The 57671-nt window shown below is 38.8% G+C and carries 49 protein-coding genes (2 of these 49 only partly in view); 28 read left to right on the top strand and 21 right to left on the bottom strand.

All coding sequences use genetic code 11. The features are described 5' to 3' along the window. The 11 genes from G7092_RS18785 to G7092_RS18735 form a co-directional block, all read left to right on the top strand. Positions 1-646 carry the 3' portion of a TerB family tellurite resistance protein gene (locus tag G7092_RS18785; RefSeq protein ID WP_166091407.1) on the top strand. 29 nt of this gene lie to the left of the window's left edge, so the window shows 646 of its 675 coding nt (coding positions 30-675); its start codon lies beyond the left edge, outside the window; its stop codon occupies positions 644-646. Further along, complete coding sequence (traJ, locus tag G7092_RS18780) at positions 643-1842, top strand: conjugative transposon protein TraJ (RefSeq protein ID WP_166091406.1); 1200 nt, start codon at positions 643-645, stop codon at positions 1840-1842. Before G7092_RS18785 ends, traJ begins: the two co-directional genes overlap by 4 nt. Before the next feature lie 44 nt (positions 1843-1886). Further along, positions 1887-2510 carry a conjugative transposon protein TraK gene (traK, locus tag G7092_RS18775; RefSeq protein WP_166091405.1) on the top strand — a complete coding sequence of 208 codons (624 nt, stop codon included), beginning with the start codon at positions 1887-1889 and terminating at the stop codon, positions 2508-2510. After that, entirely contained in the window at positions 2507-2731 is a 225-nt protein-coding gene (locus G7092_RS18770; protein WP_166091404.1) for a hypothetical protein, read from the top strand. Before traK ends, G7092_RS18770 begins: the two co-directional genes overlap by 4 nt. Before the next feature lie 7 nt (positions 2732-2738). Then, the gene (traM, locus tag G7092_RS18765; RefSeq protein ID WP_166091402.1) at positions 2739-3812 is read left to right on the top strand and encodes a conjugative transposon protein TraM; all 1074 of its coding nucleotides are present in this window, start codon (positions 2739-2741) and stop codon (positions 3810-3812) included. Between the two features lie 6 nt (positions 3813-3818). Continuing rightward, positions 3819-4883, top strand: coding sequence for a hypothetical protein (locus G7092_RS18760; RefSeq protein WP_166091401.1), 1065 nt, complete (start codon positions 3819-3821; stop codon positions 4881-4883). Between the two features lie 29 nt (positions 4884-4912). Then, complete coding sequence (locus G7092_RS18755) at positions 4913-6175, top strand: hypothetical protein (RefSeq protein WP_166091400.1); 1263 nt, start codon at positions 4913-4915, stop codon at positions 6173-6175. 57 nt (positions 6176-6232) lie between these two features. Continuing rightward, a complete protein-coding gene (locus G7092_RS18750) occupies positions 6233-6409 on the top strand; it encodes a BF3379 family histone-like protein (RefSeq protein ID WP_166091399.1) in 177 nt (58 codons plus the stop codon). 99 nt (positions 6410-6508) lie between these two features. Beyond that, on the top strand, positions 6509-6925 hold the full coding sequence (locus tag G7092_RS18745; protein ID WP_166091398.1) for a hypothetical protein: 417 nt from the start codon (positions 6509-6511) through the stop codon (positions 6923-6925). A 5-nt stretch (positions 6926-6930) separates the two neighbouring features. Then, positions 6931-8109: a PDDEXK-like family protein gene (locus G7092_RS18740; RefSeq protein ID WP_166091397.1), complete on the top strand. Its 1179-nt coding sequence runs from the start codon at positions 6931-6933 to the stop codon at positions 8107-8109. Positions 8110-8143: 34 nt separating this feature from the next. Beyond that, the gene (locus tag G7092_RS18735) at positions 8144-8596 is read left to right on the top strand and encodes a hypothetical protein (protein ID WP_166091396.1); all 453 of its coding nucleotides are present in this window, start codon (positions 8144-8146) and stop codon (positions 8594-8596) included. 6 nt (positions 8597-8602) lie between these two features. Here G7092_RS18735 and G7092_RS18730 read toward each other — a convergent pair whose 3' ends face one another. Further along, positions 8603-9352, bottom strand: a complete 750-nt coding sequence (locus tag G7092_RS18730; RefSeq protein ID WP_166091395.1) for a hypothetical protein — start codon at positions 9350-9352, stop codon at positions 8603-8605. A 581-nt stretch (positions 9353-9933) separates the two neighbouring features. Here G7092_RS18730 and G7092_RS18725 point away from each other — a divergent pair. From G7092_RS18725 to G7092_RS18700, 6 genes are all read left to right on the top strand, one after another. After that, a complete protein-coding gene (locus G7092_RS18725; protein ID WP_202985358.1) occupies positions 9934-10530 on the top strand; it encodes a hypothetical protein in 597 nt (198 codons plus the stop codon). Positions 10531-10735: 205 nt separating this feature from the next. Continuing rightward, positions 10736-10906 (top strand): hypothetical protein, encoded by a 171-nt coding sequence (locus G7092_RS18720; RefSeq protein WP_166091394.1) that lies wholly within the window; start codon positions 10736-10738, stop codon positions 10904-10906. 24 nt (positions 10907-10930) lie between these two features. Next, positions 10931-11938, top strand: coding sequence for a DUF932 domain-containing protein (locus tag G7092_RS18715; RefSeq protein ID WP_166091393.1), 1008 nt, complete (start codon positions 10931-10933; stop codon positions 11936-11938). A gap of 43 nt (positions 11939-11981) precedes the next feature. Next, positions 11982-12287 carry a hypothetical protein gene (locus G7092_RS18710; protein WP_166091391.1) on the top strand — a complete coding sequence of 102 codons (306 nt, stop codon included), beginning with the start codon at positions 11982-11984 and terminating at the stop codon, positions 12285-12287. 4 nt (positions 12288-12291) lie between these two features. Then, positions 12292-12672: a hypothetical protein gene (locus G7092_RS18705; protein ID WP_166091390.1), complete on the top strand. Its 381-nt coding sequence runs from the start codon at positions 12292-12294 to the stop codon at positions 12670-12672. Between the two features lie 10 nt (positions 12673-12682). Then, the gene (locus G7092_RS18700) at positions 12683-12850 is read left to right on the top strand and encodes a hypothetical protein (RefSeq protein ID WP_166091389.1); all 168 of its coding nucleotides are present in this window, start codon (positions 12683-12685) and stop codon (positions 12848-12850) included. A gap of 310 nt (positions 12851-13160) precedes the next feature. Here the strand turns inward: G7092_RS18700 and G7092_RS18695 are convergent, their stop codons facing one another. The 6 genes from G7092_RS18695 to G7092_RS18670 are packed head-to-tail and all read right to left on the bottom strand — an operon-like array spanning position 13161 to position 18418. After that, on the bottom strand, positions 13161-13541 hold the full coding sequence (locus G7092_RS18695) for a hypothetical protein (protein ID WP_166091388.1): 381 nt from the start codon (positions 13539-13541) through the stop codon (positions 13161-13163). Between the two features lies 1 nt (position 13542). Next, positions 13543-14286, bottom strand: coding sequence for a hypothetical protein (locus G7092_RS18690; protein ID WP_166091387.1), 744 nt, complete (start codon positions 14284-14286; stop codon positions 13543-13545). Positions 14287-14296: 10 nt separating this feature from the next. Then, positions 14297-16150, bottom strand: coding sequence for a HEPN domain-containing protein (locus tag G7092_RS18685; protein WP_166091386.1), 1854 nt, complete (start codon positions 16148-16150; stop codon positions 14297-14299). A 19-nt stretch (positions 16151-16169) separates the two neighbouring features. Next, positions 16170-16841, bottom strand: coding sequence for a hypothetical protein (locus G7092_RS18680; RefSeq protein WP_166091385.1), 672 nt, complete (start codon positions 16839-16841; stop codon positions 16170-16172). Beyond that, complete coding sequence (locus G7092_RS18675) at positions 16831-18174, bottom strand: hypothetical protein (protein WP_166091384.1); 1344 nt, start codon at positions 18172-18174, stop codon at positions 16831-16833. The genes G7092_RS18680 and G7092_RS18675 overlap by 11 nt, the downstream gene beginning before the upstream one ends. Before the next feature lie 4 nt (positions 18175-18178). Further along, positions 18179-18418 carry a hypothetical protein gene (locus G7092_RS18670; protein WP_166091383.1) on the bottom strand — a complete coding sequence of 80 codons (240 nt, stop codon included), beginning with the start codon at positions 18416-18418 and terminating at the stop codon, positions 18179-18181. A 146-nt stretch (positions 18419-18564) separates the two neighbouring features. Here G7092_RS18670 and G7092_RS18665 point away from each other — a divergent pair, with 146 nt between their 5' ends. The 3 genes from G7092_RS18665 (at position 18565) to G7092_RS18655 (ending at position 22236) form a co-directional block, all read left to right on the top strand. Next, positions 18565-18972, top strand: a complete 408-nt coding sequence (locus G7092_RS18665) for a helix-turn-helix domain-containing protein (protein WP_166091381.1) — start codon at positions 18565-18567, stop codon at positions 18970-18972. A 1625-nt stretch (positions 18973-20597) separates the two neighbouring features. After that, on the top strand, positions 20598-21515 hold the full coding sequence (locus G7092_RS18660) for a sensor histidine kinase (RefSeq protein WP_166091380.1): 918 nt from the start codon (positions 20598-20600) through the stop codon (positions 21513-21515). Continuing rightward, on the top strand, positions 21508-22236 hold the full coding sequence (locus tag G7092_RS18655; RefSeq protein ID WP_166091379.1) for a LytR/AlgR family response regulator transcription factor: 729 nt from the start codon (positions 21508-21510) through the stop codon (positions 22234-22236). Before G7092_RS18660 ends, G7092_RS18655 begins: the two co-directional genes overlap by 8 nt. Before the next feature lie 6 nt (positions 22237-22242). Here G7092_RS18655 and G7092_RS18650 read toward each other — a convergent pair whose 3' ends face one another. The 9 genes from G7092_RS18650 to G7092_RS18610 all read right to left on the bottom strand — a co-directional run bounded on the left by G7092_RS18650 (position 22243) and on the right by G7092_RS18610 (position 34255). After that, complete coding sequence (locus tag G7092_RS18650) at positions 22243-25287, bottom strand: lantibiotic dehydratase (RefSeq protein WP_166091378.1); 3045 nt, start codon at positions 25285-25287, stop codon at positions 22243-22245. A 330-nt stretch (positions 25288-25617) separates the two neighbouring features. Continuing rightward, entirely contained in the window at positions 25618-27879 is a 2262-nt protein-coding gene (locus G7092_RS18645) for a peptidase domain-containing ABC transporter (protein ID WP_166091377.1), read from the bottom strand. A gap of 11 nt (positions 27880-27890) precedes the next feature. Next, positions 27891-28439 carry a hypothetical protein gene (locus tag G7092_RS18640; protein ID WP_166091376.1) on the bottom strand — a complete coding sequence of 183 codons (549 nt, stop codon included), beginning with the start codon at positions 28437-28439 and terminating at the stop codon, positions 27891-27893. An 11-nt stretch (positions 28440-28450) separates the two neighbouring features. Then, positions 28451-29278 carry a hypothetical protein gene (locus tag G7092_RS18635; protein ID WP_166091375.1) on the bottom strand — a complete coding sequence of 276 codons (828 nt, stop codon included), beginning with the start codon at positions 29276-29278 and terminating at the stop codon, positions 28451-28453. A gap of 11 nt (positions 29279-29289) precedes the next feature. Beyond that, the gene (locus G7092_RS18630; protein ID WP_166091374.1) at positions 29290-30570 is read right to left on the bottom strand and encodes a radical SAM protein; all 1281 of its coding nucleotides are present in this window, start codon (positions 30568-30570) and stop codon (positions 29290-29292) included. 140 nt (positions 30571-30710) lie between these two features. Further along, the gene (locus G7092_RS18625) at positions 30711-30890 is read right to left on the bottom strand and encodes a hypothetical protein (protein WP_166091373.1); all 180 of its coding nucleotides are present in this window, start codon (positions 30888-30890) and stop codon (positions 30711-30713) included. 448 nt (positions 30891-31338) lie between these two features. Further along, positions 31339-32070: a LytR/AlgR family response regulator transcription factor gene (locus tag G7092_RS18620; RefSeq protein WP_166091372.1), complete on the bottom strand. Its 732-nt coding sequence runs from the start codon at positions 32068-32070 to the stop codon at positions 31339-31341. Between the two features lie 47 nt (positions 32071-32117). Further along, complete coding sequence (locus G7092_RS18615) at positions 32118-32822, bottom strand: response regulator transcription factor (protein WP_166091370.1); 705 nt, start codon at positions 32820-32822, stop codon at positions 32118-32120. Beyond that, on the bottom strand, positions 32819-34255 hold the full coding sequence (locus G7092_RS18610) for a sensor histidine kinase (RefSeq protein WP_166091369.1): 1437 nt from the start codon (positions 34253-34255) through the stop codon (positions 32819-32821). The genes G7092_RS18615 and G7092_RS18610 overlap by 4 nt, the downstream gene beginning before the upstream one ends. A gap of 100 nt (positions 34256-34355) precedes the next feature. On the opposite strand from G7092_RS18610, the gene G7092_RS18605 reads away from it, so the two are divergent. Continuing rightward, a complete protein-coding gene (locus tag G7092_RS18605) occupies positions 34356-36779 on the top strand; it encodes an outer membrane beta-barrel family protein (RefSeq protein ID WP_166091368.1) in 2424 nt (807 codons plus the stop codon). A 549-nt stretch (positions 36780-37328) separates the two neighbouring features. Here the strand turns inward: G7092_RS18605 and G7092_RS18600 are convergent. The 3 genes from G7092_RS18600 to katG all read right to left on the bottom strand — a co-directional run bounded on the left by G7092_RS18600 (position 37329) and on the right by katG (position 43574). Then, the gene (locus G7092_RS18600; RefSeq protein WP_166091367.1) at positions 37329-38630 is read right to left on the bottom strand and encodes an HlyD family secretion protein; all 1302 of its coding nucleotides are present in this window, start codon (positions 38628-38630) and stop codon (positions 37329-37331) included. 69 nt (positions 38631-38699) lie between these two features. Continuing rightward, complete coding sequence (locus G7092_RS18595; protein WP_166091366.1) at positions 38700-40877, bottom strand: peptidase domain-containing ABC transporter; 2178 nt, start codon at positions 40875-40877, stop codon at positions 38700-38702. A gap of 438 nt (positions 40878-41315) precedes the next feature. Then, positions 41316-43574 carry a catalase/peroxidase HPI gene (katG, locus tag G7092_RS18590; RefSeq protein ID WP_166091365.1) on the bottom strand — a complete coding sequence of 753 codons (2259 nt, stop codon included), beginning with the start codon at positions 43572-43574 and terminating at the stop codon, positions 41316-41318. A 416-nt stretch (positions 43575-43990) separates the two neighbouring features. Between katG and G7092_RS18585 the strand changes: the two genes are divergently transcribed. The 7 genes from G7092_RS18585 to G7092_RS18555 all read left to right on the top strand — a co-directional run bounded on the left by G7092_RS18585 (position 43991) and on the right by G7092_RS18555 (position 55471). After that, entirely contained in the window at positions 43991-44527 is a 537-nt protein-coding gene (locus G7092_RS18585) for an RNA polymerase sigma-70 factor (protein WP_166091363.1), read from the top strand. Positions 44528-44877: 350 nt separating this feature from the next. After that, positions 44878-45834: a FecR family protein gene (locus G7092_RS18580; protein ID WP_166091361.1), complete on the top strand. Its 957-nt coding sequence runs from the start codon at positions 44878-44880 to the stop codon at positions 45832-45834. A gap of 128 nt (positions 45835-45962) precedes the next feature. After that, on the top strand, positions 45963-48554 hold the full coding sequence (locus G7092_RS18575; RefSeq protein ID WP_202985357.1) for a TonB-dependent receptor: 2592 nt from the start codon (positions 45963-45965) through the stop codon (positions 48552-48554). A 161-nt stretch (positions 48555-48715) separates the two neighbouring features. After that, positions 48716-50245, top strand: coding sequence for a pyridoxal phosphate-dependent decarboxylase family protein (locus tag G7092_RS18570; RefSeq protein WP_166091360.1), 1530 nt, complete (start codon positions 48716-48718; stop codon positions 50243-50245). Further along, positions 50217-52655 carry a GNAT family N-acetyltransferase gene (locus G7092_RS18565; RefSeq protein WP_166091359.1) on the top strand — a complete coding sequence of 813 codons (2439 nt, stop codon included), beginning with the start codon at positions 50217-50219 and terminating at the stop codon, positions 52653-52655. The genes G7092_RS18570 and G7092_RS18565 overlap by 29 nt, the downstream gene beginning before the upstream one ends. 94 nt (positions 52656-52749) lie before the next feature. After that, positions 52750-54039, top strand: a complete 1290-nt coding sequence (locus tag G7092_RS18560) for a lysine N(6)-hydroxylase/L-ornithine N(5)-oxygenase family protein (protein ID WP_166091357.1) — start codon at positions 52750-52752, stop codon at positions 54037-54039. Positions 54040-54124: 85 nt separating this feature from the next. Continuing rightward, positions 54125-55471, top strand: a complete 1347-nt coding sequence (locus G7092_RS18555) for an MATE family efflux transporter (RefSeq protein WP_166091355.1) — start codon at positions 54125-54127, stop codon at positions 55469-55471. Positions 55472-55510: 39 nt separating this feature from the next. Here G7092_RS18555 and G7092_RS18550 read toward each other — a convergent pair whose 3' ends face one another. Both G7092_RS18550 and G7092_RS18545 read right to left on the bottom strand, forming a co-directional pair. Further along, on the bottom strand, positions 55511-56254 hold the full coding sequence (locus G7092_RS18550) for a superoxide dismutase (RefSeq protein WP_166091354.1): 744 nt from the start codon (positions 56252-56254) through the stop codon (positions 55511-55513). A gap of 264 nt (positions 56255-56518) precedes the next feature. Continuing rightward, positions 56519-57671, bottom strand: partial view of a M60 family metallopeptidase gene (locus G7092_RS18545; protein ID WP_166091353.1) — the 3' portion only. It continues 356 nt past the right edge of the window; the window shows 1153 of its 1509 coding nt (coding positions 357-1509); its start codon lies off the right edge, out of view; the stop codon is at positions 56519-56521.

Raw genomic sequence — 57671 nt, 5'->3', positions numbered from 1 at the left:
CACCATTTTAAAAAAGGTTTGGCTTGGACTGATCTGCGGTTTGATGTGCACTTTAAGCTTTCAGTGCGCCAACGCACAAATATCTACTGGTCAGGATATGCAGCAACTGTTACTGGATATTGAAAAGCTGACCCAGTTTAAAGCTATTCTTTCAGATATGCAACAGGGCTATTCTATTTTGACGCAAGGTTATGGACAGGTAAAAGATCTGTCACAAGGGAATTTCAACCTGCATTCGATCTTTTTGAACGCTTTATTGCAGGTCAACCCCGAAATAGCCAAATATGCAAGGGTGGCGGACATCATAGCCGACGAAGCGAACATCTTAACGGAATACAAAAAAGCTTACAGGCAGTTTCAGGGCGGGGGGCATTTCAATGCCGATGAGCTTAACTATCTGGCAAAAGTTTACGCCCAACTCACGGGTGCGGCGCTTAACGATGTGAACGACCTGGCCAACGTTATTACCGCTTCTAAAATGCGGATGAGCGACGACGAACGGCTATTGGCAATTGACCGCATTTACGCTTCGAGCAATGATAAACTGTCATTTCTAAGAGATTTTAACAGCCGTGTAAGCGTCATGGCGCTGCAACGCCAGCAGGAACAGAACGAAGTCAATAACTTAAAAACGCTGTACCCATGAAAAGGAAAATATTATTTACAGGCGCAGCAATGCTCATTTTGAGCAGTGCCGCCACAACAGCGAGTGCACAGGATATCGCCAGCAGCCTCAAAGGGATGCAGCCGATATTGAATAACGTCTACAATACGATGATACCCATGTGCAGCAACCTGATCGACGCTGCAAGAGGGATTGCGGGTTTTGCTGCCTTATGGTATATCGCTTCAAGAGTGTGGCGGCAAATCGCTCATGCGGAACCGCTGGACTTTTACCCGCTCTTACGGCCTTTCGCATTAGGCATGGCGATTATGATGTTCCCGCTCGTTATTAGCTTAATGAATGGCATCATGCAACCCATTGTTTCAGCTACCGGTGCAATGGTAACCAATTCCGATAATAGCATTGCCCTTTTACTCAAACAAAAGCAGGACGCCATAAAGAACAGCAGTGCCTACCAAATGTACATTGGCGACGATGGCCAGGGTGACAGGCAAAAGTGGTATAAGTATACCCATCCTGACGATCAGAACGGCCAGAACGAGGGCACTTTAGCATCTATCGGGAATGACGTAAAATTTTGGATGGACAAGCAAGCCTACAATTTTAAGAACAGCATTAAACAATGGATGTCCGAAATTTTGCAGGTATTATATGCGGCAGCGATACTTTGTATCAACACGATACGCACCTTTTACCTGATCGTACTGGCCATACTTGGCCCGCTCGTATTTGGCTTCGCTGTCTTTGATGGTTTACAGCACTCCTTACAGCAATGGATAGCACGCTATATCAATATCTTTTTGTGGCTGCCTATCGCGAATATCTTCGGCAGTATCATCGGCCAGGTGCAACAGCAAATGATCAAGCTGGATATTTCGCAGATACAAAGCGCAGGTGATACCTTCTTTTCGTCCACAGACACGGCATATTTGATATTTCTCTGCATTGGAATAGTCGGGTATTTCTCGGTACCGAGCGTAGCCAATTATGTGATACATGCACACGGCGGTAATGGTTTATTAACGAAAGTTACCAGTGTAGCGGCGAGCACTGTCACCACGACCGTCGGCGCAGCATCCGCAGCCGGGGGAGCTATTGGCGACCGGATGGAACAAGGCGGTGCCAATCTCATTAATGCACCTAAAAATTTTATGGAGGGCTATCGGGGTGCAGGCAACAGCTATCAAAAAGACCGGCTATCCGGCAAAGAAAGCTAATTATTTAATGACCATTAAAGCCCGGCAACGGGGTTAGGAGGCTTATGTTTCAACAATTTAAAAATATCGACACTGCTTTTAAGCATATCAAGCTGTTTAGTTACCTACTGATTTTCGCTTGCATCGCCATAACCTGCTTTGCGGTTTATAAAAGCTATCAAAGTTCGGACAATTTTAAAAACCACATTTACGTACTGGCTAACGGCAAGGCTTTAGAGGCCATTGCATCAGGTCGCAAGGATAACGTTCCCGTGGAATGCCGCGATCACATCAAGACGTTTCACGAGGACTTTTTTAACCTCGACCCTGATGACAAACAGATACAAGCTACCATCAATAAAGCTTTGTATTTAGCGGATGGCAGCGCAAAGACCGCCTATGACAATTTACGCGAAGCGGGTTATTATAACAACCTGATCTCCGGTAATATCAGTCAGCAGATCGCGGTTGACAGCATTAAGCTGGATGTGAACCAATATCCTTACGCTTTTACGTGCTACGCTACGGAAAAACTGATCAGAAGCACATCGACTACCACCCGCAGCCTGATCACACAAGGTTTTTTACGAAATGTAGGCCGCAGCGACAATAACCCGCATGGCTTTTTGATCGAACGTTGGGAAACGGTTGAGAACAAGGACGAACAGTTTAAAAGCACACAGCCATGAGAATATTTAAAAAAAGAAAAGCAGGCAGTGCCATAGATGAACAGGCGTGGATGAGAGCAAGCCTGCTTATCGCAGATAAGCAACGTAAAGCTGCCGATTATTTGAGCAGGAAAACGCAATACTGGAGCCGAAATTCCAAGATCATTGCATTGGTTATGTTCTGTCTGCTATTCGGCGGGGCCTGTTTTCTGCTGCTCATTAAAGCTATTATTCACTTTTAGAAAAATAATGATGACAACACAAGAAGAAAGAAAACGGAAATTGTTATTGTTCCTGCCACTTTTGTTATTTCCATTCTTAGCATTAGGGTTCTACGCATTAGGCGGCGGCAGAAACGATAACCAGTTGCAGACGGCTACCGCCAACAAGGGTATCAATACGGATCTTCCCGGCGCAAAATTAAAAACTAATAAGTCCCAGGATAAATTGAGCCTGATGGATAACGCAAAAAGAGACAGTGCTTCCGAACGTTCTAAAACAGCCGCAGGCGCTTTTGCCGCATTAGGTTGGGACACTGCAAAATTTAGCCAAAAGCATGACCCGGCAAAAACAGCCGAAGCTAACGAGATGCAGATCAAAAATCGCCTGGCCCAAATCAATCAGCAGATCAATCAGCCGGTACCTATTAGTAAATCCCCTGCTAATGACTATACGGCCTCGTCAAAGTCTGCTGATCTCGAAAGACTGGAAAAATTGCTGCAACAAAAACAGGAAAGCAGTGAACCAGACCCGCAAATGCAACAACTGAATACCATGCTCGATAAGATCATGCAAATTCAAAACCCACCTTTGGTGAAGGACAAACCCAAATCAAAAGAGGCCGCTGTACCAGACAGCGCATTTAAAGCAATACCGGCAATCATCGACGGCAATCAAAAGATACCGCCAGGCGGTGTTGTCAGATTGAAGCTGAAAGATACGGTTACTATTAACGGCATTACTTTTCCGAAAGGCCAGGCATTATCCGGTATGTGTGCCTTAACTAATCAAAGGCTCTTACTGGATATTAAGAACATCCGTTTAGGCACAACGATCATCCCGGTTAATCTCACCGTGTTTTCGCTCGACGGCCTGGCGGGCATCAATGCGCCGGAAGCGGAATTAGCGGGGGCTGCCGGGGATGGTGCAAATGGCGCTTTGGAAAATATGCAGTTCCTTTCTATGGATCAATCGCTTTCGACACAGGCGGCGACAGCCGGTATTTCGGCGGCAAAAGGGCTGTTGGGTAAAAAGGTCAAAAAGATAAGGGTGAAGCTAAAAGGTAACGAAACGGTCTTACTGCGTAATAATCAGCAAAAATAGCGAGCTATGAAAAAGGATATAAACAGGGCTGAACAGCTTTGGCAGAATTGGGAAGAACGTCAGCTGCGTATGGAAAAGCTATTGGGCAGCAGTGCCGAAAGTATCAGGGCTATACAGCGGGAGAAATACGATTTTATGCGCAAGGGCCTATACAGGCTATCTGTTCAGCCCAACGAAAAGGAAATGGTTTACCTTAATGCCATTGCCTTGGTCACACGCAACCTGCAAAAAAAATTATATCCGAATCGCTTCATCAGGCTGATGCACCAGATCAAAGCAAGCTTGTACGATAAACCGGTGCACTTGCGCCGGTTCCAACATCAAAAGGAAGCTGGCCTTGATCTGCTTAAACACCAGTTTAAAGCGTTAGGGTTGTCATCGTATAGCGGCAAGCTTGAAAATTATCTGGATTATGAAAGTAATCGCATAGGTATTCCAATGACTACCCAATTAGCAGACAAGAGTACACTCGACATCGTAGTACGTTTGGAAAAAGATAAAACGGGTGAATATCATTTTATTGACTACAAAGCTACGGTACTTAGGGATGGGCAGCCCGAAAGATCGCACACGTTTAATGCCGATACGTCTGTGAGGGCGCAGGAAGCCGTTAACCTTTTGAGCGGGAGGCCAGTATTAAAATCGTATGAAACTGCGGATGGGCTGACCGCTCAAAAATGGATACAACTTGATCTTACGACAAACCTTGCCAGCGATCAATACAAAACAAAAGAATATCACCACGCAGGCGGGTTGGAAAGATCGTTAAACGAGGTCTTTCCCAAAATTGGCATCACGGGTGCGAATAAAAAGGAATTGTTAAACGAATTGCAGCAAGGTAACCAAATTGCTTATCAGGCGCGTCCGCCCATTGGTGAAATGCTATACCTGGAAGCCAATCCGGCAGAACAATCCATATTGATACGTGACCAAAATAACCAACCTGTCAGCATAGAAACATTAATGGAAAGAAAGGAGGACGCACAAAAGCTACGTTCCGAAAACACCCTTACACTGGTCAAACAAAAAGAATCTGATAAAGAGCAGTCACAATCGCTGGGCATTGGATAGCTATATTTTTATCATAGCAAACTCATATCATGAATTTAGAAACCAAACATGCTGAACTGGTAATTAGGTTACTGGAAAATGCCCAGAAAGCGGGGCATCAATATGTGGTATTTGAAATGCAACCAAGCGATTTGCAATTGCAACCATATCAGCTTCAGTTTTTCAAATCACGCAACGCTGCTCTCGATTACCTTGAAATGAAATCCGGCTTTGGCTCTTTGCCAGGTGATAACCATGATCCGGTATACTATCGCACTATAGATCAGATGATCAATGAAGTAAAAGAATTTAATCAGTTAACAAAACAAGAAGTTATGAATTACAACAATCTGGAAAATCTGAAAGAAGAATTAACGAAGCTTCGTTTCAGTGAAAAAACCATAGCTGCCATGCAGCAGCAAATGGAAAAGGGCGTGCCTGAATTTTCGTTAAATGACAAAATGAAAGGCACCAGGGGACAAGTGGACATGACACTGCATTTCAAACAGTCCGGCCAATCCGAAAACTATTACTTCAACAAATTTGAGGTAACGTTGAATACGGCTAAACCGTTGGAAGAGGGTCAAAAGTATATGGTCATATCACCCAATCCAAATGAGCAGGGTAAAAATCTGGTAAAACCATTTGCCCACATGCACGAGGCCATAGCATTTTTTAAGGAACAAAAAGGCGACAGTGTATTGGCCGCTGGCAAGGATGCTGCACACAAAACAGAACTTGCCAAAATGGAAAAAGGAAAGGTCAACTATGTTGCCAAAGAGTTTCAAGTGCCGTTCCGCAGTCCGGCGAAAACGCAGACGTTCTTTGTCGAGCGTGGCAAAGGGTTCACCGCCGAGCAGGGAGCCAATCTTATACAGGGCCGCGCGGTTTATCGTGATGATTTGGTTAACGCTGCCGGTGCGTATAAAGCGTGGATCAAGTTGGATATGGACAGTCCTAAAGACCGTTATCAGAACTATACGACCAACCAGTACCATGTTCCGACTTATGGTTTTGATTTAGAAAAGGTGCTGGAAAAGTTTCAGATCAAGGAACTAAATGACCCTGCTAAAAAAGAGGCTTTGGTAGAATCCCTGCATAATGGTAACCGTCCATCCATCACGACCGTTAAAGATGGGCAGGAAATCAAATTGAATATTGAGGCAGTACCACGCTACGGCCAGATCAATATGTTCCAGGATAACGGCAAACCTGAAAAAAGGGAACAGTTTCTTAAAGAACCTGCGCTTAACAATAACCTTAACGTCGGCAAAGCAAAAGAGAAAGAGCAGGAACAAGGAATGGGAGTTTAACTCCCATTCCTTTAGGATTTAACAATTAACAAAATTATTTATATTAAAATCATCATCATGAGTAAGATCGCAAAATTGAAAGACTTGGTTTCTTCAGCAGAAGCTGATGCTACAAAGTTCTATGAAAAAGGAAACAGTACAGCCGGTACCAGGCTCCGCAAAGCCTTACAGGAAATCAAGGTTACGGCACAGGAAATCCGTCAGGATGTAACCACTAAGAAAAAAGCCAACTAAGGAAAAAAGCTTATTAACAGCCCCCTGCATTAAACAGGGGGTTGTTTACTTTTATGCGATATTGTATCCTATATTTGATAGAAATCTAAAGCCCTATATATGTCCGAAACAAACCATGAATTGAGCCCCGAATATTTTAATCAATTACTTACGACCAAGTTTACAAATGATCAATATGAAATAAACTTCGAAAAAAACACGCCCAATGTACTTACCATAACGTTTAAACATCGTACATCAGGGGAAGAAAAAAGTAGTGACGTTGGTCTGCAAAAAAATGATAAAGGCGAATTAATAGTTACTATGCTTAATTACAAGTTATATTTCCAATTAATTGCCCCAAATGTGTACTCGTCATTCGTTGAAAAGATTGTAGCTGGCACTGAAGAATTTATAACCATTTTAAATGACCAGCTTGTTTCAGTAACCGATGATACTGGCATTGTCGCCGAAAACAATAAAAGATATCTGAATATTAAAGATGTCAGCGATTATGATGACATTCAAGCCCAATAGGTTATATGGGCTTAGAATCATTAAATAATCTTTTACAGCAGATACAATCCATTAACACTCGTTATTTAACAATTAACGAACTTACCGGTGAAAACTTCAATGTCTTCCGCATACTAAAACTGGAATCCGCTGAAGTCAGAATGCATTCCGCCTTTATTGCCGAACTCTTAAATCCCAAAGGTTCGCATGGGCAAAAAGACACTTTTCTTAAATTATTCATAAAATCATTCTGCTTTAAACAGAATGATATTGATACTGAAAGTTGCACAGTCCATGTTGAAAAGCATACTGGTTTAATCACCAACAATGGCACCGAAGGTGGAAGAATAGATATTTTAGTCACTGACAAATTCCAAAATCATATTATTATTGAAAACAAGATATATGCCGGTGATCAGGCTAACCAAATCTTAAGATATTATAAATATTCCCCAAAGGCAGATCTCATCTATCTCTCATTAAACGGCAAAGAACCTGAATATTATAGCAAGGAAGAACTTGAAAGCGGCATACATTATAAATGTTTCTCCTATGGTCACCATATTTACCAATGGCTGGAAGCGTGTCGCAAAGAAGTTGCCGTTTTACCGATTATCAGGGAGTCCTTAACGCAATATTTAAATCTCGTTAAATACTTAACCAATCAAACTTTAAATGAAACTATGAAAAACGAAGTTGCCGTATTAATGTCAAAAAGTCTTGAAGCCTCATTTATCATACATGAAAATTTAGATAATGCCTGTTTGCTCCTACTTGAACAATTTTATGATGAATTAGCCAATATTGCTAACGAACTGAAATTACACTATGAATATAATATTGACTTTAATACTAATTATAGAGGATTTTGGTTTTGGAATGAGGAATGGAAACATGTAGGCATCACTTTTCAATTTTGGAGTTACGACAAAGATTTGGTTTATGGATTTACAGCTAAGAGCGATCCGGATAAAGTTGATACACCGTTGGAGTTGCCTATTGAGATAAAGTCGGCATTGGGAAGTCTGATAAATAACAAGAATAAAGAAAATGCCTGGTGGCCGCTGTACCAGCGAATCGAAGACCCTTATCGCAACTGGAGTAAATATGAAGCTTGGAAAGCAATAGAAAACGGTGAAATGGCGGCAATGGTAAAAGAAAAAATTGAATATCTTTTAAAACTTGCAGCCGGAATCTCACTATAAATAAACTTTAAAATCGCATTGACATTTTGCCATCATGAAAGATTTATTGACAAAATATACCGAAAACGGCTCTTTTAACTTTTTTCCTGACAACGAGCCATTTAAGCAATGCAATGCCCCAAGCGATAAGAGCGGTATCTATTTAATTTATGCCCTAACCAACGGCGAAGAAAAACTTGTTTACATTGGAAGCTCAGGTAAATTATTACCCAATGGCAAAGTAAGTATAAGAAAAGGCTTAGGTGGTATTAGGGATAGGCTAATTAATGGAAGATATACTTATAAAGACAATGGGGCAAAAGTTAAATTAAAAAGATCTAAATTCTGGCTACAACTAATGGCAACTGAAAAGATTGATAGTTTGAAGATATGCTGGTTTGTAACTCATAATGAACATTATAATGATTGCCCCTTAAAAAAAGATGCTGAATTGCGAAAATTACACATAGAACTACACGGCCGGCTTCCAGATTGGAATCGGATATGATCATTCCTAAAAATTATTAACAAAAGTTTTGACCACTTGAATATTTAAATACTCATTCATTAATTCGGTATAAAACTCTTTTAACTTACTTTCCTGACTTTCCTCAATATCAGACCCTCTTAAAATATCCGTTACTGCAATTTCCGACCGCCATAGTTTATCATATTGGCTCATCTCGTTGAAATAGGCATCCGTTTCCTCATGGCACATCCTAAAATCACTGATGGAAATAAAACCACCCATATCTACCCCTAATTCACTAATCAAAAAATCACCCAGGGCCTCTGTATATTTATCTTCCATATCCATTTCCAACGATATGATTATCACACTGAACACGCATAAGAAAGTCAAGGCGTTTTTGTTCCACCTGACCCGTTTAAATTGCGGGTCTTTAAGCACACTCATTTGTTCAGCAGTTATTCCGGCCCGTGCCTGAATACGGTCAATAGCATTACGGATTTCGGCTTGCGTATGGGGAATTTCGGCTTCCTCTTTAAAAAGTAAAGCAGGTAGCGCATATTGAGTACCGATAATCGCCAAATTAAAGCAGGCACCATAAATAAGAAATGGAATATCTGTTCCCGCCAATACGTCAATAAAAAAATCTTCATCGCTGGCTATGCTCTTGTCAGTCTCGTTCATCCATGAACTTATATTTTCAAAACTGTCTTTAACCATAAAAACATCAAAGGCAGAATTATAATCAATGTTATCGGCAAGTAAGAAATACAAATGATCTTTTAGTTCAGACATACCCAATAGTTTATTTTAAAATATTAAAAGCTATCGCACAAATTTATTGCACAAAAAGTTCGAAAAGTGGGACATGCTAATTTATTTAACATCAGCAGTTGCAGCCGCTTCGTTCCTCTGCCGCTTCTCTGCAATGGAAATACGGGTTGCGTTCCGCCCCATATTTTATTTACCGCCCTTTTTTAAGTGATTTTCAACTCCTTATAAGCTTATTCATTTTACTCCACTGGCTTTTTACAAAGCAAATTTCTGAACGGCAGGTCTGAATGTCAAGACCGGGGCCTGCGGTTTTTGGAAAAAAATCTTCCCTGCTCGCTGCGCTCACGAGGTTTTTTTTTCCAAAAAGTCTTGCCCTTCAGACTGCCGTGTTCAGGTGAGTTGCTCAATAAAAAGCCACCGGAGGCTGCTGCCGAGGGTGACTGACTTAAAGAGGAAAAACCATGAACGCAGAAAAAACATCAAAAGGGAGAAGCCCACCGCACAGCCCGAAGCGTTGCGACAGGTCGCAACGACTGACACCCGGCACACGCCCTTTCGGGCAATTAATCCATACAGTTAAAACAATTTTAAAATTAGAAATCATGAAAACCACAGTAATAGAAAGCGGAAAAAACAACAAAGTTGAGAACAAAGCACAGAACGGCACAGCAGATAGAGTTAATAACCTGCCCGTTAGCACTTCTTTTAATGCACCGGCTAAAAAGGAAGAGCCGAAAAAAGACGAGCCGGTTAAAACCGAACCTGTCAAAGAAACCGCTAAACCAGCACTTAACGGGTACGACACCGCAAAAGCTGAACAGCCGAAAGCAGAAGAAAAGCCACAGGAGCAGCCAAAGGCCGAACCGACCAAAGCAGAGGTAAAGGCAACCATTAAACCCGTGCTTAATTTGGAGGGTACGCTAAAGTGGATTGAAGAAATGCACCGCAAGAGCAACCAACGCAATAAGCTACAGGACACGATTAAAAACTTAGAAAGTTTTGAAGTGGAATTGCGGGACGAGGCAGACACTACCGACACCAATTACTATACCGGGTGTGTGCTGACCATCGAGGACGACAAACGCAACAAGTTTGAAACCAAGAACCCGACTATCATTTGGGCTGTAGCACAAATGGTAAACAGCATGTGCGTTGATAAACTGGCAGAGATTGAAGCCTCAATCGTATTGCCCCAATAATTAAATAAATGCCCCCTGCAACATTGCAAGGGGGCATAATTAATCCATAAACACATAATCAGGATATACCCATGTACGAGTTATTTATCGAATTGACCAACCAAATTTTTTGGGAGGGTTACGCTGAAAACTTAGCCCTTGAAAATCCGGCAGTTTTTCAAATGGAATACACCGAGTTTTTAAACGGCTTTAATTAATAATTGCCATGAAAGACACAGTTTATTTATTGATCAAAGTAGTGATTGACACCAATTACAAAAATATACAGGATGCTATAGGCGAAGTACAGCGCAATACGATTTACACCGTCATGGATAGCAAAAATGTAAAAGTGCTTAATAGTCAAATCATGGACTTGCGGACTAAACGCAGGTAATCTCAACTACAAAAATTTAACAAAATGACAGCAATAAACAACAGCCTTGTTAAGCCCAAAGTGTGGCAGATGATAGGCAAAACTATATCCGATAACGCAACGAGCGCAGAAGCCATACAGGAAGCGGGTTTGGATTTTGAAGTCGTAAAGCGTTCAAATATTCATCCCCTGCCAAGTGGCATAAATATCATATCCGATAACAGCTACTTTACATTCCGTACCGATACCGAGGCGATTTTAGGCGATAAAATCGGCAGTGATTATACGGTCATACAGAATACACAGGCATTTGATTTTTTCGACAGCATCGCAGGGGGTAAAAATCTAATAAAATATGAGACAGCCGGAGCGTTGGGCTACGGGGAGACAATATTCATTACCGCCAAGCTACCCGCACATATCAGGGTTGGCAGGGACGATTTAATTGACAATTACCTGTTTTTGACTTCAACCCACAACGGTACAGGCTGTATAACCATTGCATTTACCCCCGTGCGCATTTGGTGTTCAAATACGCTTAATGCTGCTTTAAGGAACTGCACCAATGCCGTACATATCAGGCATACGGCAAGCGCAGAAGAAAAGCTAAAAAGCGCACATCAAATGTTAAGCTTATCCGACCAACTGACTGTTGAACTGGAGGCGATATTTAACCGATGGGCGAGGGTTAGGATAACCGACCCGCAGGTAAAACGGTTGATACAGTTAGCCATGATACCGAATAAGGAAACTTACCAAAAGCTAAAAACAGGTAAGGAAGCCGAACTATCAAGCCATTATAACAATATGGTAAGCAGTGTTTTTGATTATGCCATGACCGCTAATAGCCAACAGGAACACACCACCAAAGGCACGTTGTTCGGGGCATATAACAGTATCACGGGGTATTTTCAAAACGTCCGCAATTTCAGGGACGAAGAAAGCAAATTTAAAAGCATCATGTATGGAACGGGTTCACAAAGGGGACAAACCGCCTTTGATCTCTGTACGGATTTCTCCAAACACGGCACGGATGTCCTCATACTAAATTAACCATATAGGGCGGGCCAGTCCCGCCTTATTAAACTTTAATCTAATGGAAGATTTAACGATCTGTTACGAATACGATTTTGCCCTTACCGTCCGAAAGAAGAACGGGAAGTTATACAAGAATCATCATATCGCCGGAATAGGTATCAGTTTTAGCACCGCATTATTCGACGCTTATACCATCCTGAAAAAGCGAAAATGTGAAATATTGACCATCAACCACGTAAAGCCTAAAAATGTCGCTTTCGCATTTGATAAAGACGGTGTATCGGTAAAAGTCAGTTTAAACGACCACCCGCCCGTGATACCCGATGACTATGAAAAGGAACTAAATCGCTTACCTAAAAAATAATAAAATGAAAAATTTAAGAAGTCTCACCAATACCGATAAAGCTAAACTATTACACGAGCTTTTTCCCGATGAAATACCCCACCTATTAGACCGCATCACAGAAGTATGCGCAGAACTGCAAAGCAATCAGGAGGAACACCACAAAACATGGGATTTTGGTTTAATGTCCTTTGATATGTGGCTAAACTTATCACAACAGGTACGGGAGCGCATAGCTAAGTACCGTTCAACTATGGTTAAAAGCAGCAAGGTTTTTTCAGACCAGTTATTCGGGTCATTTGACTATACGGTAATTTTTGTAAATGACCGGGTAGTAAAATATGCGCAGCATAATAGCAAGGACGAAAAATTTAAACTGGCGGTAGCCTTATTGTTTCACGCTTAATTTAAAAACCATGGCAAACGAAAAATGTTTATATGATAGATGGATGGATGAGGAGAAGTTGAACCTTAATAAATTTACAATTACTTTATTTCAACTATGCCAGTATGCAGACGGAACAAACCGCCAAATTATATTGGATAACTGGCCTGAATATTTCACAGGTTCGGAATATGTGTAATTTTTAGTAAAAATTTGCGGCGCAAAATCAGGCCATTTAAGCGCTTGGAATGACAAAACGGCCGCTTATATTTCCATTCTTAAATAATGCCTTATATCGCCTTATTTGAACTCACAAGGTGGATATAAGGCTTCTTTATACCCGCGCAAAAGCTTCCGAAAGCTTCTATAAAAGCCATTTCAATCACCTCTTATGACAGAAATTTTTCCGCTCTAAATGCCTTTTTTAACTATCAAAAATCAATTAGTTCTCTAATTTTCCAAGTTTGTTACCAAGTTCTGATTTTGCCTATTCTTAAAATTGACAGAGATTATCCATCCTTCGGCAGGTTATCTAATAAATATTTCGCCCTTTCCTTGCCTATTGCTTTATGCCACTCTTTAATTATCTCCCGCGCTGCCATTTCCATATCAACCGGCGTGTTTTCTATGGCAGCTTCTAAAGTATCGAAGAACTTTTCAAGATAATGCTCATTCAACTTTCGTTCTTTTTTATTCCAATGATGCTCATTATCTAAATAGTCCAGAAGTATAAGCGTAGCCCATTTACCTTTATCATGTGAGTGAGCATAAAAGCGGGGGAACGAAATTTGATCTATGATTAGCTGTATGATGACTTGAGGTTTAAAGGCAAAAATTTCACATAACATGATGAAATCTTCGGGCAAAGTGATTTTTAAAGTCGATTCCATATTAGAAATTGGTTTTGTTGTAATAGTTATAAAAGAAATTGTGGTAGATCACTCGCCGCTTTTCAACGTTCCTCACAATAAAATTTTTTGCGTGTAATTGCTGTAGCTCATCAATAAATTCGATTTGCAATTCTGTGGCAGGTTTTGCAAGGTTCCGTATATTATCTTTAATAAAGCCGCCCATGAGCATTGCAAAAAAAGCCATTGAACCATTTACAATTAACTTATTTAAGCCAATTCGTGCAAGATGGTCTGCGAGGTCAATTTTTGACATGAAGTATTCCAGGTATTCTTTTGGATAACGGTTGAAGAATTCACATAAAACCTGAAAATCCTCATTGAAGACAAGCACTGATTCTTCAGCCAAATACAATTTGTCTGTGCTGTAAGTGCGTTCCATTGTATCAAAAAGCTTTTTTATATATTTCCGGCTCCTGTTTTTTTTTGCTTTAGCGTTACCTGTTTGAATACCGATCTTCAAAATTTCAATTGTGCATTGTGATGCGATCTCCCTATTATTTGCAAAAGCTTCTGAAGCCTGACCTTTTGAATTGGTAAAGTTCAATTCTTTAAGCGCGCTGGTTGCCTCCCTATATCCTTTAATATAACCACTACCTAATACGGCATAGAATGATATGTGATCTATAAAGGCTTGTAAGACCGCCTGTTCGCTAAAGCCTTCAACCAGGCACGCCAATTTAAATTCCAAAGGAATGTTTATGATATCGTTTCTTTGAACAGTCATGTTACATAAATTATTTTACCGCCTCGTAGTCTTCAATCTCAACTTCCGAAAGAGTAGTTAAATAGAGTTTTTCAGCCCTTATTACAAAAGTTTCAACCCTCGAATAAATTTCGTTTAATTCGTCAGGGTCAATCGATTTTCCGGAACCGTAGCGAAGTGCTGAATGGCTTTGCGATAGTATCGCCAGTAATTTTTTATCATAGGCTTTTTGTATAGGGAAGAAATCTTCATTTTCAGGCCAAAATATTTTACAGATGCTTAGCAGATGTGATAAGCTATGCAGGTTGGGTGAATAACCTAAGAAATTGTAGATTAGCCCTAAGCAGGCTTGTTCTAAGCTTTGCGACAACAAAGCCACTGTTACTTCAAATACATCGTCTTTTATGAGTTCTACGGCCTTTAAAATAGCAGTAGCCCGAAAAATTCTCCTTTCGGAATACGCTACGGTCTGACTACGGTTGTCATCTTTGGTTACCCAGGTGATGCTTTCTTGGTCAAAGAGAGGTTCTCTTGAATACACTAAATCACCGTGTTTGAACACCGTATGAAAAAATCTATTTTGGTTTTCCAGTTTCTTTAGGGCATCTTCCTTTGTATGAACAAATAAATTGATTGTTACACCATTAACCCCATTTATGATACTTTGAATATTGGTGCCGTAAGGATTTAATAAGGGGCTTATTGCCAGCAGATCGTAATGCAAATCGGTATTAGCAAACGGTTCCTTTACATTGAATAAATGTACATTACTCGATTCAACTTTTAGGCTGCCGAAGATATATATCTGATCGGGGTTGAGATGTTCAAGAATTAATGCTACTACCTTTTCCAATTCTGGTTTAAGTTTTCTCGGCGTTGTTGTATTTTCTTTCAACGATGCTATCAAATCGTTGTCGCAACCGCTGGAACTCCTTACTTTCTTAATGCTGCAATTTACTGCATTGATATAATTTCCAGTTCCGTTATTTATAAAGATCGCCTGATGAGCGGTTTGTAAATGTGTTGATTGAAGTTCTTGCGAAATTGACTTTTCTGTATAGGCTGCTTGGTTATCCTGGGCACTTTCTTCAAAGATTTCGGCGTCTTTAATTTTTACATCAAGTAAGGCATTAAGGTCGCTGATAATGCTTGCTGCTCTTTTTTGCAATAGATAAGCCCGGTGAAACAAGGTTGGTATAAATGCTTCGTTTACTTGATGGTTTTGCTCATATCTAACTGCAGAATAAGCATTATTAAGCGTTTTCAATATTTCTTTTTCTTCGGATGTGTTGTCCGGGAATAATAAGCCAATCTGCGGGAGTAATGGAGAAACAAGAGCCTGATGTAGTGTAATGCTATGTGTTTTTTTCTCCTTGGCAAGTAGAGCTAATTCCAGTGTCCTATATGTCAACTCTATAAACTGGTGGAGCATAAACACGGTTAAGCCCGTGTCGTTTTTCTCACTATAAAAATTGGCACCATCCAAAAAAGCCATAGCCTTTGCCGCTCCGTCCTCAAACTGTACGTTTGCCTCACGTTTCCATTCCAATAAATTTTCAGCTTTGCTTTGCGGTAAATCGAGACTGTCCTTTTTGTTGTAAAGCAGATTATCCTCAGTACAAGCTAAATGGAATAGAAGATTGCCTTTTTTTAAGGCTGCCCTGATTTCACCTGTTTGGTAAAATGTGTAAGTGATGTTTTTACTTGCGTTGGTAGCCATTCTAACAAACGGTTCCAATTCAGTAAATTTAGTCCCGCAACTGGCAGGAATTATGATTATTAGGTGATGCGTATTGTTATCCGCGTGACTTACGCAATAAATTTTTTCAACTGAAATCTTTTCAGCTATCATGTCCCCGACTATTTTTAATTCTGTTATTTTCATGTGATGATGATTAAGGTGGCTAAAACGCTTTTTCGTACAGATAGCCGTGTTTCTTCGTTTTGATGCGTTTTAATTTGGGGTAATCTTTGCTTTGCGTTATATCGTTTAATGCGGCCTGCACATAGCGGGGCCTAAAACTATTGTAAGTGCAAATTCGCCGGCAACGGCGGTAAATATCTAAAGGGCTTTCAGGTGTTTGAAAAGAAACGCCCTCTAAAAGAGATTTAAGAATTTCCCTTGCTTGCTCAATTCCCATTTCATAAGAGGTAGAATATTTAAACTTGTCATATTCGGGATTGGGCTCAAACAAATTGAATAGTTGCCGGAGATTGTTATCGTTTAGAATTTCAAATACCTCATGACGTATAACAGTTCTTTCCGTGGTCTTGACGATTTGGTAATTTATATCGTGCCACTCATCCCTGTCGCTGACTATTATCCCATTTAGGGCATCATCGTCGAGTATGCTGGTATAAATATGTAGATATTCAAGCGTAAGTGTTTTATAATAAAACCGTTCTAACTTGCCTACAGCGCCATCGTCACGACCCATGAGAAATGAGACTTCTGATGCGCTATAACCTTTTGCTATTCGCTTCAACATCAAACTATAAATTGCACAAAAATCAACAGGTGATATTTTTCTCTGATATGTTTCCGTTAAAGGGATTTCCGTTATTTTATTTGCCATCGTTATTTTGGTTTCGTTGGATGATTTCGTTTAAAGAGTAGGCGACTTTTTTAGTCGAACTGAAAGGTTGGTAGATTACAGTATAGCACTCGCTTAGCTTATTAAGAAACCGATTATGGAAGTCAGAAAAATGTTCCTTTAAAACGGTCAGTTTGTTACCTGATATTCTTAGCCAGTTCAATAAAGCTTCATCCTGTGCCGATTGAACAAGATAAAAGGTATGATTTTCGGCATCTATCAGAAAAAGCGGAACCTTTCTGTAATGTGAAATATGTTTCGCAGGCGATTTAATGGCCGGCTCTAAAATAAAATGGTCTTTATGGCCTTTCAGGTTAAACGTAATTAGAAATGGCTCACTTGAAACGTGCCAATTAGACATATTGGATTTGACAGGCTTATTGTTCCAGGTTAAATGTCCCTCGCCTTGACTGCTATAAACGTGCGGTTCATAAAAAAGCTTCGGTATCGCTTTCTGCCACAATTTAATGAGGATAGGTACAGCATTTACCCATTTTACAATATTAGCATCGTTGTCTTGTCGGCCAATGGATTTGACCAGCGTATGCATTTCGTGGCTTATTTGATTTAATGCATTTTGATTTTCAGTTAAAACAACATCCTCAGTTATTGCTTTGCCCTTTCGCAAATATTGACCACAAGCAACTATATGATCACTATGTTTAGCGGTTTTACCAACGAATGGCATCAGCATCGGTAGTTGTGAAAACCACAAACCTAATTCGGTATAGATGACATTGTAACCGACTACCAGTTTGTTTGTGGCATCTTTATTTGTTTCATTCAACATGCCGACATCAAACTGGTGATAGTGATCCAGTGAAAAGCCCCAACCATCTTTAAAAATATTACCATACGCTGGTCTGGGGTAAATGTTTACATGGTGACCTTCGGCATCTACATATAAATATTTTAGTTCTTTATTATGTTTCTGCCCTAATCCCGGCCAATAATAGTCTTCCAGATACATGTCTTTATGATGCATTAAATCAAAAATGCCTCCGTAGGCATGCTGACAAAGCGTATTATCAGGCATTCCGCAATCGCATGCTACCTGTATTTTATGCCGCTCAATTTGGACGAATACATAGTGAGGTTTGTCATTAACCGATTCCACTGATAGTCTAAAAATATTATTGTCATAGTTAACCGTTGGCACGGTTACCCTTAGAGTTCGTTGGTTGACATTTAAACCTTGATAATGCTTGTACAACACCTCTTTAGTTAAAATTAGATCATCATTCTCTAATGGGATAGTATAAAGCAATTGACCGGGTAATATACTTGTCTCCTGTTTTCTCTGTTTCTTTGCCATAATACTACCTCGTTTCTGTATTATACTTTTCCAAAAAATCTTTGACCTCTTGTTCGCTTTGCATTAGGCGTTCCTTTAAGCGTTCAAGAAATGCGTTATCGTCGGTTACAACGCCATCGTTGACGACGATATGAGGAGAGAAATCCCTAATATCCGCTGTAGTTGGCCTTTCGGCACCTATGTTAATAGTGCTTTTGTACCCGGTATTAAAGTAGATATTGATGTTATTAATGATTACTTTCATGATACTTGATTTACTGTGTAATCTAATTTCATGAGATCGCACGGTCTATCGAAGTCAAAACGGGACTGTTTTACTCATTTGGGTGACTATTTTATGTAACAGTATGTTTTGTATCTTTACATTTTATAATCTTGCATTTCGATCTTATGACAACATCTGAAAAACCTACAAACCAACATATAGGCCGAAAAATTAGCCGTATTCGTGAACTAAGGGGGATTAAACAAGAGGATTTAGCTACTCAATTAGGAGTAAGTCAAAAGACCGTATCCCGTATGGAGCAAAGTGAAGTGATTGAAGATGATGTCTTAGAAAATATAGCTAAAATTTTAGGAGTTACCACCGATGCCATTAAGAACTTTTCAGAGGAGGCCGTGATAAATTATTTTAACACTTTTAATCAATCAGTTTCCAGCAGTAATTTTGGCCATAACAACACTTGCACATTTAACCCAATAGATAAATTGGTTGAACTGTTTGAAGAAAATAAAAATTTATACGAACGCTTGTTACAGGCTGAAAAAGAAAAAAATGAATTGCTAAGAGATAAATAACGTTAAAAGACCGAGTACGGGCGAATTTGTTCGTTCATCCGTGTCCGCGCGAAGCTCCACTCTCTTATACGAAGTTTGGCGGTGAAAAAGGTAGTTAAACAAACTGAATTGTGCTAAAAAAATACTTGCAAAAGAGAGATTTTTTGTATGTTTGTATATAGCATTTGCAGCTATACCAAAGCAAATTGAAAGTGGTGAGTAATTCGGTGAGTACAGAATTGAAAACCCTCAAAATATCAAAATGGAGCGGAAATTAAGGGGTGTTACAAAACCCTCCCTCTCCGCTGAAAAAATAAAGCTCTGTGAATCAAATATTTACAGAGCTTTTCCATGAATTGCAAATCTCCAGAACCCATTTTACAAAAACGACTAAAAGTGTTAATTATGCATTTTTGTAGATTTCCATTTCCGCACAAAAAGTCAGCTGAAATAACCGATAAAAGCCCCATCGCTAATTAAATGCCATATAAGTATCTTTAATCCCGCTGATTTAGCCCATCAGTCTATAACCACTGTTTTTTTATAAAAATGTTCATCTATTTACATCAGGCTGAATCGGAGCATACATAGTCGTAGTGGCCGATGTTGTAAACTGCCATCCTCTAATATCCTTCGCCATTAAATGTTTTCGCTTGATGATCCGACTTTGTATTATGTATTATCAGGCAATGATTTTACACTGGACCTGAATAATACCATTGATCCGAAGATCATTTGTCTGGGTAACAATCCCTTAAAACAGCAGGCGTGTGGTGCCGTTTTGAGCTTGTATATGTCCCTTACCATTAAGGTGGTCAACCAGAAAAACAAGTTAAAATGTAACCTTTTTTTGTTTGAAACCTCCGCGGCACATCTTCTTTAATTTTCCCATACTCTTCAAATAACTCAGTAATAGTGGTTTCACCTCCTCTACACCCCAATATTATAACACTACCAATACCACGAACCCGGTCTTAACCATTACTAATACGTACCTGTGGGGTGAGCACCTATGTAAAAAAACCGTTCTGCATCAGAAACGGTTTTTTTGCCTCAATAAGTAGATTAAAATGACCTATGGGCACATGGCTGTTACGACATTTTTCGCTGGATTTACATAGTTTAATCTACTTTTTATGTGACTACATATTGAATCTATGCAGAGCCCATCCTATAGCAACATCACCTTATCAAGTTTAAATGTGCTTACATATGCGTTACCGTAATCACAGAGGTTGAATTATCGGTATCAAAAGTATCAGCTAATCTAATCGAGCCATAGCTTAATGCTTTTCCTGTAGTGAATCTCACGATAACTTTCTTTTTTAATCTTAGTTTGGTACAATTTTGACTTTTCATAATTAAATATTTTTGATTTCTTTAGTTATGAAATTATACATCTATAAAATAGATATGAAAAATAATACACCAAGTACTTTTTTGCCCGGTATCAATTAGTTATATTCACTATACAAACAAAAATCACCACTGTGAAATTTAACAGAAAATTAATAATCACACACATAACAATATGGGTTATATATATAGTATATGAAATTTCAATTTTGTTAATTATTAACCCTAATGAGATAAAGTTTGACCAGATATTGTTTTCATTTGTTTTAAATATTTTAGTTTTCTATACAGTGTCAGAATATATTTTCCCAAAAAAAAATTCATTTTCTTTTTGGGGAATAGCTTTTTTTAAACTCATTTTAGTTGTAAACATCTATTTATTAGGCTCTGGTTTCCTATCTATTTATATATATCCAATAATAGAAAATATTAGTAAGCCTCAGTTTACTAGTGTATTTACCAACATGTTTATCGCTGAGCGGTTATGGCGTGTGGTTTATTTTATCGGATTAGGTACCGGCTTTGGGTTTGCGAAAAGGGCCGTACTAACAGAAAGGAAACTTAGGATGGTTGAAGAACAACATTTCCAAAAAACGCTTGACGAAAAAGAGTTAAAGAGAATCATTGCAGACACCCAGTTGGCTTTTATCAAATCACAGGTAAATCCTCATTTTTTATATAATACACTCAATTTCTTTTACTCTAACATTTATCCATTGTCGAAACCTTTAGCAAAATCTCTATTAATTCTTTCTGACATGATGCGATATGCGTTGAAGAACCAGGAAAATAATGGATTAGTTGAGCTAAAATTAGAACTAGAACACATTCAGAATTATATTTACTTAAATCAACTTCGTTTTAATTCTAAGTTACAGATCATTTACCAGGTAACAGGTGACCCGGATCAAAAAAGGATTGTATCTTTTTTATTGATAACCTTAGTAGAAAATGCTTTTAAATATGGTGACCTGACGGATGAGCTAAATCCGATGGTGATAAGAATTGACATACGTATGGATGAAACCAGCATCCTTATTCGTAATAAAAAGAATTTACTCGGTCATAAATTTGAATCGTCAGGAAATGGTTTAAAATTATTGAAAGGGCAATTGAATATTATCTATAAACGAAACTATTATTTTCACGTAGAAGAAGATAACGTCAATTATGAATGCCATTTGAAACTAAACCTTGATAATGATTAAATGTATAATTGTTGATGATGAACAACATGCCATTGATATCCTATTGGAATACACTAAGGATATTCCTTGGCTAAATATCAAATTAGCAACTACAGACCCTCTTGAACTCATTGCGTTTTTACATAATGAGGACATCGATTTGGTATTTCTGGATATAAACATGCCAAAACTTTCTGGTATTGACCTTTTAAAACTATTAAACATTTCTTCAGACGGGCCTCCATTCTTTGTTTTAACTACAGCATATTCGAAATATGCGCTAGATAGTTATGAATATGGCGCTTTAGACTATTTAATGAAGCCCATTTCATTAGATCGGTTTTTAAAAACTGTAAATCGAGTACAAAATTTACTCAATAAGGCGAGTATTACAACAGAAGATGAAAGGGATAGCTACTTTTTTGTAAAGGTGGACACTAAAAACAAAATGATTAAGGTAAATAATAATGACATCCTTTACATTGAAGGGTTAAAAAATTACGTTACCATATACACAATTCACGAAAAAATCGTTTCCATGTTAAATATGAAAGATCTGGAAGAACGATTAAGATTAAAAGATTTTATCCGTGTTCACCGTTCTTATATTATCCCTGTTAAAAGAATTAAGAAAATTGACGGAAACAGAATATTTCTGGATAATATTACAGGTTATATCCCCTTGGGCTTGTCATACAAATTAAAATTTGCAAACTTTTTACTCCGTAATAGTTTTAAATAGACCGGGCTAACTTTTTCCACTTTCTGCATTATAACTTTTATATAAAAAGTCATAAATAATTAATTCATATATTTTTTGATTACTCATAAATAACCTATTAACACACATGTGGATATAACTAATCAGCAGGCTTTTATAAAAGCTTTGCTCCGTTTTACTTTTAGCATGCAGATTGGCAATCTTCAGAGATAATCTATGCATAATCTGTGCTCTGCTTTCGAAAATTGTATTTAAATTTTTATTGGTTTTAAAAACATGATAGAGTTGATTCTTATTTTTAAAGCAGGCACTCAGTTCTTGTTCAAACTGCGCATCAAGTTTTAAATCTTTTTTCAAGGAAGCCCTCATCTCTTTGCATAAAACTATCCTTTCGTTAATGTTTAAACCAAAGGCTGTTTGCAAATCGCTAACCAAGCGAATTCCGGCCATCAGGCGGCCGTTAGGATCTTCGCCAACGGCAGGTACCACAAGCAACTTAAGCACTGAAATACTATCTGCAGAAAACAGTGCCTCTGACTCTTTGATTGCAATACCATAACGCTCCATCTCTCTCTCATAAGTCTCTGTCGAAATTTTCCATATATGGCTAGTCTGTTCCAGTTTATTAATGGCACTGCTTACTTCACTTATAATTATTTGAACATCATTAACATTCATTATTTCAAAGCGAACCCTTAAATGTGTTTCCGGGTCATTGTACCGTATGAAGAATGCCTTCTTAATAAGCCGCTGGCGCTTAAGAGACGTGATTAAAGGAAGTATATTGTTAATCAATATTTTGTCTCCACTATAGGCCCCACAATAAAATTTAAAATAGATCCATTCCGATCCTAGAGAAAATTTTCTGGTAAAATTAAATTTGACATTATATTTATTGCGGTTGGTTAGTTTATTTTTATCAATAGCCTTGTTTAACACAATAGCATAAAGTTGATTATTGAGAGGTTGCCCCTTTGTATTTCGAATAGAGTAATTTTGCTCGTTAATCAAAAATTCTTTCACGGTAACTATTCTTTGCTTTTTTAGAAAAATCAGAAACATTTCCATTAATACTGTATTATTCTGATCAACCAACAGTTCATTATCGCCCTGCGATATTATAAACAATCCTGCCAGTTTAATAATTCCTAAATATCGCTTAAGACCGCTTATATTTAATGATCCTACACCTTCCGTTATATCATCTACTTTAATGATCCAGGTGGCAGGAAAAAAGGTTATGTTTTTATAAGATAATCTGGGATAAAAAATTTTGCCAGGCAATATTTTCTGATAGTCGAATTTCATACCCCCAACTGTTTCGATATTCTGAAAATCGCCCAGAAAACGATAAATGGGCGAACCTAAAAGATAATTATACGCATGGCTAATTTTAGGCTGTATTTCCCTGTCATATTTAATTGATCTTAAAATTAAACGATTATTTTTAATACTTAAAACGATATCAGATAGTGGAATAGATTGCACATCCCGAGCTCCAGACCTGGACAAATATGAAATTTCGAACTTTCTGAAAGATTGATGTGCAATAACATTTGCTGACCTTGGCTCTGGTTCATGAATTACTTCGGCAACAATTTTACCCTCGCTATGGTGCTCATCATATTCACTAACATCCTTTACAATATTTTTAATTTCAGGGCTAAAATCACTAAAACGAGCAATCAAATTCGTGCCACTGCTCCCCCCAACACTATCGATCTGTACTTGTTCATCATCAATTAACCTAAAAAAAACGCCCAATGTAAGTGGCAGCTTACAATCAACTTTTTCCATCTGGTTCAGGTCCTGTTCCGTTAATTCAATTACCATCTCATTATTAATCATCGCTAAATCATATTTGCGAATAAGATACGTAAGATTGAAATTGGGTTTGCTGTTGTCAGCGAAATGCTGGCTATTACGAATTTTAAATTCCCGACTTAAATAGAGGTCAAATGAGGAGGTCCCTTCCAAGTAGTCTATACCTACTTCGGGATCAAGTGCTATTAAAAGTGGAATTTCCTGAAGCTCGAACTTCTTTAAAAACCTGTTCTTAAATTGCGTTAAATTATAATTTTGATGGTCGGCGACCGAGATCATGGAGATTATATTTATAGCGGTTTTAAGGTTACGCTGGATTTTATAACTGACACGTCCTGCTCTTCCTTCCAAAATATAGTCTGTTTGTAAAAGTTTATTGACAGGCTGATTGAAATTTGCATTTAATAAGTGTTTAAATAAAGCTTGATATTTCAAGTTATTATGTGTACTATCCTTATCTATACGAAATAGGTGTTTTTTTATTTCGTCTATATATTTAAGCCAATGTTCGACAACCGGAGTTAATTTAATTTTAGTTAAAAAAGTCCGGCACTCCTCCAATAAGAGATCAGAAGGGATTGCCAAGTTTAGGTTTGTTGTTACAATTTGATTACTTAATAAAAATTTCAGTGATTTTCTGATAAGTGTTCCTGAATATCCGGCTTTTTTCCCACACAGCACCAGATCCTTTACACTACTACGATTAGAATCTATTGTTTTTAATAGAAAATCCAGCAATTTACTGTCCTGAATAGTTGCAATTGTATATTCATTCTGCTCATCTATTGAAGGTACCGTTTCAATATATCTTATCTCATCGCCTAAACGATAAATAGTATTGTTTACATAAAGTATTAAATGGTTAAATATTTGCTCTTCTTCACGCATCCTATCAATTAATTTAGATAGTAGCTCCCGATCAAGCCTTGTTCTTCTAATTACATTACTTGTTATATTAATATGCGTTGCTTCCCCCCACTCGACTACAGAACAGCCTGCAAACAAGCCAAATGGCGTACAGCGGAAGCTCATTCTGTTATAATATTTTATTATTGTATTTAACAGCGAATCTTCTATTTGGCCTTGTGTATCTGACACAAATTTTTCTGCCAGGTTAGGGGACGCTAAAAACAAAGCTTCTAGGAATTGGTCACTGTTTAAATGCTCAGTTAGTTGTTGATTTAAAATATTTTCAATTGAAAATGCTGGAGTCCGTATGATGAGTTGTGGATAGAAATCAAAATTCATTCTTGCAAACCTTTTATGGTTTGCTTAAAATACAAAAAGAAACACAATACACCAATTAACATTCTGAAATAGAGGTATTAAAATGAGAACACCTCACAAAAACAATATATTATTCAATTAAACAATTGTCTGTATATTCTACGGGAAACATCAAAGCAACTTTAATACCCACACAGCGAATAGAATTAAAATAAGTACCAGAACCTGTATAAAAATAAACAGAGGACTAACAGTACGCGGGATCTTATCCAAATCGAGATTATCCTCAGCGGAGACATCTTTTTTCTGCCTGGTTGTAGCTAATATTTTCGATGACATAAGGTATAAATGTTAATTTGCAGATAGTTCCAATTGATTCTTAACCAAATTAAAATAGAAATTGCGTTGCTGCGTCAGATCATGATGTGTGCCTCGTTCAATAATTTTCCCCTTATCCAAAACAATGATCTGATCTGCATTTTTTACAGTACTCAATCTGTGAGCGATTATGACTACTGTTTTTCCTTTAAAAAATTTATATAAGTTGTTCATAATCATACTTTCATTATTAGCATCCAAAGCGCTGGTTGCTTCATCAAAAAGCAGATAATCAGGATTTTTATATATAGCCCTGGCAATTAATACTCTTTGTTTTTGTCCGCCACTCATTCCCGTACCATTACTGCCAATTTTAGTTTTTACACCGAGTGGCAAACCATTTATATAATCAGTTAAGTTCGCGGTTTGAATAGCATGTTCTAAACGTCTTTCGTCAAGGTTCTCACCCTGCATGGAAATATTGTTAGCGATGGTATCTGTAAAAATGTGTCCATCCTGCATCACTACGCTACATTTCTGCCTCCACTCAGGTGATCCCAATTTTGTAATATCCTGATCAGATATCATAACGGACCCTGATGATACCGTATAGATTTTTAACAGAATTTTCAATAAGGTGGTTTTTCCGCTACCACTTTCCCCAACAATCGCCGTTATTTTTCCATGTGGAATATGTAGATTAATATTGTCAAGTATGAGTGGGTTAGACGGGTCTCCATACCTGAATGAGGCGTTTAAAAATGTGATACCCTCGTTGCCAAAGATATTAGTAGCCGCTAAACTGTCAGCTTTTGAGACGCCATTTTGTACGGTCTCGTTGTAATGCTCATCATCTTCATTTTTTTTGCAATGAACCTCATTCAAACGCTCCATGCTTAATCTGGCGTCCTGATACTTTTTTATAAAGTCTATTATTTGACTTAAGGGTCCGTTTAATTGACCAATAATAAACGAAACACCAAGCAACACACCTAATGTTATCCGATTTTCCATAACCAGAATGGCAGAATAATAAGTAATGATTATATTCTTGAACTGATTAAGGACCGAATAACCTAACAATTGATATTGTTCCAGCTTAAGATTTTTGAAATTGATATTAAATAATTTTACCTGGATCTTTTTCCACTCCCTGAGCATGGTTGATTCACTATTATTCAACTTTACTTCCTGAATACCATAAATAAGCTCAAGTAAGTTATTTTGATTTTCCCGAAGTGCCTGAAATCTACGGTAATCTATCTTCTTTCTTTCATTGGAAAAGAAAAAAGCCCAGCAAACAGATAAAGTTGCTCCAAGCAAAAATATGAATAGTAAGTTGACATTGTATATGCCCAGCACTATCGAAAAGGTAATAATATTAATAAATGAAAAAATTAAAGATAAAGATGATACAGTCAAAAATTGTTCAATCCTACCGTGATCATTTAAACGTTGAGTAAAATCACCAAAATTTCTATTTTCAAAGAAGCTTATCGGTAGTCGCATTAATTTAGAAAGATAATCCGATAAAATTGTTATGCTGACTCGATTACTAATATGAAGCAGCGTCCAGTTCCTCATACTTTCGATGGCCTGAGAACCAATAAAAAAAGCAAGCTGGGCACATAGAATAAGGCCAAGGAGATTGAAATTTCTGGCATGTATTCCTTTATCAACCATTAATTGCGTAACAAAAGGCAATAACAGGCTGATTAATGTACTTAAAATCATACCGGTTAAAATCTGAAGCATAAATTTTTTAAATGGCTTAAGATATTTTAAAATCAAGGGTATATTATAATGAACATCTTCGTCATTATTAGGAATATTATAGAAATTTTCACCAGGAGACATCGCTATCATTACTCCCTTATCATCCGGAAATGTGGCCCAACTTTTTAGGAAAGTATCTTCATCAAGATTTATGATACCATGACTCGGATCAGATATTGTAATTCTATCCTTTTTTCCTTTTGATTGTATATTATATAAAACCACATAATGTTTTTGATTCCAAAATAATATTGAAGGATAGAGCTGGTTAGCTTTCAGTTTCTCATAATTGAGTCGTAATGTGGTAGTCATCAATCCAACACCTTCGGCAGCAATACATAAACCTTTTAGAGTTGCACCATTTTTTGACATAAAAGAATGGTCTCGAAAGTAATCAAGTGAGTATTTTCTCCCAAAATATTCAGTAACCATTTTTAAGCATGCCGGCCCACAATCCATATGATCCATTTGATAAGTGAAAGCATATTTCTTATATTTTAAAAAGGATGGTAAACGCATAATGGTACTTTTTAGATGAGTGTAACCGTTATATCAGTATGATGTGTTTGTATAATCTGATAAATATCAACAGGAAATACCCCATTAAACATGTTAATCAGAGCTCGCAAATCACTATTGTCTTTCGGAACTTCTTGAGGCCTGCTGGGATATCGATATATATTTATCCGTCGTTCCTCTTGCAGATAGTATAAAAAGGCTCTGGTATTTTTTATTGAAGTTTCGCTAAGCACAGGCACATCATATTCTGATACTACCTCCTCTTCCCATGAGGTTAAGCCTTTTGAAAAAAGATATGCGGGCAGGGTATATATTACTCCCTCTATTTCCTGATACCTAAGTTCAAATGCACCGGGGAAACGCTCGCATGCAAATGGTATTCCTGTCCCAGCTTCCCGGCCGATCGAGCATGTAAAATCCCCACCATAATTGCTTAAAAAAAAACTGGCAATAACAGGATCATAGGCTGCATATACACACTTAAAACCATGGATTCCCCTATTTCTGAGAATCGTTTTAAGGTTTCTATCCTGAGACGCATGGAATACTTTGGTTGTCATATATATGTTTTTTAACTCCAGAAATAACCTTCCAGCAAAAATTTCACACTTGGATTGGTGTTGCCTTCAGTTGAACCATCGTGAATGATATTTTCTGCCGGAGCGATATAACATTCAAATGGTTTTATTCTTATCTTAACAACTGGATAATCCGGGAAGGCTTGATAAAATTTATACTGCAGAGATTCGTTAGAAAACTCATCGAGTGCAGCACCGTTTTTGGTTTCTATCATTTTTTTTACCGTTTCCAGTGGCTGATTAATATAAATGAAATAACGATCCTCACGACCAAGATTCATCAAAAAGATGTTAGGTGCAAGCTCGGCGTCTTTAATATTTACTCCTCCTCGGTTATCAATATGCATACCCATTCGTTCTTTACGTTCTCCTATTGTTACTACTGATAAGTCTGGCTTTTCAACAAAAAAGTGATAACAAGAAAACCGGCTTGGTGAAAACAAATATTGACATGCAAAAGCTTTTAATTTCTCACTAGCCTCGATAAAAGTTGGGGTTTGATTGAAAGCCAAAACTTCTTCTTTATTCTTAAAATCTGATATACCGGCTTTTTGTACAAAATCTATCAACTCATCAGGGAGGGTAAGGATAATTATGTTCTTGCTAAACTCTTCAATAGGTGGCTTTTGATGTGTCACCAAATACTTTTTTGTCGATCCAGCAGCTAAACTCCAAGGCGATTTGGGTATTACAGCGTATTTATAGTAAGCATAACCATCTGTACTGCTATCTTGCATGTGTTGCAGACCGCTGCTTAGATATAATCGGTCAGCAATATCGCTGCTGTTGTTCAAAAACAGTTTAACTCCTTCGGTAATCATATCCCAATGTTTTAGTTTGTAATCAAAAATGAAGATTTACGATAAGATTCGAGAAATGCAGCATATTCAGAATCATCTCCCGAAAAGGCTGATGTGTACACGTTATCTACTTGCAGGTAGGCCAGATTGTTTTCTGAAACGATTTCCTGTGGAATAGTTCCCAATACGGCGTTCTGAATATGTGCTATTAGTTTAATTAAACTCTTGCAATAAATAGATGGATTATTAAATCCGTTTTTACTGCTATAACGGTGAGGCAAATATCCTCCGCCACAAATATCTTTTACTTCGCAGGCCTGACATTGTCCACAAAGTTTAGTATGGCTGAAATAGTAAAGATCAATCAGACCTTCATCAATTACTTCATCAAAATTGTGTGTGGCAACATTTTTCGAATTCTTGGTGAAACCTTCCCCGCATATTTTAAGTACGTCAACGGCTTCAATGCCACCGTCTGTTTCAATAACAAGTAAACCGTTGTCTAGATTTCCCAATGCATCTGTTGAGCTTTCCTGGCCTAATACACCATTAATCAGGTCCAGAAATATTCTGATCCTCGGTCTTTCAGGCCCTTTGTGGTTAAACCATACGTCGAAAACTTTAATCAGCCAATCAGCATATTGCGTAGATTCTTTGTGGAAATCGACTTCAAGTTGATCATAGTTCGAATCTGGCAACAAAAAATCAAAATATTTAATACCTACGTTAACAAAATGCCAGTATTGTGCTATCGGATCGGAATTAATGTTAATTACGGCCAAGGTGTTAACGCTACGTTTTGATTCATGTGCAGCCATAAGGTATTTTATTCCTGCAATTGTTCTGTCATAACTGCCCCTTCCTTTATGATCCAGCCGGTACTGATCGTGGGTTTGCTTATCCCCATCCAGACTTACACTTACATAAATATTTAGCTTTTTAAAAAAATGAGCCCATTCACGATCGATCAAAACAGCATTAGTTTGCATAGAAAGGGTTAACTCTATACCACTACCACCAAAAATTGATTTTGCTTTTTCATCGAATTTGATAAAAAAATCCTTCCCAACTAACATCGGTTCACCTCCGTGAAAACAAACAATAAATTTTTTTATATCATATTTTTCACAATGCGAATAGATCCTGTTCAGCAGGGCATCTACTGTTTTAGCGGACATGATTTTTGGCTGTTTTAGGTAGCTGTTATCCCCTTTGTTATACATATAACAATAAGAACAGTTCAGATTGCAACGACTCGCAATTTTTACCACGAGGTAGCTGATTTTTGACAGACTTATATTTAAATTGTCCATGAGTGATAAATTAAGTTCCTATTTAAAATTTAAAGGCACTTATAAGATTTATCCAAATAAAAATTAGAACAAAAATTATAAGTACCTTTAAGGTGTAACATAGCGGGAAACATTGATTGTTTCTTTAAGCTATCGCCAAATTAAAGATCTTTGGTAAAACCACCAGATGCGTGGATTTTGCTGTAAGGAGCGGATTTGTCAGTGGTTCCCCCTACGATAGTTATTACGTCTTTTAATACTTCGTTATCAAGATTTTTCATTTTTTCTTGAAACTCTTCTGACAAGTTAGCCAGGTCGATTTTGGTGTTTTGATTTTGCATGATAATAGTTTTTTAAATGTTTAAAAGTTAACAATCATATAATTAGGCCCATTATATTTCCTTTGTTATACTAAATATAGGATGGCATTTTGGACATTGAAAACCTTTTATACTGATAGTTTGATTCAGTATATGAAAAGAAGTATTAAGTATATTTCCCAAAATCAACATTGCTGTTATACACCTAACTATACTGATTTAGAGAAGATGCTATACTGGATTAGTGCGGAAATAGCTTTATCCAATTAAAAAGTAGCTGAACAACGAGAAGCACTTGTCAGAAATGCACGAGAGATATGGATAGGCTGCGTATTCCTTATAAGGATAAACCTATCAATTGGGCTTTTGAGCTTAGCAAGTAAGCTGAAGGAAACAAGTGTTATAGCCTGTAAATACCAAGGCCTGTATAATGTCGTTATAAACTGGTAATATTATATTTAATAAGAAGTTATCTTCGCTTTGATTTTATAATAGCATCATTAAGTACCGCGAAGAAATCATTTTTGTAATTAGTTCCAATACTTAGTTTTTTGTGTGTTTTTAGCAATACTTGGTCATTCTCTACACTCACAATCTTAAACATATTTATAATAAAAGATTTATGAATGCGCATAAAGTTTCCTTCTGCCAAATGGACTTCCATTTCTTTTAAACTCATATATGTTTTATGTTCACCTTCGATAGTGACGATATTAATGTAATTGAGCAACGATTCAACATAAATAATGTCAGAGATAACGATCTTTGTAATCCGACCTTTGATCTCATTTTGCACATAAAAAAATCCTTTTTGCTCAATTCTTGATTGATCACCATCTGTTATCAGTTTTTTTTTTAGCTTGTCAATACTTTTCAAAAACCGCTCATAGCTAAAGGGTTTAACCAGGTAATCTATTGCATCTTTGCCAAAAGCATCGGCTGCGTACTCACCATAAGCAGTAGTAAATATTACCGCTGTTTTGTGACTGATCAATCCTGCAAGTTCCATTCCAGAAAGCAGCGGAATACGAATATCTAAAAAGGTAACCTGGGGTTTATAAATGTCGTTAGATATGTCTTCGTAAGCTAATACTGCATTTTCTTCTGCTTTGATCAGTTTTAAGCCTGGCGTTTGTTCAATATACATTGAAAGAATATCTGTTCCAGCCTTTTCATCATCAACAATATAACAATTAATCATCACATTATTTATTTAAATGAACTATACAGATTGACTTGGAAAATTGTTCAGCTTGCATTAAGCGTCAATTTATATCCGATCCCTCTTATATTCAAAATTTTTATTTCCTTTTCATTTTGCAAAAGTTTCCTTAAATGCGTTAAGAAAACATTTAAACTTCGTGAATTATAATATCCGTCGCTCCCCCAGATTTTCATTAAAATTGTTTCGCGTTCCAGAACCTCGTTCTTTTGCAAAATCAACATCTCCAGTAAAGAACACTCCTTAAAAGAAAGCGTTACTCTTCCTGTCAAAGTCATTAATATCTGATTTACGGTATCCAGCGTACAGTTTCCAAATTCGTAAAGTGTTTGCTTGTCGAGCTGCACCGCTTCTTTGACATTTATCTTCCTTCCTAATAATGATTCCATCCGCACCAATAATTCATCAATGCTAAATGGCTTCCTTAAATAATCATTGCCTCCGCTTTTAAAACCGGTTACCACATTTTCAGACTGCACTTTAGCACTAAGAAAAATAATAGGGACAGAAGAGTCTAACTCTCTGATTTCTTTTGCCAATGTATAACCGTCCTTTAATGGCAGCATAATATCAAAAATACAAATATCCGGTCGTTCTTTGCGAAATGCTGCAGCAGCCAGTTGTCCATTAGATTTATGAAGTACCTCATATCCACTGGCGCGAAGATCATCACTTACAATTTCTGCCAAAAAAGGCTCGTCCTCTACATATAATACCTTGATTTTTTTCATAGTTTCGGTAAACTGATTATAAAGACGGCTCCCTGCCCTACAACACTTCTTAACCTAATGCTGCCTTGATGCCTCTCAATCGTATCCTTTACATAGTGAAGCCCGAGTCCAGAACCTTTCACGTTATGAATATCTTCGGTAGGAATCCTGAAAAAACGTTCAAACACTTTTTTTTGAAAAAGAGGATCAATTCCCGGACCATTATCTTCAATTGTAATAATGTGTTCATGCCCCGAGTTTTTACAACTAATCCTGATAATTACATTTTGAGAACCATATTTTAATGCATTATCTAAAAGATTATAAAATACATTACTTAAATGTATCATATCACCTTTAACCCAGTAATCGTTATTATCCGGCTCAAAAAAAATAGCAGCATTTTCTTTTTGGGATTGCAGTTCCATAGATTTAACAATCTGATTTAGGTTTTGAACCAAATTATAGGGCTCCAGATTATATTCCTTTGCATCGTTTAAACCATTCAGATTCATCAATTTTTCAAACATCAGGTTTAATCTTTGAATTTCAAGTTGACTGATGTTTAAATAACTTTTTAGCTTTACTGGATTCCGGATAAGATTATATTTAAGAATTGACTCTATAGCTATGGATATAGTAGCAACCGGCGTCTTAAATTCATGTGTCATATTATTAGTAAATGTAGCCTTGGCGTCACTGTACAATTTTTGATTACGTATCAGCTTTATCAAAAATACAAAAGCCAAAAATGTTAAAACGATCATTGTAAGTGCGGAAATAAGATAATAACGCATCTGATAAAATACAGCAGAATTTAATTGCATAACTACAAGCTGGTACTTGTACAAATGATTGAGATCAAAAGAATATTTTTCACTTATGTAGGCATTATTTAAAATACTAACGTTTTTTGCTCCTGTTTTGAGCAATTTATCATTTTTATAATTATATAAAGCATAGGTAGAATTAACTTTTATGCCTTCCCGCACCAAAATTGACCTGACTACTGAATCCATTTTAAGAGAATGCTGGTATACCGTATCGCTCAATACCATCTGATGATTTACCCGGGCCTTATTATTGATATCTGGTTTACGTAAAACATTATTAAATGAAATATTCATTTGTATAATTGTGCTGTCCTTAGTAATGCCGTAATTAAAATTACTTTTTAAACCTTCAATATTTAAATTATCAAACGCTTGCCGCAAATTTAGCCACTGTTGTGACAGAAAGAATTCTTTAAAGCGTAGCCCATGGATGTTATTCTGAGACAAACTATTATAAATCATCAATTTCGATGATTGCACTACCGCATCTTCAATAGTATGCTTCAATTGAAGTTTCTGACTGTTGAATAACTGACTAAGCCATGCGAATTGTAAAATAATACTCCCAATAACAGCAAGCGTGATAACATATTTTACATACTTATAAGAAAAAATCCACATACTCTAAATCTACAAACATTTATCCAAAGGAAAATACCCCTCCGGAATTTAATACTATTTAATACTATTTAACCCCCATTAATATTGAAGCTAATTAAGTTTGAAAAAACAAAAAGACATGCTAAAAACCTTAACAGGCATTGTTACTTTGGTCTTTTTCACCATGGTACTGCAAGCTCAAAATAAAGCAATTAACGGGATAGTTAAAGACCAGCTGGGCCATCCTATAGCGATGGTAAGCATAGTGTTACAATCACCTCAAAAAAGCGAAATTAAGACTGTTTCTAATGAGAAAGGTCAATTTACTTTTAAAATTACAACTTCTGGGCCGCATATACTGGCAATAAATTCAATTGCCTATGTACCGTATCAATATACTATATTAAATACAGAGGATAGCATCCGTATTACTTTAACGCCCGTTAACCACCAGTTAAAGGAAGTGAAAATCATATCTAATAAACCAACGATTGAACGAAAGATAGATAAGGTAGTGTTTAATGTAGAAAATAGTATTGCAGCAAGTGGAGGAACGGTTTGGGATGCTTTAACTAAAGCTCCGGGAGTACAAACCGGTTTTGAAGAAAGTATAAGCCTCAACGGGAAAAGTGTACTTGTTTATGTAGACAATAAGATATTAAGACTATCTGGTGAAGATCTGAGTAATTATCTCAAAAGTTTACCTTCAGATAATATTTCAAAAATGGAACTCATTGCAAACCCATCATCCAAATATGATGCTGAAGGTGGCGCTATAATTAATATTATATCCAAGAAATCAATCACCCAGGGATTAAATGTTAATTTAAATTCAGCATACAATCAAAGCAAATATGGAAGCTATAATTGGGGTAGTAATTTCAACTATAGGAAAAATAAGGTTAATATATACGGGAGTTATAACTACTCAGACAGTAAAAAGAATTATAGTGACGATGAATACATAATTTATGACAACGTAAATGATTACGCTTTATGGGTTAATGCCAAAAGAGGCTACCGAAAACGCCAAACCAGTAACTATAAGTTAGGAGTCGATTATTCGATATCCGATAATCAGGTATTAGGAATTTTATTTACCGGTTTTAACAGTAATTTTTTACGAGACAATAATGTGATCACAAATATTTTTAATGACCATAAATTAAGTATCGATTCTACCTTAAAAACGCATAATAAAGCAGATGGCCCAACCAATCGATATAGCTTTAATTTTAATTACAAGATCAAGCTTGACACATTGGGTCAAAGTTTAAATTTTGATTTTGATTTTGCACCCTATAAGAATAAGGGTAATCAGGCTATCTCAAATATTACGTTACTTCCAGACGGCACGCAGGCCCCCGACTTATTTAATGTCAATACGATATCGAAACAGAAGATTAATATTTGGTCTGGTAAGGTAGATTATAGTTACGCTTTTAATAAGACATGGTCTTTCGATGCTGGTTTAAAATATAGTAGTATTGAAACAAACAACAGTTTTGCATATTTTAATTTGGTAACCGGCTCACCAATATTAGATTTAAGCAAAAGTGATAATTTTAATTATACTGAAAATACCTTTGCACAATACCTGACACTAAACGGACAGATAAATAAATTTAATATTCAGGCTGGACTACGCGGCGAATATACCATGACCAACGGTCATTCAATTACATTGGACACCAGCAATGTTTCCAAATATTTTCGTTTATTTCCGACTGTTCAAATAATTTACTCTATCGCAACGGATCATGATTTGAATTTAGCCTATAGCTATCGGATAACCAGGCCTGATTATTGGCGATTAAATCCGTTTAAATATTATAGTAGCCCGTACACCTATCTCGAGGGAAACCCCGCTCTGAAACCAGCTTATATACAAGATATTGAAATCGGATATACCTATAAACAACAAAACAATATCACTTTTTTCCGCATACAAACGAATGGAATGTTCAGCAATATTACCGTACAGGATAATGTGAATAAGATTTTCTATGACACTCAGCAAAATCTTAATAAGAGTATAGAAACCGGATTTTATTTGTCTGTTCCGGTAACAGCATTTAAATGGTGGGAGATGAACTATTTTGTACAGGGATCTTATAAACAAGAAAGCTCAAATTATCTACAGGGTAGCTATAATTATCATACCCTGTTCATCTACCTAAATACAAGTCAAAGCTTTGTGATTAATGCAAAAGCAGGATTAAAAGCCGATATAAGCGCGTGGTATTCATCTCCAAGTATACAAGGTATATTTAAACTGAACAGAACTAATGATATTAGTGCTGGCATCAGAAAAAACATATTCGGTAATCATGGCACTATAAAATTGGCAGTGAACGACATATTATATGGAAATGCCTATCGTGTTAAAGTTGATTACTTAAACCAGCATAACGGATTTGTTGAGAAGAATGATACCAGACAAATCTCCTTGAGTTTAACATATAAATTTGGTAATATTAAATTAGCCAGCGCCAGAACAAGATCTACCGCGGCTGAAGACGAAACAAAAAGAGCCAGAAATTGATAGGGACGCCTTCAGCAACCAGTGTTTGCTGGTAGGGTTGATCGTAAGTGATCACATTTGAAATGCCCACCTGATCTTCGGGCTTACAAGCGTTAAGTACCCATGCCAACGACAGCTTTAATCAAGCAGTGTCCAAGTGCGTTTGGCCTGTACGGTTTGTATCACTTATTGTTAGGCTACAACAATGTTCTCTTTGCGATGCCCGATATATTCCAGAGAGCTTAACTTATTCCATAAAGCCGCTATTACCCGCAGTATAATTCATCAACTGTGATAATAGATGCACTGATGTCATGATGATTGTAAACAACCTCTATGAAACAGGCCAACAGCTCCTCAAAGTTGCCGGGAGTTACGTCCTTCTATTCATAAAATTTTTTAGTAACGGTTATAAGCAAAAGTTCGAATCCCTCCCTCTCCCGCGAGATAAAACAAAACCCGATCATATTCGGGTTTTGTTACTTATTACAATTACACGTAATTAAAATATTCTAAACTTTGCGGCTATCTGCAACCCCTTCTTATCTTCACAGAAAGTTCAGCATAGCATCAATGTCTATTGATTAATTTTGTAACACTCCTGCCTAAGCGTTGCAGTATGGTAGCGTCCTGCGTGATGATTTCTGCATTAGCTGTCATTCCCTGTTTCAGATGGATAGGCTTTTTCATGTCTGATGCGCTTCTTACTTTAAAATCAACTCTGGAAACAAAAACACTATCTTTGTAAGGAACATCTGCAATATAACTGATTCGCCCCCTGATTATACCATATTCTTCAAACGGGTAGCTTTTCAATTTTACCAATACCTCCTGCCCTTCTTTGATCTTACCCATATTATCCTGAGGAATAGCCATTTGGCCAAAAAATGCCTCGTTACCCGGGTTTATATTAAATACTTCCTGGCCAATGCTGAGTACCTGGTTTTCCTGTATAATACCGGCATACGAAAGTTTGCCTGATTGAGCTGCTGTTAAAATATACTTGCTTTTCCAATCTTCGGCTTGACTGATCAGGCTGTTGAGCGCCTGCAGGAATTTGGCTTTTTCCTCTCTGATCTGATTCTCCAGCTCTAATATCTCTTTTTGTTTTCCCGCATAATTATTATTAGCAGTGATCAGAGCGGACTCGGTTTGTACCAAAGGCTCTTTTTGGGCCAGGTATTTACTTTCCTGTTGCCTGAGTTCTGCAGGGGTCTCTACCTTCTCTTTTTCCAGCTTTTTATGCATTTGATAATCATCATCAGCTATCACAAAACTACGCTGTTGGATTTGTTTCTGCTGATTAAGCTGTTGGGCTTGTTGGGTAAGAGCCATCAGGTCATTTTGCAAAAATGTTTTCTTCTTTAAATAAAATCCATCATTAATTGCCGATTTATAATTCAAATATTCCTGGTAAAAGGTTTGATAAGCCGATTGCAGTTCGCCTAACTGCATATTATCAGATTCTGAGAAAAGTAGCGGACTAACCGGTTTACTTTGCAACACCTGTGTTTGCAATTGCTTTAAACCCGTCACCAGGTTTCTGATTTTATCATGATCGCCTGTACTTTCCATATAGGCTAATGCCTGCCCGGCAACTACGTTGGCATTTTCTTTTACCAGTAATTTGATCAGTTTACCTGATACTTTAGAGACCACCGGTTTGGGAGAATTGGGTGACTCTATTTTAAGCTGCGCATTAACAATGTCAGGATATCTTATCAATGCGGAGAGAGAAACCATCAGTACCAGGATGCCAAAAAACAGGGTGATACCCCAGCGTAATATCCAGGATGGTACCGTGGTAATAATATCCTGCATATCATCCGTATGTCTGACCTGGTCATTGTTATTTACGTAGGTAGTTGGCATATTTGAATTTGTATTATGGCGTTAGTTTAATTTATTCCCTCAGTCCCCAATATCACTAAATCCGGGTTTCTAAGTCCCCAATTCCAGTTGATTTTTAACTAACCTGTAATAATCGCCTTTAAGCGCAGTGAGTGCATGATGTGTCCCTTGCTCAATGATACGTCCTTTATCCAACACAATAATATTATCGGCATTACTTACCGTGCTTAGCCTGTGCGCTACAATGATAACGGTACGCCCTTCAAAAAATTGATGCAGATTATCCATGATCACTCTTTCATTATTGGAATCTAATGCATTAGTGGCCTCGTCAAAAAATATATAGTGCGGATCTTTATAAACAGCACGTGCAATCAGCATCCGCTGACGTTGCCCCTGGCTAATCCCATTTCCTTCCGAACCTATTTTGGTATTCAGCCCCAAAGGAAGACCATCAATAAAATCCTGAATATTGGCTATCTCTATAGCATGCCTCAGTTTAGCTTTATCCGGGTAGTCGTCGCCTACGGCAATGTTACGTTCTATCGTATCTGAAAAGATAAAACCATCCTGCATCACTACACCACAACCACTGCGCCATGTTTTAAAAGCAATATTACCAATCTGTTGACCACCAACTTTTATATCTCCGTTTTGAGGTTCATAAAAACGTAAAAGCAGTTTTAAGATAGTTGTTTTCCCACTCCCACTCATCCCCACTATAGCTGTGGTTTTACCCTGGGGAATAACCATATTTATATTTTCCAACACCGGCTCATTTCCGGCACCCGGATAACGGAAAGTAAGATTACTGATGGATAGGCTTTTGTTTTCGGGTAGGTTATGGCTCCATTCCTTATCTACAGGTTCCTCATCCTCCATCTGGTGAATTTCGTTCAAACGTTCCAAACTGATCTTGGCATCCTGGAATCCTTGAATAAAACCCAGCAATTGCTCAATGGGACTGCTTAGCTGACCAACAATGTATTGCACAGCAACCATAGCCCCAAGCGTAAGGTTTCCGTTAATCACCGCCTGCGCGCTTAAAAAAGTGATCAGTATATTTTTGCCTTCGTTAATAAAAGTTGCTCCACCTTGCTGATATTGATTAAGTGCCAGTGTTTTTACACTGAATTTAAATAACCTGGCCTGGATATGTTCCCATTCCCAGCGTTTCTGCTGCTCACAGTTATTCAGCTTAATTTCCTGCATACCGCTTATCAGCTGCACAATGCTACTTTGATTTTTGGCAGAAATTTCAAAACTTTTGTAATTAAGCGCCCTGCGTCGTTTTAAAAAAATCACAATCCATGCGGTATACAGGCCACTGCTGACCGCGAATACAAAAAATATCGTTGCATTGTAATAAGCCAATACTATCGAAAAAACCAATAGGTTGAACATGGAGAACAGCGTACTTAATGTGGAACCGGTTAAGAAACTTTCAATTCGTTTTTGGTCGCTCATGCGCTGCAGGATATCACCCGTCATTTTGGTATCAAAAAAACTCATAGGCAGTTTCATTAGTTTGATCAGGAAATCAGTGAGGATAGAAACGTTAACCCGGGTGCTGATATGCAACAGTATCCATGACCGTATAAAATCAACACTAACCCGGCCTATGATAAGTGCCGTTTGCGCAAAAAGTATAATATAAATGAAATTGAGGTTGCGGGTATTGATCCCTATATCAACTATGGATTGGGTTAAAAAAGGAGTAACAAGCTGCAATAAACTTCCAATACCCAGACCAAATAACAGTTGTATTACCAGTTGCCGATAAGTGATGAGATACCGCAGCAGGAACGACCAGCGAACTTCACTGCCTCTTTCATCTTCCTGCTCATAAAATTGTGGAGTGGGCGAAAGTAAAAGGGCGATTCCCTCCATGCTTTCTGTGTCACTTTGCCAATTGCGTTTAAAATCTTCTTCACTAAGAGTTATTAAACCGGCTGCCGGATCGGCTAAATAGTATTTGTGTTTTTTTATCTTGTACAGTACCACAAAATGATTCTGCCGCCAGTGTAAAATACAAGGTAGCTCTGCTTCTTTTAATTGTTCTGCGTTCAATTTAACTCCAATTGACCTGAAGCCAATTTTTTCTGACGCGTCGCTGATTCCCAGTAAAGACACACCCTCTTTGTTGATCTCGCAAAACCTCCTCAGGGTTTGAAGTTTAAAATTTCTTCCATAATATTTAGCGATCATCCGCAGGCAGGTTGGGCCGCAGTCCATTTGATCAGGTTGTTTATAAATGGGGAAAGACATGTTAAAATTGTTAAAACAGTTTGTGATCTCTTAGGCAACTCATAAATAAACCACTGCCAATTCAGGTTATGCCAGAATCAATAAAACTAAAAATATACAAAGCTTTATGTCAATCCAGTATTTTGTTACTTAAAAATAATATTCTAGCTTATAAAAATAGTTATATCCTTCAAAAAAGCAGCGAAGTATTAAATATTGTACAAGGGAATTTAAATTTATTATTGTGACGCTGTTTAGGTAATATTACTATTTTTTAATGAAACTTTATTTTTTCAGAGATAAAAATAAAGCTATTTAAATCAGATATTTTCCAAATAAAAAAGGCACTTTGTTATGGGTGCCTTTTTTATTTATCAGGTAATCCTTATTCATGTATCTGATCCATTAATGGATCAAAAGAAAAATGGAAGGTGATAAATGGTTGACGAACAAACCTATTTAAAACCGGTCCAGATTCATCACTTTATCCCAAGCCTTTACAAAGTCCTTTACAAACTTGTCCTGAGCATCGGTGCTTCCATATAGTTCGGCAACAGCCCTCAGCTCTGAGTTAGACCCTAACACAAGATCTGCACGGGTACCAGTCCATTTTACTGCACCTGTAGTACGATCGATACCTTCATAAAGCTCCTTGTCATTTGATACTGCTTTCCATGACGTATTCATATCCAACAGATTTACAAAGAAATCGTTGGTAAGCACTCCCGGGCGTGAGGTGAAAACACCATGTTTAGAACCATCAAAATTGATGTTCAGTGCCCGCAAACCACCTAACAATACGGTTAGCTCAGGCGCAGTCAATGTAAGCAGATGCGCTTTATCTATCAGTAATTCTTCTGTAGATACCGGCGCCTTGGTTTTGCGGTAATTGCGGAAGCCATCGGCAGCAGGTTCCAGGTAACCAAATGATTCTACATCGGTTTGTTCCTGAGAGGCGTCCGCACGACCAGGTTTAAATGGAACGGTAATATCATGACCTCCATCTTTAGCCGCTTTCTCAACGCCTGCATTACCAGCCAGTACAATCAGATCGGCCAGCGATACTTTTTTACCGCCCGCATTAAACTCTTTTTGAATCTCTTCCAATATGCCTAATACATGTTGTAATTGTGACGGGTTGTTCACCTGCCAGTATTTTTGAGGTGCCAGGCGGATACGTGCACCGTTGGCGCCACCACGTTTATCAGAACCACGGAAAGTAGAAGCAGAAGCCCATGCGGTAGAAACCAACTCTGCTATGCTTAGGCCTGATGCTAATATTTTTGCTTTTAAATCAGCGACATCACTTTCGGTTACCAGGGCATGGTCAACCGCAGGGATAGGATCCTGCCAAAGCAGTTCTTCCTGCGGTACATCCGGACCCAGGTAACGCTCGCGAGGGCCCATATCGCGGTGTGTTAGTTTATACCAGGCACGTGCAAAAGCATCGGCAAACTGATCCGGGTTTTCCAGAAAGCGCCTTGATATTTTTTCGTAAGCAGGGTCAAATCTTAAAGCCAGATCAGTAGTAAGCATGGCTGGTTTATGCTTTTTGGAGTTGTCATAGGCATCAGGGATAGTAGCTTCTGCATCTTTAGCTACCCATTGATGTGCACCAGCCGGGCTTTTTGTCAGTTGCCATTCAAACCCAAACAGATTTTCGAAAAAGTCATTGCTCCATTGGGTTGGTGTTTTTGTCCATATTACTTCCAGTCCACTGGTAATTGCATCAGCACCTTTACCCGAACCATAGCTGTTGCTCCAGCCAAAACCTTGAGCTTCGATACCCGCAGCTTCGGGCTCTTTACCCACGTTATCGGCAGATGCTGCACCATGGGTTTTGCCAAAACTGTGACCGCCGGCTATTAATGCCACCGTTTCTTCATCGTTCATGGCCATACGACCAAATGTATCACGGATATCTTTAGCTGCGGCAACAGGATCCGGATTACCATCCGGCCCTTCAGGGTTTACATAAATTAAACCCATTTGCACTGCTGCAAGCGGTTTTTCGAGGTTGCGAGAGTGAATATCGCCATCGGCATCATCGTCTGATACCAATACACCATGCCCCTCCTGCACCCCTGGTGAGCCATGCGCATAGCGCAAATCGCCGCCCAGCCAGGTAGTTTCAGAACCCCAATATACAGACTCATCCGCTTCCCATAGGTCTTCACGTCCTCCGGCAAAACCAAAGGTCTTAAATCCCATTGATTCCAATGCTATATTACCGGTAAGGATCATCAGATCCGCCCATGAAATTTTACGACCATATTTTTGTTTGATAGGCCAAAGCAGTCTGCGGGCTTTATCAAGGCTTACATTGTCTGGCCAGCTGTTCAATGGTGCAAAACGTTGCAATCCGGCACCTGCTCCTCCGCGCCCATCACCTACGCGGTAGGTTCCGGCGCTGTGCCATGCCATACGAATAAACAAACCGCCGTAGTGACCAAAGTCTGCCGGCCACCAGTCCTGCGAATCAGTCATGAGGGCATGAAGATCTTTTTTCACAGCTTCCAGGTCGAGGCTTTTAAAAGCTTCGGCATAGTTAAAATCATCATCCATAGGGTTTGATAGAGATGAGTTTTGGCGCAGGATATTCAACTTTAACTGGTTGGGCCACCAATTGTGATTCCGGGTACCGCCACCGCCAGCATTGTTTTTCATACTACCGTTATGAAACGGACATTTACTGATGTCATTTGATTCGCTTTCCATATTTATAAGTTTATGTATTGAAGACTTACTGATTGTACAGTGATATAAAATTAGGACATTAAAGAACACAATCACAATCGATTAATTCTATATCCAATAGTTAAAATTGATTAAGATTTTAAGCATAATCCCAAAACAGGAGGCTCATTTTGTTACAAAAGTGGGTTTACATGGTTTACACAATTTATGGTTAATATTGATTTATTTTACTGATAATCAATAAATTAAATTCATTTTCCATTCATATAGTGGGTTTACATGTAAACCCACTCAGGGTTAAATATTCGATATTATTTGAAATGGGATGTGCTAACGGAGCTTAATAAAGCTAAATTTTCAATCTAATATCATATTTAATCACTTTTATTTATAATCATTCTAAATAGTTATCTATATTTGTCCAAAATTAGCGTCCAGTGTCAGGCAATAACAAATACCCCCAAGTAGTTTTTCACTTAACTGAGCAATCTTTTCAGCAACTTTACAGGACGTATTGGAAAAAAGTTTTTGCTATTTGTTATCATACTTTGAGAGATGAAGACATTGCTGCAGAACTTTCTCAGGACATATTTGAATCATTATGGAAACGCAGAAACTCACTGCAGATCAATGTATCCATTGAACAATACATTTTCAGATCGGCTAAGCTCGAGGTATTTGAATATTGCCGTACCACATCAAACCGGCAAAAGCACCTGCAAAATGTTATTCAAAATCAGTCGACAGAAGGAACTTATACCGAAGACACACTGAACTATAACGAGCTATATAAAACTATCAATCGCCTCATTAACAGACTCCCCTATAAATCTCAGGAGGTTTACCGTTTAAGCCAGCAGCAAGGATTAGATAAAAAATCCATTGCTTCGGCTTTGCTTATATCAGAAAAAACCGTTGAATATCACCTCTATAAAGCATTGAATTTTCTCCGGGATAATTTAGCTGTTGACTAACTCAGTCACAGCCGGAATATTTAACTGTCCAAATTCTATCCCGCTCCCTCGGGGTCCTTTGCAGAGGACCCTGAGGCATCAGATTCACACAACCCGCATTCGACGATGTTTAACGCGCATGGCGAAGAGCCTCAGGGTCCTCTGCGAGAGCCCCCAAGGGGACATTGAATTTAGCTGTTGACTAAATAAACCGCAGGCTAAACCCTTAAACTTATTATCCATTTTCCTCACTGCTGATTTTTTCCAACTGATTATCTGCGATTTAAATATTATTTAGAATTAGTCTTAGGAAAAATAGCGATTTAATCGGCTATGTTACTGAATGCAACACGTAGCTTGCATTTAATTAAATGAAAATAGAAATAACGCAGGAATTATTAGAACGGTACCATCAGGGCAAATGCAGCACTGACGAACAGTTTGCAATTAAACAATGGCTGCAAAATATAGCAGAAAGTGATTTCACCATTTCTCCACCTGTAGATATACAAGGAATAGAGGATAAAACATGGACAGAACTATCAAGCAGAATATTTATTGAGGATGAACCCCGAAAAACAAACCGGACCTGGTTGCTCAAAGTAGCCGCAAGTATTGTTTTAATCACAGGCTTTTCGTTTTACATTTATCACCCTGCCAAAAAACATCAGGAAAAAGATAATAACCTCATTAGCTATCACGAAGTAAATGTTCCTAAAGGAAAAAAAGCTACCTGCACCTTGCCCGACGGAACAATTATTCAGCTCAACTCAGATAGCAAGCTACGGTATCCAGAAAAATTTACCGATACATCAAGAGTGGTTGAATTTGAAGGCGAAGCTTTTTTTACTGTAGCTAAGGACAAGAAACGTCCTTTTTCTATCAATAGCAAACAGGTGATTGTAAGGGTTTTAGGCACCCATTTTAACCTAAGGGCTTATCCCGAAGAAAATAAAACCGATGTGGTGGTTGAAGAAGGAAGAGTCATGTTTTCACCAAAAACTAAGAAAAGTTTTTTAATTCTCACAGCTAACCAGCAGGGTGTATATGATACTGATCAGTCATTAAAGCAGCAATCGGTATATGCCGCTGCTTATTATAGCTGGCGTAATAATCAATTGCAATTTAAAGATCTAAAGTTGAGCGACATAGCTTCAACTCTGGAACGCTGGTATAACGTGAAGGTGCTTATTAACAACAACCTGTTAAAAAATGAGCGTTATACCGGGCGGTTTAATAATCCTGATATAAAAAGTGTACTCAACAGCCTGGAGTTTGCGATAGGCCTTCATTATAAGATAACCGGAAACAATGTAACTATTTATTAAACAGATACCATTACTAAAGCCGATGTAGAAAAATATTAAAAATAAAAATTCCCGGTGTTTCGTCGCCAAACTACAACACCGGGATTTGTTCAACTAATCCTTAATTAATTAAACATTTAAACGAAAATATGAAACAGGTACATACTTACCTCAACAATTTAACTAAATATTCTTCAGGCTTTACCAATAAACGGCTAAATCTTTTCTATAAGACATTAATTATTATTGCTTTAACAGTTTTCAATACCACTCATTTATTTGCTCAACAAGATATACTGGACAAGCCAGTAACTATCAAATTAAGTAATATTACTTTGGCCGATGCACTGCTGGCTATTGGTGATAAAGCCTCTGTAAATATCTCCTACAGCAATACCAGGCTCGATGCCAAAAAGATAGTGAATGTAGATGCAACCAATCAACCCATCAAAAAAATATTACATGAACTGATGGGTGCTAACCTTAAATTAAAGGTAGAGGGTAAAGTGATCACTATTCAAACAACAGACAATAAACCGATAACTTCTATCAATTTAAATAATAACCTGAACGAGGTTGTAGTGGTTTCATCGCGCTCACCGCAGCATATCAGCGAAATACCTGGAACCGTTTGGGTTATCGATAGCACCAAACTGCAATCTCAGATCAAAGCAGGCGTACCATTGAAGGAAGCTTTGGGGATACTGATCCCAGGTCTTGATATTGGAAGCCAGGGGCGATCCAATTATGCCCAAAATATCCGTGGGCGTAATATATTGGTGATGATTGACGGTGTATCTATCAACAGTACCCGTAATACCAGCCGTCAGTTTGATGCCATTGACCCTTTCAATATCGAAAAGATTGAAGTACTATCCGGAGCGAGCTCGGTTTATGGCGGCGATGCTACCGGGGGGATCATCAACATCGTAACCAAAAAGTCCACTTCAGAGAAACTGGCTTTCCAGACCGAAGTAGGCGGGCGCAGCGGATTAGCACATGGCGACGATCATGACCTGCGGGTAGCGCAATCTATAGCTGGTGGTAATAGCTTTGTAAGGGGCCGTTTAGGCTTTGCTTATCAGCAAAATGGAGCCGCTTATGACGGCGACGGTCACCAGATTATTATAGATACCAAGCAAGGCGACTTACAATACAACCGCAGTATTGATCTGTTTGGTAATGTCGATTTTAAACTCAAACATAATCAAACCATCAGTTTAGATGCACAATATTACAACTCTAAGTACAACAGCAATCATGGCTTATTCTTAGGGAATAATCTGGCAGGGGCATTACCGGCCAATGCTAATAATAATGTACCTCCCGATCCGTCATTATTAGATGTACGCAAAGGATTTGATGCCGATGTGGTGCCGCGCAGTAAACGTATTTTTATTAATGGTCAATATCGCATTGCTAACATATTGGGTGGCCAGAGCTTCCAGTTCCAGGCCTTTGTACGGTCAGAAAAATTGGATTTCAGCCCTTCTTTCCCAGAAGGTATTGTTCAATCACGTGATCTTACCGTTGCGCCGGGAAATGTAAAACCTTTGCCCCTCGCTGCATCCCGCCAAAACACCGACGTGTATGGCTTTAAAGCAGTTTTAGCCAAACAATGGGACAAGGTAAAAGTAACCTACGGTGCCGATCTTGACCATGAAAAATTTGTAGGTACACAGGCCTTTTTTAATACCGACCTAAGCTATAGCTCCGGCGGGCTGATCAACAAAACAGCCAGTACCCTGGAGCGTTACCCGGGTAACCGTATACTGGGCATATCGGGCTTTGCACAGGCCAGCTGGGAAATTGTAGATAACCTTACACTTTCCGGAGGGATACGTCAGCAGCATATGAATGTAACGGTGGATGACTTTGTACGTTTTCAGCAGCAAGTATCTGTAAACTATGGCGTGGGTACCTCGGCAGATAAAATTCCTGGGGGTAAAAACGATTATAATGTAACCTTATTCAACGGTAGTCTGATTTATAAATTCAGCAATAAAGCACAAGTATGGGCAAACTACTCACAAGGCTTTTCGGTACCAGACCCCACCAAATACTACGGAACCGGCTCTTATGTACGCGATGGCGATAACTGGAAACTGGTTAACAGCATCAACGTAAAAGACGCCCCATTAAGCGGGATTAAAACCAACCAATATGAAATTGGAGGCAGATTGAGCGACGACAATGGTTTTAAAGGCCAGATAGCGGGTTTTTATTCCGTATCAGACAAAGCCATCCTTATCAATACCAGCAATTTTACCATATCCGTTACCGATCAAAAAGTACGCAACTATGGCTTTGAGGGCGAACTAAGCTACAGTCAGCAGCCAAAAGGTTTAATAGTGGGAGTTTCCGGTCAGTTCATTATTTCGGATATCAAAACCGATAAAGGATATCAGCGCAATTCTATCATAACCACCAATCCATCCAAGTTTGTGAGTTTCGCGGGCTGGCAAAGTCAGGACTTTTCGGTGAGGTTACAAGCCGTGCGCTCGCTTGACCTGAAAGATTACCAAAACCTGGAACTCAAAGGCTTTACCACGTTTGACCTGGTGGGTAACGTGAAATTACCATTAGGTACTTTATCTGCAGGTATCCAAAATCTTTGGGATAAGCAGTATCTGACCTTTTGGGGACAGCGCTCTGTACTGTTTTACGGCGCTCCGGCCAAACTGTATCAATACTACGGTCGCGGCAGAACATTTTCTTTAACCTATACCATCAGTTATTAAAAAAGTATTTAATCAGTATCAAGTAGCTAGTATCAAGTATCAAGACATTAATCATCAATCCGGATTAAAAGAGACCGATGTTACCCATCAGAGAACCATACTTCTTGATACTTGATACTAGCTACTTGATACTAAAATCTTAATTAAAAACATCGATACCTATGATAACACCATCCAACACCCCCCATCAGGATGAGGCCCTATTAGAAGCCTTAAGTACTGATACCTCTTTTGAAGATATATTTTACGAAGGCTCATCGCAGGAATATCTGAAGGCCATGAGCCTGGCCAGCCAGTCGGTAGTTAATTTTTTGCATGATAATAAAAAGCCTTTCAGCGGTGTAACAGCAGCACAATTACGCCCGCAGTTTGAATCTGTCGACCTCAGCACTCCTCTGCCAGATTATGAAAGCCTGATGAGCGAGGTGGAATCACTGTATACCAAACATGCGGTTACTTTTCATCACCCTAAATATGTGGCGCATTTAAACTGCCCTGTGGTGATACCAGCTATAGCTGCCGAAGTATTGATCAGCGCTATCAACTCCTCGCTGGATACCTGGGATCAAAGTGCCGGAGGTACGTTGATAGAGCAAAAAATGATCGAATGGACCTGCAACGAAATTGGCTTTGACAAAAATGCCGACGGTGTGTTTACCAGTGGTGGTTCGCAAAGTAACATGATGGGTTTGCTACTGGCCCGTGATCACTATTCCATAGAACATCTTAAACATAACATCAAACAAAATGGGCTGCCACCCGAAGCATCACGCTTCCGGATCTTTGTTTCCGAAGCCGGGCATTTCAGCATCCAGAAAAATGCCGCGATACTAGGACTGGGCGAAAAGGCTGTAGTAAAAGTAAAAGCCGATCGTACCTTCCGGATGAATACTGTTTTACTGGAAGATGCTATACAACGTGAATTAAAACAAGGCAATATACCTATAGCTGTTGTAGCCACCGCCGGCACAACCGATTTTGGTAACCTCGATCCGCTGGAAGCCATAGGAAACATAGCTGCCAAATACAAACTATGGTATCATGTTGATGCCGCGTATGGCTGCGGTTTGTTATTGAGCAACAAACACCGGTATTTATTAAACGGAATAGAAATGGCCAATTCTGTTACAGCCGATTATCACAAAGCCTTTTTTCAGCCAGTTAGCAGCAGCGCATTTTTGGTAAACCATAAGCGGTATTTTGGACTGATAACCCACTACGCTGATTACCTGAACCCTAAGGATCAGCATTCGGACGAGATCCCGAACCAGGTAAACAAATCTATTCAAACCACCCGCCGTTTTGACGCCCTTAAGCTTTGGTTCACCCTCCGTATTATGGGTAAAGAAAAATTGGGCTGCTACATAGAAAAGATCATCGAAACGGCCGAAAATGTGGCGCATATCATCAGTACAGATCGTGATTTTGATCTGTTGAATTACTCCGATCTATCGGCATTGGTTTTCCGGTATAACCCTTCAGTTTTACATACCGCTAATCTCACCCAGATGAACCAATACATAAAAGCACAGCTTTTAAAACATGGCGACGCGCTGGTGGCCGGCACCAAGGTTCATGGGGAGTTTTATCTCAAATTCACGCTGCTAAATCCGCTTACAACTACCGATCATATTAAAAACATTTTATTAAACATTAAAAAACATGGAAACGAATTCATTAAGTTTAATTAACCTTAGGGAAGAGGCTGAACAGGTAAATTACACCGCTATGCTCAACAGTTATCTGCGTGAGTTTAGCAATTGGAGCCGTTACCTGGGCGTTCCCAAATATGACGAGGCATTAGCCGCTCATTTCCGCTCAACCGGGTATGATTTGCATATCCATATTGATTTTTCTTCTATTGGGCTGGAAGTATATGCCCCACTAAGCTATTATTCAGAAAGCGGCAGGCATATATTCCATTTCCCAATTGTAAAACGCGACCTACTAACAGATGAGATTACCGAACTAAGTCCTGTTGATATGATCGGTTTGATAGTTCAATATGCGCAGGAGCAATATCCGGAAATAGCAGCCGATATTACCCAAAACCGCCTGTTGAACAGCATCGAAAACCTGGAAAAATACCTGGAAAACTTTATCAAACACGATTTGAATGCCAATGATGTGGAGATGGGTTTTATCCGGGCCGAGCAATCCCTTATTTTAGGGCACAGCGTACACCCGCTACCCAAATCAAAACAGGGGTTTAATGATGACGACCTGTTTAAATACTCACCAGAAACAGCAGGGCGTTTCCAGCTCCATTATTTTTTGATAGATGCTACACATGTCATTCAAAAAACAGCCGATGATATTTTGCCATCGGTTCAATTAAAAAATGAACTATTAACCCTTGCTGCCAACGATGCCCGGGTGATGGAGTTATTAAATACTCACCCTACGTTCATCGTGGTGCCTATGCACCCGTGGGAGGCTAATTATCTGTTACAACAGGATGATGTTTTAGCTTTACAGCAAGATGGTAAGCTGTTTAGTTTGGGTGACTGGGGAGCTGAGTTTACACCAACATCTTCGGTACGTACCGTTTATAACGAGGAGTGCGACTGGATGTTCAAGTTCTCTTTACATGTAAAAATCACCAACTCTGAGCGCATCAATTTGTATCCTGAGTTACATCGGGGTTACGATATTTCGCGCCTGCTAAAAACTCCCTGGGGACAGAACTTACAGAAAGATTTCCCGGAAATTGATTTTATTGTCGACCCTGCATTTATAGCAGTTACCGATAATAACGGAGAGGTGATCAGTGGCTTTAATATCAGCATCCGTCGCAATCCGTTTAAAAATGATGCACAGCATAAAAATGTAACCCTCATAGCTGCTCTTTGCCAGGACAGCATTTTGGGCGAACCATCAAGGCTCACCAATATTATTACAACCGCGGCTCAAAAATTAAACAAACCGGTAAATCGTGTGGCCGAAGATTGGTTTAAGCAATACCTGCATATCTGTATCAGGCCGATGGTTTCTATTTTAAACAAGTATGGTTTGGCCTGTGAATTTCACCAGCAGAATGTAATGGTAGAGCTGGACAAGAACCTCTTCCCGGCAAAACTGTATTTCAGGGATAACCAGGGATTCTTCTTCCGCACGGGTAAGGCTGATGATATTTTGGCTGCCATCCCGGGTATTGCCGATGAAAGTAAGTCGATCATCGACGAAGATTATATCGCCCCAAAATACACCTATTACCTCATGATGAATAATCTGCTGGGTGTAGTAAATGCGTTTGGCGTGAATGGACTGGCCGATGAAAAACGACTACTGGACATTGTTTATAAAGAGCTGAAAAGCCTGGAAGCGATAGATGAGACCGATCTGGTGAGCTATATCATCAACAGTCGCGATTGGAGCGTGAAAGGCAACCTGCTTACCAGTCTGCATAATATGAACGAGGCAAATGTTTCTTTAGAGTATCCGGCAGTTTATGTGGATCACCCAAACCCGCTTAACAAGTTTTTCTTCTGCAAAAATCTCATCAAGCCTGAGCAGAAGGGCATTGTTTACAGTCGTTATTTCCCGAAAGAAGATGTAACGCTAAGCATCCGTCCTTTTGATATTGACCGCGATCTGGAAATGGTACACGACTGGTTTAACCAGGAACAAGCCAAACCTGTTTGGAAAATGGATGGCCCAATACGCGGACTGGAATTGTTTTACAGAACCATCATCCCTGGCGATGCCACGCATAGCTTTATTGGTGAAGTAAACGGCGTGCCCAACTTCACTTTTGAACCTTACTGGCCTGCCCGCGACCTGGTTGGCGCTTATTACGAATGTCTGCCGACAGATTATGGCACCCACTTACTGGTGGCCCCGGCAGAAAAGGAAAAAAAATTTGCCTATCAATCGTTGCAAGTAGCCTTGGACTACCTGTTTGCCCAGCCCGAAGTTGGTAAATGTATAGGCGAAGCAGCCGTAGAATCAAGAGCGATGCGCGCGCTGGCCAATAGAATTGGTTACCAGCAACAAAGGGTGATACATATGCCGCACAAAAGCGCCAATCTTACCTTTTTATATCGCGAATGGTACTGGGAAAAGAATCCCGGCACAAAGGAAATTAAAATAGAACTGTAGAAGAGAGAATCAAGAGATAAGAGTCAAGAAACAAGATATATAAAGCAGTCTTAGTTTCTGGCTCTTGTTTTTGGGTTCTAATAAAAAAGCACAATTGAAAACTAAAAAAATATACAATCTCATCGGCATAGGTATTGGCCCTTTTAATTTGGGACTTGCCGCGTTAACAGAGCCGATAGACGAACTCACTACCCTTTTTCTGGATCGTTCACCTGCTTTCGACTGGCATCCGGGTTTAATGCTCAGTAATGCTACTTTACAGGTCCCCTTTATGGCCGACCTGGTGACTATGGCCGATCCAACCAGCCGGTACAGTTTCCTTAACTTTTTAAAGGCAACCAACCGGCTGTACAAATTTTTTATCCGCGAAAACTTTTTTATCCTGCGTAAGGAATATAATGTTTATTGCAAATGGGTAGCTGCGCAATTATCCAGCTGCCTGTTTTCCAGATCGGTTGAAGCGGTGGAATACATTGATACGGCAAAACATTATAAAATTAAGGTCACTAATAGTTTAACTAATCAACCCGAGGTTTACTACGCCGAAAAAATAGTGTTAGGTACCGGTACAGAGCCCCGCTTTCCGGATTTTATGAAGGATATGGAAGCGTCAAACGTATTGCATACTTCCAATTATCTATATAAAAAAGCCGATGTATTGAAAGGCAAGTCGGTAGCTGTAATTGGTTCGGGGCAAAGTGCTGCCGAAGTTTTCCAGGATTTGCTGCCCCACACCGAAGATGGTTTACAACTCAGTTGGTTTAGTCGCCCTGATCGATTTTTTCCGATGGAATATGCGAAACTGACACTGGAGCTTACCTCGCCCGAGTATGTGGATTATTTTCATAACATGCCCGCAGAAAAGCGAAAAGCGGTACTGGCCAAACAACCACCATTGTACAAGGGCATCAACTTTGACCTCATCAACCAGATATTTGATACTTTATATGAAATGAGTGTTGATGATACGCCATTAAATGTACAGTTGCGCCCCAATTCGCAGCTGGATAGTATCAAAGTGAATCCCGATGGTTCTAACGAGTTGCAGTTTACACATGTACAACAGCAGCAAGCGTTTACACACCAGGCCGATTATGTGATACTGGCTACAGGATATAAATATAATACCCCGGCATTTATCAAGGGCATTCAGCAACGTATTGATGTTAACGAAGATGGTCTTTTTGATGTGAAACGGAACTACAGTATTGACATCAGTGGCGATGAGATCTTTGTACAAAATGCCGAATTACATACTCACGGCTTTGTAACCCCCGATCTGGGAATGGGTGCCTACCGCAATTCGTGCATTATTAACCAAATTACCGGCCGGGAAATTTACAAAGTAGAAGAGCGGATTGCCTTTCAACAATTTAGTGTTTAATTCATTGATAATTTAGGAGACACATGTAATGTGTCTCTACAAAAAATAAATGTAGAGACGCATCACATGCGTCTTATTAATCTATATGGATAACCGTAAAGATTTCATACTCTCCATGAACCTGCGAAAGGTCATGTGGCAAACTTCGTGGCCAGCCGTAGCCGCTATTGTGTTATATGGTCTGAATAATTTTCTGGATGCTTTGCTCGTTGGCCGTTTGGTTGGCCCGCAAGCATTGGCCGCTGTTGGCTTGGCCTACCCCCTGTCGCAAATTGTGATGGGCTTTGGCCGGTTGATAGGCACAGGGGCTTCGGCGGCGCTCAGCATTTGGTTGGGTGCTAATGATTCCACAAAGCTCAAACAGCTGTTCGGGAATTTGAATGTACTATCCGTCGTTTGCGCCGCCCTTTTCGCTATCCCTGCCTATTTGTTCGCCGAAAACCTACTCGCATTGATGGGTGCTAAAGGCGAACTAATTGCCATATCAGCCAGCTATTTCAGGGTGACGCTGATAGGTTCGGTATTCTGGATTCACGGGTTTTCTGTCAATATGCTCATCCGGGGTGAAGGAAAAATGAAAACCGCCGCCTGTATGATAGGTATCGGGTTGCTGATCGACATTATATTAAAACCTATTTTTATCCTCATGCTGCACGGCGGTGTAGCCGGAGCGGCCTGGGCAACCAATACAGCCATGGTTATCTATTCGGCTATGGGACTCATTTACTTTGCCCGCAATAAAAGCATCTTCCGCAATGAATGGTATTCCTTAAAACCGACTAAAGCAGTAGCCAAAAAAATAATAACGCTGGGCTTTCCCGAAATGCTGTTCTCCATCATGTCGGTCATACAAAGCATGCTGATATTACAGGCCATTTCCAGGTACGGCACCCAGCAGGATCTGCTTTTTTATACCATTGTAAATCGCTTTTACTTGCTTTTGCTTACACCGCTATTTGGCCTGATGCGGGGCCTGCAACCTGTGGCTGGTATAAACTATGGTGCTGGGAATATGCTAAGAGCAAAAAAATCACTGCTCATCGCCATCACTGCCGGCATTGTGATCATTTTGCCCTTTTGGATCGTTGCGCTGTTTTTTCCTAATGTATTGTGGGCATGGATGGTTCCACACGTGGTTTTATCAGCCGTACATATTTTAAATCTGCGTATTTATTTGTCGGTTTTGCCATTTTTACCCGTTATTGTAATGACTTTGGCTTATTTCCCGGCAATTAACCAGGCCAAAAAGGCCAGTCAGTTGGCGATGCTCAGACAATTGTTTTTTTATCTTCCGGCAACACTGATACTTCCCATGTTTTTTGGGGTTAACAGTATCTTTTGGGGTAGCGCGGTAATTGAGCTCCTGGTTATATTTATTACACTTTGGATGCTGAACAGGCCGGTATTGAAATTAAGAGCAAAACCAATCTGAGAAACTGTCTGAATTTCATCGTCTCTACATAAAAATAATTTAACCCAATCGCTTATTCACCTCATCCCAGTTAACCACATTCCACCAGTTAGCGATGTACTCATTACGTTTATTCTGATATTTTAAGTAGTAGGCATGCTCCCAAACATCCAAAGCCAACAATGGTGTTCCTTTAACTTCTGCTCTATCAAATAAAGGATTATCCTGGTTAGCTGTAGAGGTTATTTTTAAAGTCCCGTTGTCATTAACCAGCCATGCCCAGCCCGAACCAAAACGGGTTAAAGCGGCCTGGGTAAATAGCTCTTTAAACTTATCTGTACCACCAAATGCACTGGTAATAGCATCCTTAACCTTTCCATCAGGTCCGCTGCTGGTGCCCGGTTTTAAGCTGGCCCAAAAGAAGTTATGATTCCAGGCGCCGCCGCCATTATTTCTGGCTTTAGCCGATAGTTTGGACGCATTATCAAAAAATTCCTTCTCTGTGGTATAATTGAGCTTTTCGGCAACAATAGCGTCGTTTACGTTTTTGATATAGGCGGTATGGTGTTTGGTATAATGAATCTCCATAGTGAGTGCGTCTATATTAGGCTCCAGGGCACTGTAGCTAAACCCTAAAGGGGCTTGTACAAATTTCAAGGGACTATCTACATTTGCTTTGGCATCATGATCCTGGTTAGCGGCTAAGGCTGATGCACTATCTAAAATTATCGGGCCTCCTACTGCAACTGCTACAGTTACTTTAAATGAATCTTCAATGAATTTTCTACGGCTACTGGTTTTCATAACAATGATATTTGATTAGCACTAAATTAGTTATCTAATTTACCCTTAATATGATAATTTGCAGATTAAAATTAAGGGAATCAAACACACTTTACAAACCGCTGATGATCCGGATACCGGATACAAATGCAGCGCGTTCTTCATCCTGAGCTTTATTACAAAAGCCAGTCAATCTATTAGAGCCGGATCAAATGCTCAACTGTCCGTATTATCCACACAAACGTTTGTTTTTTATTTGATAAAGCACGCTCGTTACATCCCCCATTAATTTTGCGGTGGAAAATTATAAGGCATCCATTGCGGATAAACGGACAGTTCTTTATTTACATTATCGCTAATGGTTACACCCCAGGTATTCCAAAACGGTGCAAGGTTTCTTTTTACAATGTTGGAGTAGGTTTTTACCCATAAATCACGTTTCTGCTGATCGTTTAAATCACCTATGTTGGGGCCAATTTTTTGGTATTCTCTAAAAAAAGCTTTAAAGCTTTCCCAACCAAAACCCTCCTGCATCTGGCGAAACATGATCAAACCCAAAAATGGGTCGTTTTTCCATTTCTCGTAATTAGCTCCCTCCGCAAAATACTTTTTCATTTGCTTTTGTGTATTGGCATTTGAAATTGCGTTATGTGCATTGTCTCGCCCACCCATCAACCGGTCAAACATGTACAACGAAAAAAAGTTGTTACTTACCTCGGTTGTACCGCCAAATACCCAGTTCAGGTTTTGCATATTGTGGCCTATTTCGTGGAAGAAGCCCCAATTGGCTCCACCACCGCTGGGTTTCATCAAAAGCTCGGGGTTGGCCATAATTTCGTTGGATAACATATGTTTTGAAGGAGAGTGATGTATCATTATTGGATAACCACTGTGCATATAACCACCGCCAATATGCTCATCGGGTACTAAACGCTGCGCTCTGTAAAATGGCAAAGGCATTTGGGCCAGGTCCATTTCGCCCCCAATAATCAGGTCCCAAAGCTTCATTACTTCCTGTGGGTTTTTAATGGTTTGCAAAACACTATCGGGCAAGGTTAAAATTACGTTTTCGGTAGCCATCTCGCCCCAGGGCGCTTTGTTATTTTTGAGTTGGTTCTCCCAGTCACTTGGTGAGGTTTTACCCAATACAAAAAGCGGGGCAGTTACAGCATGACTAATTTTAAGATCAATTTTTCTGCTCTGGCTTTTCGGGTTTAGGTTAATATAAATCAACCCGCCAAAAGGCGAAGCCAACCTGTTTACACCAACCACCAATTTCTGCGTCTTGGTAATGATGGGCATACGGCGCCAATCCTCCGTGCCTGCTACCCACTCATTCAGCCTATCGGTATGGGCACCAATTTGCGCCTCCAAATCATCAGTATTGGTGTTTTTAGGTACGTCTATCTCTATATATTGCCCTGCTACGGCATACAAG

Origin of the sequence: Mucilaginibacter inviolabilis (assembly GCF_011089895.1) — a bacterium.
In the GTDB taxonomy this organism is placed as follows: domain Bacteria; phylum Bacteroidota; class Bacteroidia; order Sphingobacteriales; family Sphingobacteriaceae; genus Mucilaginibacter; species Mucilaginibacter inviolabilis.
The sequence above is the reverse complement of the archived record's forward strand: the minus strand, read 5'-3'. Positions and strand labels throughout refer to the sequence as shown.

Excerpts from the sequence above, each read along its gene's own strand:
- traJ (WP_166091406.1), top strand. The coding sequence starts at position 643 with ATGAAAAGGAAAATATTATTTACAGGCGCAGCAATGCTCATTTTGAGC.
- traK (WP_166091405.1), top strand. The coding sequence starts at position 1,887 with ATGTTTCAACAATTTAAAAATATCGACACTGCTTTTAAGCATATCAAG.
- G7092_RS18770 (WP_166091404.1), top strand. The coding sequence starts at position 2,507 with ATGAGAATATTTAAAAAAAGAAAAGCAGGCAGTGCCATAGATGAACAG.
- traM (WP_166091402.1), top strand. The coding sequence starts at position 2,739 with ATGATGACAACACAAGAAGAAAGAAAACGGAAATTGTTATTGTTCCTG.
- G7092_RS18760 (WP_166091401.1), top strand. The coding sequence starts at position 3,819 with ATGAAAAAGGATATAAACAGGGCTGAACAGCTTTGGCAGAATTGGGAA.
- G7092_RS18755 (WP_166091400.1), top strand. The coding sequence starts at position 4,913 with ATGAATTTAGAAACCAAACATGCTGAACTGGTAATTAGGTTACTGGAA.
- G7092_RS18750 (WP_166091399.1), top strand. The coding sequence starts at position 6,233 with ATGAGTAAGATCGCAAAATTGAAAGACTTGGTTTCTTCAGCAGAAGCT.
- G7092_RS18745 (WP_166091398.1), top strand. The coding sequence starts at position 6,509 with ATGTCCGAAACAAACCATGAATTGAGCCCCGAATATTTTAATCAATTA.
- G7092_RS18740 (WP_166091397.1), top strand. The coding sequence starts at position 6,931 with ATGGGCTTAGAATCATTAAATAATCTTTTACAGCAGATACAATCCATT.
- G7092_RS18735 (WP_166091396.1), top strand. The coding sequence starts at position 8,144 with ATGAAAGATTTATTGACAAAATATACCGAAAACGGCTCTTTTAACTTT.
- G7092_RS18730 (WP_166091395.1), bottom strand. The coding sequence starts at position 9,352 with ATGTCTGAACTAAAAGATCATTTGTATTTCTTACTTGCCGATAACATT.
- G7092_RS18725 (WP_202985358.1), top strand. The coding sequence starts at position 9,934 with ATGAAAACCACAGTAATAGAAAGCGGAAAAAACAACAAAGTTGAGAAC.
- G7092_RS18720 (WP_166091394.1), top strand. The coding sequence starts at position 10,736 with ATGAAAGACACAGTTTATTTATTGATCAAAGTAGTGATTGACACCAAT.
- G7092_RS18715 (WP_166091393.1), top strand. The coding sequence starts at position 10,931 with ATGACAGCAATAAACAACAGCCTTGTTAAGCCCAAAGTGTGGCAGATG.
- G7092_RS18710 (WP_166091391.1), top strand. The coding sequence starts at position 11,982 with ATGGAAGATTTAACGATCTGTTACGAATACGATTTTGCCCTTACCGTC.
- G7092_RS18705 (WP_166091390.1), top strand. The coding sequence starts at position 12,292 with ATGAAAAATTTAAGAAGTCTCACCAATACCGATAAAGCTAAACTATTA.
- G7092_RS18700 (WP_166091389.1), top strand. The coding sequence starts at position 12,683 with ATGGCAAACGAAAAATGTTTATATGATAGATGGATGGATGAGGAGAAG.
- G7092_RS18695 (WP_166091388.1), bottom strand. The coding sequence starts at position 13,541 with ATGGAATCGACTTTAAAAATCACTTTGCCCGAAGATTTCATCATGTTA.
- G7092_RS18690 (WP_166091387.1), bottom strand. The coding sequence starts at position 14,286 with ATGACTGTTCAAAGAAACGATATCATAAACATTCCTTTGGAATTTAAA.
- G7092_RS18685 (WP_166091386.1), bottom strand. The coding sequence starts at position 16,150 with ATGAAAATAACAGAATTAAAAATAGTCGGGGACATGATAGCTGAAAAG.
- G7092_RS18680 (WP_166091385.1), bottom strand. The coding sequence starts at position 16,841 with ATGGCAAATAAAATAACGGAAATCCCTTTAACGGAAACATATCAGAGA.
- G7092_RS18675 (WP_166091384.1), bottom strand. The coding sequence starts at position 18,174 with ATGGCAAAGAAACAGAGAAAACAGGAGACAAGTATATTACCCGGTCAA.
- G7092_RS18670 (WP_166091383.1), bottom strand. The coding sequence starts at position 18,418 with ATGAAAGTAATCATTAATAACATCAATATCTACTTTAATACCGGGTAC.
- G7092_RS18665 (WP_166091381.1), top strand. The coding sequence starts at position 18,565 with ATGACAACATCTGAAAAACCTACAAACCAACATATAGGCCGAAAAATT.
- G7092_RS18655 (WP_166091379.1), top strand. The coding sequence starts at position 21,508 with ATGATTAAATGTATAATTGTTGATGATGAACAACATGCCATTGATATC.
- G7092_RS18650 (WP_166091378.1), bottom strand. The coding sequence starts at position 25,287 with ATGAATTTTGATTTCTATCCACAACTCATCATACGGACTCCAGCATTT.
- G7092_RS18645 (WP_166091377.1), bottom strand. The coding sequence starts at position 27,879 with ATGCGTTTACCATCCTTTTTAAAATATAAGAAATATGCTTTCACTTAT.
- G7092_RS18640 (WP_166091376.1), bottom strand. The coding sequence starts at position 28,439 with ATGACAACCAAAGTATTCCATGCGTCTCAGGATAGAAACCTTAAAACG.
- G7092_RS18635 (WP_166091375.1), bottom strand. The coding sequence starts at position 29,278 with ATGATTACCGAAGGAGTTAAACTGTTTTTGAACAACAGCAGCGATATT.
- G7092_RS18630 (WP_166091374.1), bottom strand. The coding sequence starts at position 30,570 with ATGGACAATTTAAATATAAGTCTGTCAAAAATCAGCTACCTCGTGGTA.
- G7092_RS18625 (WP_166091373.1), bottom strand. The coding sequence starts at position 30,890 with ATGCAAAATCAAAACACCAAAATCGACCTGGCTAACTTGTCAGAAGAG.
- G7092_RS18620 (WP_166091372.1), bottom strand. The coding sequence starts at position 32,070 with ATGATTAATTGTTATATTGTTGATGATGAAAAGGCTGGAACAGATATT.
- G7092_RS18615 (WP_166091370.1), bottom strand. The coding sequence starts at position 32,822 with ATGAAAAAAATCAAGGTATTATATGTAGAGGACGAGCCTTTTTTGGCA.
- G7092_RS18610 (WP_166091369.1), bottom strand. The coding sequence starts at position 34,255 with ATGTGGATTTTTTCTTATAAGTATGTAAAATATGTTATCACGCTTGCT.
- G7092_RS18600 (WP_166091367.1), bottom strand. The coding sequence starts at position 38,630 with ATGCCAACTACCTACGTAAATAACAATGACCAGGTCAGACATACGGAT.
- G7092_RS18595 (WP_166091366.1), bottom strand. The coding sequence starts at position 40,877 with ATGTCTTTCCCCATTTATAAACAACCTGATCAAATGGACTGCGGCCCA.
- katG (WP_166091365.1), bottom strand. The coding sequence starts at position 43,574 with ATGGAAAGCGAATCAAATGACATCAGTAAATGTCCGTTTCATAACGGT.
- G7092_RS18580 (WP_166091361.1), top strand. The coding sequence starts at position 44,878 with ATGAAAATAGAAATAACGCAGGAATTATTAGAACGGTACCATCAGGGC.
- G7092_RS18575 (WP_202985357.1), top strand. The coding sequence starts at position 45,963 with ATGAAACAGGTACATACTTACCTCAACAATTTAACTAAATATTCTTCA.
- G7092_RS18570 (WP_166091360.1), top strand. The coding sequence starts at position 48,716 with ATGATAACACCATCCAACACCCCCCATCAGGATGAGGCCCTATTAGAA.
- G7092_RS18565 (WP_166091359.1), top strand. The coding sequence starts at position 50,217 with ATGGAAACGAATTCATTAAGTTTAATTAACCTTAGGGAAGAGGCTGAA.
- G7092_RS18555 (WP_166091355.1), top strand. The coding sequence starts at position 54,125 with ATGGATAACCGTAAAGATTTCATACTCTCCATGAACCTGCGAAAGGTC.
- G7092_RS18550 (WP_166091354.1), bottom strand. The coding sequence starts at position 56,254 with ATGAAAACCAGTAGCCGTAGAAAATTCATTGAAGATTCATTTAAAGTA.